Source organism: Andreprevotia sp. IGB-42 (genome assembly GCF_009848685.1).
Lineage (GTDB): Bacteria > Pseudomonadota > Gammaproteobacteria > Burkholderiales > Chitinibacteraceae > Andreprevotia.
Map to the genome: position 1 here is coordinate 454,712 of NZ_WXTX01000001.1, position 57,362 is coordinate 512,073.

At 62.1% G+C, this 57,362-nt stretch carries 49 protein-coding genes (1 of these 49 cut by a window edge); 16 read left to right on the forward strand and 33 right to left on the reverse strand.

Annotated features, from left to right (window positions below; translation table 11 throughout):
* The 5 genes from IGB42_RS02070 to IGB42_RS02090 all read right to left on the reverse strand — a co-directional run.
* On the reverse strand, positions 1-1,735 hold the 5' portion of the coding sequence (locus IGB42_RS02070) for a response regulator (protein ID WP_159665941.1). 497 nt of this gene lie to the left of the window's left edge; the window shows 1,735 of its 2,232 coding nt (coding positions 1-1,735); it begins with the start codon at positions 1,733-1,735; the stop codon falls past the left edge of the window.
* Positions 1,736-1,820: 85 nt separating this feature from the next.
* Positions 1,821-3,548 (reverse strand): CHASE3 domain-containing protein, encoded by a 1,728-nt coding sequence (locus tag IGB42_RS02075; protein ID WP_159665943.1) that lies wholly within the window; start codon positions 3,546-3,548, stop codon positions 1,821-1,823.
* Between the two features lie 69 nt (positions 3,549-3,617).
* The gene (locus IGB42_RS02080) at positions 3,618-4,232 is read right to left on the reverse strand and encodes a chemotaxis protein CheW (protein WP_159665945.1); all 615 of its coding nucleotides are present in this window, start codon (positions 4,230-4,232) and stop codon (positions 3,618-3,620) included.
* Positions 4,229-5,707, reverse strand: a complete 1,479-nt coding sequence (locus IGB42_RS02085) for a protein-glutamate O-methyltransferase CheR (RefSeq protein WP_236822477.1) — start codon at positions 5,705-5,707, stop codon at positions 4,229-4,231. The genes IGB42_RS02080 and IGB42_RS02085 overlap by 4 nt, the downstream gene beginning before the upstream one ends.
* A 5-nt stretch (positions 5,708-5,712) precedes the next feature.
* Positions 5,713-6,174, reverse strand: coding sequence for a chemotaxis protein CheW (locus IGB42_RS02090; protein WP_159665949.1), 462 nt, complete (start codon positions 6,172-6,174; stop codon positions 5,713-5,715).
* Between the two features lie 495 nt (positions 6,175-6,669).
* Here IGB42_RS02090 and IGB42_RS02095 point away from each other — a divergent pair, with 495 nt between their 5' ends.
* Complete coding sequence (locus IGB42_RS02095) at positions 6,670-8,772, forward strand: bifunctional diguanylate cyclase/phosphodiesterase (protein ID WP_159665951.1); 2,103 nt, start codon at positions 6,670-6,672, stop codon at positions 8,770-8,772.
* Between the two features lie 170 nt (positions 8,773-8,942).
* The gene (locus IGB42_RS02100; protein ID WP_159665955.1) at positions 8,943-9,434 is read left to right on the forward strand and encodes a GNAT family N-acetyltransferase; all 492 of its coding nucleotides are present in this window, start codon (positions 8,943-8,945) and stop codon (positions 9,432-9,434) included.
* 143 nt (positions 9,435-9,577) lie between these two features.
* On the opposite strand, the gene IGB42_RS02105 is transcribed toward IGB42_RS02100, so the two are convergent.
* The 3 genes from IGB42_RS02105 to IGB42_RS02115 form a co-directional block, all read right to left on the reverse strand.
* Positions 9,578-12,547, reverse strand: coding sequence for a VIT domain-containing protein (locus IGB42_RS02105; protein WP_159665958.1), 2,970 nt, complete (start codon positions 12,545-12,547; stop codon positions 9,578-9,580).
* Positions 12,548-12,721: 174 nt separating this feature from the next.
* Positions 12,722-13,942, reverse strand: a complete 1,221-nt coding sequence (locus IGB42_RS02110) for a hypothetical protein (protein ID WP_159665961.1) — start codon at positions 13,940-13,942, stop codon at positions 12,722-12,724.
* Positions 13,939-14,607, reverse strand: a complete 669-nt coding sequence (locus IGB42_RS02115) for an RNA polymerase sigma factor (protein WP_236822463.1) — start codon at positions 14,605-14,607, stop codon at positions 13,939-13,941. Before IGB42_RS02115 ends, IGB42_RS02110 begins: the two co-directional genes overlap by 4 nt.
* Here IGB42_RS02115 and IGB42_RS02120 point away from each other — a divergent pair.
* A complete protein-coding gene (locus tag IGB42_RS02120) occupies positions 14,606-15,007 on the forward strand; it encodes a hypothetical protein (RefSeq protein ID WP_159665964.1) in 402 nt (133 codons plus the stop codon). The genes IGB42_RS02115 and IGB42_RS02120 overlap by 2 nt on opposite strands.
* Before the next feature lie 70 nt (positions 15,008-15,077).
* Positions 15,078-15,647, forward strand: coding sequence for an HAD family hydrolase (locus tag IGB42_RS02125; RefSeq protein ID WP_159665967.1), 570 nt, complete (start codon positions 15,078-15,080; stop codon positions 15,645-15,647).
* A gap of 168 nt (positions 15,648-15,815) precedes the next feature.
* Here the strand turns inward: IGB42_RS02125 and IGB42_RS02130 are convergent, their stop codons facing one another.
* The 3 genes from IGB42_RS02130 to imuA are packed head-to-tail and all read right to left on the reverse strand — an operon-like array spanning position 15,816 to position 21,071.
* Positions 15,816-18,995 carry an error-prone DNA polymerase gene (locus IGB42_RS02130; RefSeq protein WP_304505692.1) on the reverse strand — a complete coding sequence of 1,060 codons (3,180 nt, stop codon included), beginning with the start codon at positions 18,993-18,995 and terminating at the stop codon, positions 15,816-15,818.
* Positions 18,992-20,434 carry a DNA polymerase Y family protein gene (locus tag IGB42_RS02135; protein WP_159665970.1) on the reverse strand — a complete coding sequence of 481 codons (1,443 nt, stop codon included), beginning with the start codon at positions 20,432-20,434 and terminating at the stop codon, positions 18,992-18,994. Before IGB42_RS02135 ends, IGB42_RS02130 begins: the two co-directional genes overlap by 4 nt.
* Complete coding sequence (gene imuA / locus IGB42_RS02140; RefSeq protein ID WP_159665973.1) at positions 20,358-21,071, reverse strand: translesion DNA synthesis-associated protein ImuA; 714 nt, start codon at positions 21,069-21,071, stop codon at positions 20,358-20,360. The genes IGB42_RS02135 and imuA overlap by 77 nt, the downstream gene beginning before the upstream one ends.
* 251 nt (positions 21,072-21,322) lie before the next feature.
* Here imuA and IGB42_RS02145 point away from each other — a divergent pair, with 251 nt between their 5' ends.
* The 3 genes from IGB42_RS02145 to IGB42_RS02155 all read left to right on the forward strand — a co-directional run bounded on the left by IGB42_RS02145 (position 21,323) and on the right by IGB42_RS02155 (position 23,306).
* Positions 21,323-21,889: a beta-lactamase hydrolase domain-containing protein gene (locus tag IGB42_RS02145; protein WP_159665976.1), complete on the forward strand. Its 567-nt coding sequence runs from the start codon at positions 21,323-21,325 to the stop codon at positions 21,887-21,889.
* A 141-nt stretch (positions 21,890-22,030) separates the two neighbouring features.
* Complete coding sequence (locus IGB42_RS02150; RefSeq protein WP_201799790.1) at positions 22,031-22,549, forward strand: AAA family ATPase; 519 nt, start codon at positions 22,031-22,033, stop codon at positions 22,547-22,549.
* Positions 22,539-23,306 (forward strand): tRNA(His) guanylyltransferase Thg1 family protein, encoded by a 768-nt coding sequence (locus IGB42_RS02155; RefSeq protein ID WP_159665979.1) that lies wholly within the window; start codon positions 22,539-22,541, stop codon positions 23,304-23,306. Before IGB42_RS02150 ends, IGB42_RS02155 begins: the two co-directional genes overlap by 11 nt.
* 124 nt (positions 23,307-23,430) lie before the next feature.
* Here the strand turns inward: IGB42_RS02155 and IGB42_RS02160 are convergent, their stop codons facing one another.
* From IGB42_RS02160 to tssB, 20 genes are all read right to left on the reverse strand, one after another.
* Positions 23,431-23,811, reverse strand: coding sequence for a nuclear transport factor 2 family protein (locus tag IGB42_RS02160; RefSeq protein ID WP_159665982.1), 381 nt, complete (start codon positions 23,809-23,811; stop codon positions 23,431-23,433).
* 57 nt (positions 23,812-23,868) lie between these two features.
* Entirely contained in the window at positions 23,869-28,095 is a 4,227-nt protein-coding gene (locus IGB42_RS02165) for a type VI secretion protein IcmF/TssM N-terminal domain-containing protein (RefSeq protein ID WP_159665985.1), read from the reverse strand.
* Positions 28,092-28,748, reverse strand: a complete 657-nt coding sequence (locus tag IGB42_RS02170; RefSeq protein WP_159665988.1) for a DotU family type IV/VI secretion system protein — start codon at positions 28,746-28,748, stop codon at positions 28,092-28,094. The genes IGB42_RS02165 and IGB42_RS02170 overlap by 4 nt, the downstream gene beginning before the upstream one ends.
* The gene (tssK, locus tag IGB42_RS02175; RefSeq protein WP_159665991.1) at positions 28,745-30,133 is read right to left on the reverse strand and encodes a type VI secretion system baseplate subunit TssK; all 1,389 of its coding nucleotides are present in this window, start codon (positions 30,131-30,133) and stop codon (positions 28,745-28,747) included. The genes IGB42_RS02170 and tssK overlap by 4 nt, the downstream gene beginning before the upstream one ends.
* Before the next feature lie 76 nt (positions 30,134-30,209).
* Positions 30,210-30,872, reverse strand: coding sequence for a type VI secretion lipoprotein TssJ (locus tag IGB42_RS02180; protein WP_159665994.1), 663 nt, complete (start codon positions 30,870-30,872; stop codon positions 30,210-30,212).
* A gap of 27 nt (positions 30,873-30,899) precedes the next feature.
* Entirely contained in the window at positions 30,900-31,985 is a 1,086-nt protein-coding gene (gene tssA / locus IGB42_RS02185) for a type VI secretion system protein TssA (RefSeq protein ID WP_159665997.1), read from the reverse strand.
* 25 nt (positions 31,986-32,010) lie between these two features.
* Positions 32,011-32,547 carry a hypothetical protein gene (locus IGB42_RS02190; RefSeq protein WP_159665999.1) on the reverse strand — a complete coding sequence of 179 codons (537 nt, stop codon included), beginning with the start codon at positions 32,545-32,547 and terminating at the stop codon, positions 32,011-32,013.
* 34 nt (positions 32,548-32,581) lie between these two features.
* The gene (locus tag IGB42_RS02195; protein ID WP_159666003.1) at positions 32,582-32,884 is read right to left on the reverse strand and encodes a PAAR domain-containing protein; all 303 of its coding nucleotides are present in this window, start codon (positions 32,882-32,884) and stop codon (positions 32,582-32,584) included.
* Between the two features lie 10 nt (positions 32,885-32,894).
* On the reverse strand, positions 32,895-33,449 hold the full coding sequence (locus IGB42_RS02200) for a hypothetical protein (protein WP_159666006.1): 555 nt from the start codon (positions 33,447-33,449) through the stop codon (positions 32,895-32,897).
* A gap of 5 nt (positions 33,450-33,454) precedes the next feature.
* The gene (locus IGB42_RS02205; protein WP_159666009.1) at positions 33,455-33,916 is read right to left on the reverse strand and encodes a hypothetical protein; all 462 of its coding nucleotides are present in this window, start codon (positions 33,914-33,916) and stop codon (positions 33,455-33,457) included.
* Positions 33,917-33,926: 10 nt separating this feature from the next.
* Positions 33,927-36,071 (reverse strand): type VI secretion system Vgr family protein, encoded by a 2,145-nt coding sequence (locus tag IGB42_RS02210; protein WP_159666012.1) that lies wholly within the window; start codon positions 36,069-36,071, stop codon positions 33,927-33,929.
* Between the two features lie 62 nt (positions 36,072-36,133).
* On the reverse strand, positions 36,134-38,779 hold the full coding sequence (tssH, locus tag IGB42_RS02215; RefSeq protein WP_159666015.1) for a type VI secretion system ATPase TssH: 2,646 nt from the start codon (positions 38,777-38,779) through the stop codon (positions 36,134-36,136).
* A gap of 77 nt (positions 38,780-38,856) precedes the next feature.
* Positions 38,857-39,615 (reverse strand): tetratricopeptide repeat protein, encoded by a 759-nt coding sequence (locus IGB42_RS02220; RefSeq protein WP_159666018.1) that lies wholly within the window; start codon positions 39,613-39,615, stop codon positions 38,857-38,859.
* 57 nt (positions 39,616-39,672) lie between these two features.
* Positions 39,673-40,692, reverse strand: coding sequence for a type VI secretion system baseplate subunit TssG (gene tssG, locus IGB42_RS02225; RefSeq protein ID WP_159666021.1), 1,020 nt, complete (start codon positions 40,690-40,692; stop codon positions 39,673-39,675).
* Positions 40,689-42,530 (reverse strand): type VI secretion system baseplate subunit TssF, encoded by a 1,842-nt coding sequence (gene tssF, locus IGB42_RS02230; protein ID WP_159666024.1) that lies wholly within the window; start codon positions 42,528-42,530, stop codon positions 40,689-40,691. Before tssF ends, tssG begins: the two co-directional genes overlap by 4 nt.
* Positions 42,531-42,556: 26 nt before the next feature.
* Positions 42,557-43,249, reverse strand: a complete 693-nt coding sequence (locus IGB42_RS02235; RefSeq protein ID WP_159666027.1) for a putative adhesin — start codon at positions 43,247-43,249, stop codon at positions 42,557-42,559.
* A complete protein-coding gene (tssE, locus tag IGB42_RS02240; protein WP_159666030.1) occupies positions 43,206-43,685 on the reverse strand; it encodes a type VI secretion system baseplate subunit TssE in 480 nt (159 codons plus the stop codon). Before tssE ends, IGB42_RS02235 begins: the two co-directional genes overlap by 44 nt.
* Before the next feature lie 60 nt (positions 43,686-43,745).
* Positions 43,746-44,237, reverse strand: a complete 492-nt coding sequence (locus IGB42_RS02245; RefSeq protein WP_159666033.1) for a type VI secretion system tube protein Hcp — start codon at positions 44,235-44,237, stop codon at positions 43,746-43,748.
* Between the two features lie 75 nt (positions 44,238-44,312).
* Positions 44,313-45,797 (reverse strand): type VI secretion system contractile sheath large subunit, encoded by a 1,485-nt coding sequence (tssC, locus tag IGB42_RS02250; protein ID WP_159666036.1) that lies wholly within the window; start codon positions 45,795-45,797, stop codon positions 44,313-44,315.
* Positions 45,797-46,312, reverse strand: coding sequence for a type VI secretion system contractile sheath small subunit (tssB, locus tag IGB42_RS02255; RefSeq protein ID WP_159666039.1), 516 nt, complete (start codon positions 46,310-46,312; stop codon positions 45,797-45,799). The genes tssC and tssB overlap by 1 nt, the downstream gene beginning before the upstream one ends.
* A gap of 253 nt (positions 46,313-46,565) precedes the next feature.
* Between tssB and IGB42_RS02260 the strand changes: the two genes are divergently transcribed.
* Genes IGB42_RS02260 through IGB42_RS02275 form a run of 4 tightly spaced genes read left to right on the forward strand, consistent with a single transcriptional unit; the run spans position 46,566 to position 51,507 of the window.
* On the forward strand, positions 46,566-47,345 hold the full coding sequence (locus IGB42_RS02260; RefSeq protein WP_159666042.1) for a hypothetical protein: 780 nt from the start codon (positions 46,566-46,568) through the stop codon (positions 47,343-47,345).
* Complete coding sequence (locus tag IGB42_RS02265; protein ID WP_159666045.1) at positions 47,342-49,363, forward strand: MFS transporter; 2,022 nt, start codon at positions 47,342-47,344, stop codon at positions 49,361-49,363. Before IGB42_RS02260 ends, IGB42_RS02265 begins: the two co-directional genes overlap by 4 nt.
* Positions 49,360-50,352, forward strand: coding sequence for an ABC transporter substrate-binding protein (locus IGB42_RS02270; RefSeq protein WP_159666048.1), 993 nt, complete (start codon positions 49,360-49,362; stop codon positions 50,350-50,352). Before IGB42_RS02265 ends, IGB42_RS02270 begins: the two co-directional genes overlap by 4 nt.
* A 15-nt stretch (positions 50,353-50,367) precedes the next feature.
* Positions 50,368-51,507 carry a glycerate kinase gene (locus IGB42_RS02275; RefSeq protein WP_159666051.1) on the forward strand — a complete coding sequence of 380 codons (1,140 nt, stop codon included), beginning with the start codon at positions 50,368-50,370 and terminating at the stop codon, positions 51,505-51,507.
* Between the two features lie 69 nt (positions 51,508-51,576).
* On the opposite strand, the gene ggt is transcribed toward IGB42_RS02275, so the two are convergent.
* Together ggt and IGB42_RS22115 are read right to left on the reverse strand one after the other, a co-directional pair.
* The gene (gene ggt, locus IGB42_RS02280) at positions 51,577-53,310 is read right to left on the reverse strand and encodes a gamma-glutamyltransferase (RefSeq protein WP_159666055.1); all 1,734 of its coding nucleotides are present in this window, start codon (positions 53,308-53,310) and stop codon (positions 51,577-51,579) included.
* A 208-nt stretch (positions 53,311-53,518) separates the two neighbouring features.
* On the reverse strand, positions 53,519-53,932 hold the full coding sequence (locus IGB42_RS22115) for a hypothetical protein (protein ID WP_236822464.1): 414 nt from the start codon (positions 53,930-53,932) through the stop codon (positions 53,519-53,521).
* Positions 53,933-53,983: 51 nt separating this feature from the next.
* Here IGB42_RS22115 and IGB42_RS02290 point away from each other — a divergent pair, with 51 nt between their 5' ends.
* Genes IGB42_RS02290 through mobB form a run of 5 tightly spaced genes read left to right on the forward strand, consistent with a single transcriptional unit; the run spans position 53,984 to position 56,814 of the window.
* The gene (locus IGB42_RS02290) at positions 53,984-54,244 is read left to right on the forward strand and encodes a MoaD/ThiS family protein (RefSeq protein ID WP_159666058.1); all 261 of its coding nucleotides are present in this window, start codon (positions 53,984-53,986) and stop codon (positions 54,242-54,244) included.
* Position 54,245: 1 nt separating this feature from the next.
* Entirely contained in the window at positions 54,246-54,737 is a 492-nt protein-coding gene (locus IGB42_RS02295; RefSeq protein WP_236822465.1) for a molybdenum cofactor biosynthesis protein MoaE, read from the forward strand.
* Positions 54,730-55,314: a molybdenum cofactor guanylyltransferase MobA gene (mobA, locus tag IGB42_RS02300; protein ID WP_159666061.1), complete on the forward strand. Its 585-nt coding sequence runs from the start codon at positions 54,730-54,732 to the stop codon at positions 55,312-55,314. Before IGB42_RS02295 ends, mobA begins: the two co-directional genes overlap by 8 nt.
* A 1-nt stretch (position 55,315) precedes the next feature.
* Positions 55,316-56,311, forward strand: a complete 996-nt coding sequence (moaA, locus tag IGB42_RS02305; protein ID WP_159666064.1) for a GTP 3',8-cyclase MoaA — start codon at positions 55,316-55,318, stop codon at positions 56,309-56,311.
* On the forward strand, positions 56,311-56,814 hold the full coding sequence (gene mobB, locus IGB42_RS02310; protein ID WP_159666067.1) for a molybdopterin-guanine dinucleotide biosynthesis protein B: 504 nt from the start codon (positions 56,311-56,313) through the stop codon (positions 56,812-56,814). Before moaA ends, mobB begins: the two co-directional genes overlap by 1 nt.
* Positions 56,815-57,362 lie beyond the last annotated feature (548 nt).

A 57,362-nucleotide genomic window follows, 5' to 3' on the forward strand; every position in this document is an offset into this window, starting at 1 on the left:
GCAGCCGCTGCAGTTGCGGGCCCAGCGGCTTGACCAGCACTTCCTGATCCGCCAGCACCGCATCCACAACGAACGCGATGCGGCGCAGTGCATTGCCCAGCACCACCACTTGCAGCGGTGCATCGTCATCGCTGCGCGGGCGCACCAGCCCCAGCACATCCGCCAGCCACACCAGGCCGACGATCTGGCCATCGATAGGGATGGTGTCGCGGTTTTCCACGGTACTGACGGTATGGCGCGCCACGCGGGCCACCCGCTCCACGTTCACCGAGGGCAATACGAACTGCCGGTCGCCAATGCTCACCAGTACACCGCGGAATGTCGCCAGCGTGGCCGGCAGCACGATGCGGAAGCAGGTGCCCTGCCCCTGCTGCGATTCAACCTTGATGCGCCCGCCCAGTTTCTCCACCTTCTCGCGCACGATGGCAAGGCCGAGGCCGCGCCCGGAAATGTCGGTCAGGATGGGGCTGGTGGAAAACCCCGACTCGAACACCAGCGCCTGCAGTGCTTCGTCATCGCTCACTTCGCCCTCGCGCAGCAGGCCGCTGCGTGCCGCCACCTCGCGGATGCGGTCGTGGCGGATACCCCCGCCATCGTCTGCCACCGCGATTTCGATCTGGTTGCCATCCTGCGGCAGGATGGTGATCGAAACCCTGCCCTGCGCGGGTTTGCCGTGCTGGCTGCGTTGCTCGGCTTTCTCGATGCCATGATCGATGGCATTGCGCAGCAGGTGGATCAGCGGGTCTTTCATCTGCTCGAGGATGCGGCGGTCGATTTCGATGGCCGCCCCATCGATGACCAGTTCCACCGGCTTGCCGCTATCGCGGGACAGATCGCGCACCAGCTTGGGAAACAGTTCCAGCAGTGACGAGAACGGCAGCATCAATGCCTGCTTCATGTCGTCGAGCAGGCCATCGATCATGCCGGCCATGCTGCGCCGTTCCTGCTCGGCGCTGCGATGGATGCGCTGCAGGCGCTCATCCAGCAAGCGCAGGCGTGCATCGCCCTGCTCGAACGTCTCCAGCAGGCCGTCCACCTGTGCGGCCAGATCCCTGGCACGGCCGCGCCGGCTGCCACGCAACGCCTTGCCGGCCTTGCCCCACTCCTTGCGCCAGCCGGCAAACCCGCGCGACAGCTCGGCGATTTCGCTGGCCACATAGGCTGCGCCAAACTTCAGCGCGTGCAACTCTTCTGCCTGGTTGAGCAAGGCGGTGAGCTTGGCGGTGGAGATGCGCACGGTTTCGCTGGCTACGGGTTCGGCCGGCACCGCTCGTGTTGCTTCGGCAACGGGCCCACTTGCAGAGGATGCGGGCGCTGCAACTGCACTCCCTCCGGCTACAACACCAGCCGGTACCGGGTTGGTCGCCACAGGCGCCGTGGTGGGTGCCGCAGGCGCTGGCGTGCCCACCAGCAATGGTTGCAGCCGATCCAGCGCCTGGTAGAGCGTTTCGAAAATCTCCGGGCTGACGGTGATCTCGCCGTATTTGAGCGAAGACAGCAACTGCTCCATATCGTGGCAGACCATTTCGATCTCGCGCTGGTTCACTGCGCGCGCCGCGCCTTTCAGGCTGTGTGCTTCGCGGAACAGCGTTTCGATCAGCGTGGCTTCTGCAGCGGCATCGGGGCCTTGTTCCAGCTCGGGCAGCAAGGTCAGCATGCTTTGCAGGTGCTCGCTGGCCTCCACCTTGAAGGTAGCCAGCAAGCGCTGCAGGAAACGCTCTTCTTTTTCTGTCATCGCCATCCTTGATGGGTTTGCAGCAACGGGCTGGCAGCCGGCCTGACCGGCACCGGCGGGCGCCGGCCAATCCGGCCGGCACTGTTCACAGCTTGAAACGCGCCAGCATGCCCCGCAGCTTCTGCCCCAGGTCATGCAGGCCCTGCGCAGTAATCTCGGATTGGCGCGCACTGGCAATGTTCTGCGAACTGGCGGTGCGGATGTTGTCCATGGCCAGCGCCAGTTGATCCATGCCCGCCAGTTGCTGCTGGGCGGAAATGGCAATCTGTGCGGCGGCCTGGGCATTCTCGACGATGGTATCGGCAAGCTGGCGGATCGCCTCCCCGGCCTCGTTCGATTGCTTGAGGCCCACTTCCACCGCCTTGCTGCCCTGCTCGGTCGCCAGCACCGCACCACTGGTGGCCTTCTGTACCTCGCCCAGGATGCCGCGCACCTGCACGGTGGCCTGCTTGGATTGCTCGGCCAGGCTTTTCACTTCCTGTGCTACCACTGCGAAGCCCTTGCCCTGCTCACCGGCCTTGGCCGCTTCGATCGAGGCATTCACCGCCAGCAGGTTGGATTGCTCGGCCAGATCATTCACCGTGGTGATGATTTCGCCGATCTGCTGGGTCTGTTCGGACAGGCGCACGATGCTGTCGGCTACCTGCGCCATCTGGTCGTAGATGCGCTGCATACCGTCCGCCACCTCATCCACCGCCTTGCGCCCGGCCTGCGATACCTGGGCGGCGCGCTGCGCGGTTTCGGATACGGTCTTGGATTTCTGACTGGCCACGTTGGCGGTCTGCTTGATTTCCTCCACGGTGCTGGATGTCTCCGAAATCGACGTGGCGGTTTCTTCGGCGCCGGTGGAAATCTGCGTGGTGCCGGCAAGGATTTCACTGGCGGAGCCAGACAACACGTCGATCCCGCCCTGCAGCTCGCCGTTCATGTCGCGCAGCGTGGTGATCATCTTGCCGAATGCAATGCCCAGTGCATCGCGCTCGGACTGACGTACTATCTCCACGCGCAGATCACCGGCGGCAATCTTCTCTGCCACCGCTGCCATGCCGCGCAGCGATTCGCCCATGCGCGAGAACGCACGCAGCAACTGGCCGACTTCATCACTGCGGTTGCCCGGATCAAGGCCCACCGACAGATCGCCGCTGCTGATTTTCTCGGCAATCCCGGTTACCTCGCGCAATGGCTGGCCGATATTGCGGGTCAAGAAGATGCCGGCAGCGATGACGATGATCACCGCCGCCAGGAAGCCGATCAGGATGGTGAGCTGCGATGCCCTCGAGCTTTCCTGCACGCCTTCATCACGGGTTTTCAGCAGCGCCGCTTCGGCATCGTCCATCTCGCGCACGATGGCGCGGATCTGGCCCATCACGTTCTTGCCACGATCGGTCAGCACCACCGCGCGCGCGGCTTCGAAACCCTTGCCGGTACGCAAGTCTATGGTTTCTTTCAGCTCGCTCATCTTGGCCTGCACCAGAGGGGCCAGGCTGGTGATGCGCTGTTGCTGCGCCGGATTATCCGCAGTCAATGTCTTGAGTTCAGCCTGCACACCATCCATCTGCTGCAGCGCTGCGCGATAGGGCTCCAGATAGCGGTCTTCGCCGGTGATCAGGTAGCCGCGCTGGCCGGTTTCCGCATCTTTCAGGTTGGACAGCACCACCGCCAGCGCGGTACGTACCTGATAGGTGTGGCTGCGCCACCCGGCGGCTTCGATCAGAGTGTTGATGCTCTGGTAAGCAGTGCTGCCGATCACCACGATGACGATCAGGATGGCCACGAAGCTCAGCCAGATTTTTGCACCTATCGAAAATTTCATGCGGTACTCCCTTTTACACAATGCCAGCAAGGCCGGCCGGCGCACTGCCCGGCCAGCATCTCGAATCAATCAGGATTCCACGGTTTCGTTGATCACCATCGCCGGGTCACGGATCAGCTTCTGTGCATCGAGCACGATCAGCCTTTGCGCAGTCACGCCATGCAGGTATTCAGCGCGGATGCCGGTCAGCGTGGGCAACGGCGGCTGGATCTCGCTCATGCGCAGCAGGTTCACGCCCTCGATCACATCGGCCAGCACGCCGAATTCCATGCTGCCATCGCGCAGGATGATCACCTTGTTCAGATCGCTGACACCGCGCTCGGGCAGATCGAAGAAGCGCTTGATATCGATTACCGAAACGATGCGCCCCCGCACGTTGACGATGCCGAGCACGAAGCGCGGCGCGCCGGGCAGTTGCGTCAGCTCGCGCAGCGGATATACCTCGTCGACAAAACGCGATGCAAGCGCGTAGTGCTCGTGCGCCAGCACGAATTGCAGTACCTCCAGCGTCTCGCCCGCGGCATCGCTGGCAGGTACCTGGGCCATCTGGCGTGCACGCTGCTGCAGCACTTGCTGATGGGCCTGCGATGAGGGTTCCAGTGTTTCGCGCAGCGTGGCTTCGGCCGCCGCCATGCGCTCGCGCACTGCGGTCCAGTCGATGCGTTTCGGCGTGCTTGCTGTCATGGCGATGTATTCCCCAAGGCAATGATTTCCGCCAGCCGGCCGGCCGTCATGCCTTCGGATTCAGGCAGCAGCGCATTGGCGTCGTAGCGCGCAAGCAGCTCGCGCGCGTTGGCAAAATGCCTGGCGGCGCCGGCAATGCCCAGCCGCCGCTTGAGGTTACCCAGCGCGAAATGCGCCAGCACGAAATCGGGATCGAGATAGATGGCCCGCCGCAGCGCCGCCATGGCTTCGTCGGTCTGACCCAGTTCTTCCTGCACGGCGGACAGCAGGTATTGGCAGCCGGGGTTCAGCCTGTCGCTGGCAATCGCACGCTCGCAACAGCGCGATGCCTGGTGCAGCTCGCCAAGATTGGCGTGGATATGCGCCAGCAGCAGCAGAGAGCGGGTATCGTCCACGCCGCTGCCCAGCAGTTGCGCGGCACGCTCGTACTCGCCCCGCTGGTAATGCGCCTGCGCCTGCTGGTAGTGCGCGTCTGCACTGGCCGCATCCTCGCTCACTGAAGTGGGTTGCGCTTGCAGTGGCTGCGGCTCGCCCGTGGTGGCGAGCGGCAGATCGTCCAGCGCCTCCGTCAGCCATGCCAGCGGCTGGCGCAGATCGGCGCCCTGATCCGGCTGGGGTTTGCGGTAAATAACCGCATCCGGGAAATTGACGGTCTGGAAGTCATGGAAAATCTGCTGGTTGGTTTCCACCGCGCCCACGGCCAGCCAGCCATCGTCGCGCAGTGCCCGGCGCAGGTTGCCCACTACCTTTTCCACCCGCTGCGCATCGAAATAAATCAATACGTTGCGACACATGATCAGGTCCAGCGCATTGGTGTTGTTTTCAACCGCCGGGTAACTGTCTTCCACCAGGTTGAGGTAGGAAAACGTCACCATGTCCTTGATGCGTGGCAACAGCGCCATATGGTTGCTGGGCAATACCTTGAAGTAACCGTTACGCACCCAGGGCGGCGTATTGCGGAATGACCATTGCGGGTAGACGGCGGCACGGGCGCGCGCCAGCGCCAGCGGGTTGATGTCGGTACCCAGGATGGCAATGCGCCACGCCGGCAGATCAGGCAGCAGCCGCGCCAGCAAAATGGCCATCGAGTAAGGTTCTTCGCCACTGCAGCACGCAGCGCTCCACAGGCGCAGGCTGAGGTTGCCGCTGGCGCGCCGCGCCTGGATCAACGCTGGCAAGATCTCCCGTTCCAGCGCATCGAACACCGCCGGCTCACGGTAGAAATAGGTTTCCCCGATCGTGAGATGCCGCGCCACCACCTCCACGTCGTGGCGGCTGAGCGGTGCGGCCATCAACCGTTGCATGCATGCCTGTACATCGGCATCGCCGCACTCCTGTGCCACTGCCGCCATGCCGCGCAACAGGTCGGCATGCCGGGCTGCCGGGTAATGCAGGCCGATCGACGACACCAGGAAACCCGCAAAGCGGGTGAGCAAGGCAATGTCTGCAGCGGGGCTGGCCGAGGGCAATGCCATGTTCGTCACGCCCCGTGTTCCAGCGCCTGATCAAGCGCCTGCTGTTCGCTCTGCGTGAGGAACGTATCCAGATCGTGGATCAGCAGCAGCCCGTCGGGCAATGTGAGCACGCCCTGCACATAGGCCACGTCGGGCAACAGTTGCTCTGCAGCCAGCACCTGCTCGGGCATGCATGCCATCACACCCTGTGTTTCATCCACGCACAGGCCCACTGCGCGCGTGGTGGTCCTCGCCAGCAAGATCTGATCACCCAGCCGCAATGCGCGTGGCGGCAAGCCGAAGCGGCTGCGGATATCGAAAACCGGCATGACCGTGCCCTGCACATCGATAGCGCCCTGCACGCCGGCCGGCGCACCGGGCAATGCGGTGATGGCCTGCGCACGAATCACGCGCTCGACACGGCCCAGTGCCAGCGCATAACGCTGGTCATCGAGTGTAAACACCATCAGTTGAGAAAAATCGCGCATTGCATCCTGATCACCGGCCCCGGCCACCGCAAATACCGGTATGCCGTAAGCATTGAAGATAAAGCCCCGCTAGCCGGCTGGCGGCACCAGCAATGCCCACCCAAGCCGGCGCCTGGAAAAAATGGTTTGAATACAAGCCACAAGATCAGCCCGGCCACCCTGCAGCCCGGCGTACATCTGGCCGCAGATGCCGTCTGTAGTAGCCCCGCAGCGGTTGGGTACAACATTGCATCGCTTTTATGCTAAAAGTTTAGTCAGACATCTTCGTTTTAACCAAACAAAATAAGTAAGCAAAAGCGTGACTGGCTGGACGGCAGTGGTCAGCAGCACGAAACGGGGAATGTGCGCCGCAGCGGCGATGGAGGAATCAGGGTTGAGCACAGAACGGAAGCAGACCAGGCCATGCCTGACCGGTTTGACAGTTGGCTGCGCCCGCAGACTTGACAACGTCAAGTATCGGCATGCGCGTTGCAGATTCGCGGCATGGGGCACGCCATGGAACGCCTGAAAGTACTGATTCTGGAAGACGTGCCCACCGATGCCGAGCTGGTGCTGGCCGAGCTGAAAAACGGCGGCATCGATGCGGACATACGCCGCAGCGTCAGCCGTGACAGCTTTGCCGCCGCGCTCGACAGCTTCATGCCGGACATCATCCTGGCCGATTACTACCTGCCCGGTTTCGACGGACTGACCGCGTTGGCTTTGCGCAACGAGCGCCAGCCGGATACGCCATTCATTTTCGTGACCGGCTCGCTGGGGGAAGAGCGTGCCATCGAAACACTGCGTGCCGGTGCCACCGATTACATCATCAAGGACCGCATGACGCGGCTGCCGGCCGCCATCGTGCGTGCGCGGGAAGAACGCCGGCAAAAGCGCGAACGTGCGCGCATCGCCGGCGAACTGGAAGCCGAACGCCAACTGGTAACCGCCATCCTCAATACCACCAAGGCACTGGTGACCGTGCTGGACCAGGATGGCCACATCCTGCACCTGAACCCGGCGGCGGAACACGCGCTGGGCCAGTCGCGCGAGGCCATTCTCGGCTCGCTGTTCTGGGAAACACTGCAGAACCCCGATGCCATCGAGCTGGCGCGCTGGCATATCCGCCTGGCGCTGGAATGGAACAGCCCGCTGCCGATCCGCGCATGGCGGGTATCCACCGGGCAGGGCCGCACCATCCTGTGGTCTACCGGGCGGCTGACCACTGCCACGCAGGGCAATGAACAACTGATCCTGTGCGGTATCGACATTACCGACCAGGAAGAAGCCGAAGAGAAAATCTATTTCCTCGGCCATTTCGATACGGTAACCGGCCTTGCCAACCGCAAGCTGTTCATCCAGCAGCTGGAAGAACAATGCATCCTGCAGCGCCAGCGCGAAACCGGCATGCTGGTGGTGATGATGATCGGCATTGCCCGCATCCAGGAAATACGCGATGGCTATGGCGAAGCGCTGATCAACCAGTTGCTGGCGGAAATCGTGCAGCGGCTGCGGCCATGGCCTGCCAAGCCCGAATTGCTGGCGCGCGTGGCCGACAACACGTTTGCGATTGCCTTCAACCTGGGCGACGATGCCGAGCTATCCGCGCTGGCGCCATATATCCTCGAGCAATTGCGCCAGCCCATCGAGCTGGAGGAGCGCCACTGGAGCTTTCCCACTTACGCGGGCACCGCCATCTACCCGCGCGATGCGCAGGAGCCGGCATTGCTGTTGCAGGCCGCCGAGGCCGCGCTGCACTGTGCCGAAGCCAATACCGATGTGCCGCACGGGTATGCGTTCTATACACCATTGCTCTCCGATGAAGCGCGCGAGCGCCTGCAACTGGAAAGCGAGCTGCGCGAATCGCTGACCCGCGATGACCAGTTGGTGCTGCACTACCAGCCGCAGATCAGCGTGGCCGAGCAAACACTGGTAGGGCTGGAATCACTGGTGCGCTGGAACCACCCGCGCTTCGGCCTGCTGCAACCTGCGCGTTTCATCACGCTGGCCGAAGTGTGCGGCCTGATGCCGCAGCTGGGCCGCTGGGTATTGCGCCAATCCTGCCGGCAGATCCATGACTGGCAAGAGGCAGGCTTCACCCCGCCCACGGTGGCCGTCAACCTGTCTGCCAGCCAGTTTTCGGATGCCGCGCTGCTGCAGGACATCACCGATGCGCTGAACGAATTCGGCGTGCGACCGGCGCAACTGGAAGTGGAACTGACCGAATCGGCCAGCATGCGCGACCCGCATACCTCGATTGCCATCATGACGCAGCTCAAGAACATGGGACTGAGCGTATCGATCGACGACTTCGGCACCGGTTACTCCAACCTGGCGTACCTGAAGCGTTTTCCGGTGGACCGGCTGAAGCTGGATCAGACCTTCGTGCGCGAAATCACCACCGATGCCAATGATCTCGCCATCTCCCGAGCAGTGATCGCCATGGCGCACCAGTTGCACCTGGAAGTGGTGGCAGAAGGGGTGGAGCGCGCGGAACAGCTGGCGCTGCTGGCCGATGCCGGCTGCGATACCGTACAGGGCTATTACTTCAGCCGCCCGGTAGCGGCCGAGCATTGCATGGCGCTGTTCCTGAAGGAGCAGTTTTCCGGCACCGCCTGAAGCCGCCTGCGCCCGCTGTGCCACAATGCCATTGCCCAACCTTGGCCCGATGCAATGAGCGCCGCCGACTGCGGATATGCGCTGCATGCCGGCATGATGCCGCATGCGCGCTGTTTTGCCCGCGCCGGGTTGCCGGCATGGCCGACCATTACCTGTAGCGCCCCATCCCGATGATCGATACCGCCATCCATACCCAGCCTGCCATTTGCGCTGCACATCCGGAAGATGCTGCCGAAATACTCGCGCTGCAGAAACTGGCCTATCAATCCGAGGCAACGCTGTACAACGACTGGACCCTGCCGCCGCTGGTGCAGACGCTGCCGGAACTGCAGGCCGAGTTTGCCACCGCCACGGTGCTGAAAACACAGCTGGGCGACCAGATCGTCGGTGCGGTCAGGGCCGTTGCCAGAGATGAAGACGGGCAGACCGTTTGTGCAATCGGCCGGCTGATCGTGCACCCGGATTATCAGCGGCGCGGCATCGGCTCTGCGCTGCTGCACAGCATCGAAGCGTGCTTTCCAGGCGCTGCACGCCATGTGCTGTTCACCGGCAGCAAGAGTACCGCCAATATCCGCCTGTACCAGCATCATGGCTACCGGATCAGCCACACGCAGCGACTGTCTGCAGCGGTAGAGCTGGTTTTTCTCGAAAAACAGCGTTGAGCACCATGGCCTGCGGCAGCCCATCCGCGATGGAGCGTGCCCCGGTTTTTCGGGCAGCTCATTCATCAGTCCCTCGCAAAAAAACCCGGGCTGCCGGCATGTGGCCCGGAAGTCCGGGTTTGGTTAGCGCATGAGACGCCAGGCTATTTCTTCACCGGCTTGGCATTGCCATTGCCCAGCACTTCAAACTCGCCGACAAACACGGTTTCACTGCGGTCCTTGAGCCTGAGCGTAACGATCTGCTCGCGCGCGTTCTTGCCGCCAAATCCGGTGGCCAGTTTCACCTGCAGTGTGGTCGCACCCGCCACGGTTTGCTGCCGGTTGCCGTAGAAATTGACCTCTACCTTGTACTTTCCCGGCTTGGCATGGCGTAGCGAGAACTCCTCCGGCCCGTAGCCGCCGGTAAAGTCGCGTGACATGCGGCCGCCCTGATAGGTAAAGCGGTGGCCGTAGTAGCAACGCTCGCCGTTCGGGTCGGTCACCCACAGATCCATATCGCTGTTGTCCGCATCCCAGGTCAGGATCACGCGCAGGTCCAGCGGCAGGTTTTTCAGCAGGCGCGGATCTACGCTGCGGGTATCGAGCATTGTTCTGGCGTTGGCAACGATGGCATTGAGTTCTGCCACCGCAATCAGCTCGATTTCGGCAAAGCGGCCATCCCACGGGCGCACGATCACCTCATTCAGCTGCTCGACTGCATCCTGCTCGCGCCCTACCGCCGCATAGGCGAGACCCAGATCGCGGAACGATTGCGGTTCTTCCTCGGCCATATCACGCACCTGCTCGAAAATGGGAACCGCCAGCTCCGGTGCCTTGGTCTGCAGCAGCCGGTAGGCAAGGATGCGCAGGATGTGGCGGTTTTCCAGATCCATTTCCGCCAGGTTGGAGAGCACGCGCAGCGCCAGATCACGCTGGTTCTGCTCGAACAGCAGATCGGCCACGTCGAGGTAGAACGCGCTGCTGTTGGCGTAGCCGGGTTTTTCATCCAGGTAGATTGCGTACAGTGCTGCCGGCTTGGCATTGCGCAAGCGCGAGATATACGGTGCATCCGGCGTCCAGCGCTTGAGCGCGATGCTGATGGCAGGGGCAGCGGCATCAGCCTTGTCGGCCATATCGGCAACGACCTCTGCCCTGGCTTTGCGGGCCATGGCAGGTGCCGCAGCCATCGGCGTTGCCGGGAAGACTCTACCTTCCATGTTTGCTTCGCTTTTCTGGAAATCCAGTGATGCCGATTCCTCAAAACGCCCACTCTTGGCTGCGGGTGCCGGCTTGGGTGTCGGTATGGCACCCTTGGGGTAATCACGCTGCCACCACGCCACTTTCTGCTCGAACTCCCGTACCACATCTTCCACATGTTTGCGGCGGGTTTGCGCCTGCATGGTGCCTTGCTCAGCCTTGAGCTTGAGATAAGCCGCGCGCTCGCTGGCAGGCGGCTCGATCTCGTAACGCACGTAGTCGGCGATGGTTTCCAGCACGATCAGCGAGGTTTCCCGCGTGGGCAAGCCAAAGCGCTGGCCCAGCCGGCGGATTTCGCCACGATAGCGTTGTGGCTCTGCTTCCAGCGTGGCGATACGGTACTGCGCCCACTGCGCGGCTGCCGCCGGGTGCGGATTGCTGCCCGTGCGCAGTGGCAGCCTGATTTCACTGCGCTGGCCACCCTGCTCCAGCGTGATACGCAAGGTGTCTTCCGCGGCGCCCAATACGCCAGCGATGCGCAGCATGCCGTCATCGGCATACGGTGATTGGGCCACCAGTTGGCTGGCACTGTCTGCAGCCAGCCCGGCGATATGCGGCGCTTCTTCCAGCAATTGCCGTGCGGCCTGTGCCACGCCGGCCTGATCATCCAATGTGATCAACCGGCCGCGATTGCGCGCTGCCAGCGCGGCAAGGCGCACGCTGTCTGCGGCGCTGGCGCTGTTGATGCTGTACAGCCGCTGGCCGGGCGCCAGATCGGGCACATCATCACTGCCATAGTTGCCCACACCGTCGGAGAACAGCAGGTATTCGCCCACATCCGCCTGCGGCTGCCAGCCGCCCAGCGCGGTTGCGCCATCGTACTGCGTACCCTGCAGCGCCTGCCGCAGCGCGCTCCAGTCGCCACCGGCGATCTTGTAGCTTTGCACTGCTTCGGCCCGATCACGCAGGCGGACCAGCCTGACTTCGCCATTGCCCATGGCCTTGAAATAGCGATCGAGCAGGGCCAATTCGGCCGGTAGCGCGCGGTTGGCACCTGAGCCCGAGCTATCCCACAACAGGCCGATGGTCTTGGGCAGCACGCGCGGTTTGCTGGCGGCTTTCAGTGGTACTTCGGCCACGAAAAAGCGCTCGCTATCGAATGCCTGCGTATACACCTGCGGCCTGGCCGTGGCCGGCCAGCTCAGCTGCAGCTGGCCCTGCGGCGCGAAGCTGGCTTTATCGAAACGGGCACTATAGCCATCGCCATCACGCACGAATTTCAGCGGCAACAAGCTACCTTGCAGTTGCGGCGCAACGCTGCTGCCAGCAACGTCCACCTGCAGTTTGAAAGCGGCAACCGACTTGAAGAAGTCCAGCGGCAGCCGGTACAGCAGCTGGCCGTTGCGGGTGGCCAGTGCCTCGTTCACGGTGATCTGCACGGTGCGCCGGCCGTAGGCCGGTACCGGATACACGCGCAGCTTGAACTGGTTGCCGACGGTTTTTTCCAGCAGGCCAGGGTCGACCCGGCGGCGCTCGATTTCATCAAATACCTGCCGCCCCTTGGCTTTTTCCACCGGCACTGCCGGGCGCATGGTGCCGTTGATATCCAGCGCAAAACCGCTGATCTGCTGCTGCGGCAGCAGGGGAAACTGCAGCTCGCCTTCCAGCTGGCGCGAGTTGGGGTTGTAGAACACCATGTCCAGCGTGGTGGTGGCCTGCGTACCGGCAACAGCCACCTTGACGGCCAGCGATTCGAGCTGGATGGGCGTTTCGCTGCCTATGGTGCGCAGCACGGTCTGGCGGATTTCGCTGATCAGCACCGGTGTGGGTGCGGGCCTCCGCACAGGCGTCAGCGCCCACGCCAGGTTGGAACACAGCAACGCAAACAGGATAATCAGTACAGCCCGGAATGGGCGATGGAACAGGTGGGGTAGCATGGCAGCTCCAGCGGGTTGATGCGTATAGCATTCAACGCGGGGCTGCTGCGGGCGGGGTTAAGCCGCGCTTAAAATAAATCCTGGCGCCTGCGGACAACCTTGCAGGTATGTAGCAATGCGGCGTGCCACAGGCATCAAGCCAGCAAACAGCGTTCGCTGTGGCTGGCGGCTGGATCAGGGGGCGAGTGCATCCAGCCGCTGGCGCAGCGCATCCTCCACCGGGTAATCCGGGTAGGCTTTGCGGAAGCGTCGCCATTCCATGCCTGCCTGGCGCTTGCTGGCGGTTTTTTCCAGTACCAAGATCTGCGCCAGCCAGTCTGCCGCCTGCGTGACTGGCGCGGCAACACCAGCTTCGGCTTGCGGTGCCGACGCTATGGCCCTAGTGACGGGAGCGACCCTTGCGGCGGCAGGCGCAGCCGGTACTGGTGCAGCGGCAACGGCAGGTTCATGGGCATAAAAGTCCAGCTGGCTATTCGCGGCCTTGTCCTCATGCTGTGCCTGCCCGCCTGGCTTGGCGGGGCTCGCTTTTCGCAACTTGGCTGCATCAGGCTCCACTGCGGCCAGTTGCCCGATCTGATCGGATTTGGCGAATGCGCTATCGGCCGCTGCTTGCGCCGGCGTAACCGATGCAACGGCAATGCGCTCCTCCACCGCTGTGGCAGCGGATTCCTTGCGCGCCATGCCGCTCACCGTTGCAGGCGCCGGGTTTGCCTGGTTCAATGCCAATTGCTGCCTGCCTGACCTGGCTGCGGCCAGATCCGCCCCACCTTTGGCACGAGCGGTACTTGTGGCCGCTTCTGCTCCACCCTGCCCCGATTTTGCCTTGGCGCTTTGTTCGGCCTGCAGGGCTGCGCGTTTGTCTGCCTGTTCGGCTTTGGCTGCGGGCACAGCAGCCGTTTCAGCAGGTGGCTCGAGCTGGGCAATCACTACCGGTGGTGCGGCTGCGATTGCAGCCGGGCTTTGCGCAAGCGCTGCCGCTGCCGCTGCCGGCGCCTCATCACGCAAGTGCAGCAGTTGCAGCGATACCGCAGCCACCAGCACCACGCTGGCCGCCAGCGCCAACGGCACCTGCCAGCGCGGGCGATGGCGTATCGGCTCAGCAGGTGTGGCGTCATCCGCAGGCATTGCAGCCTGCTCGTGGATTTCATCGTTGGCCGCACCGGGCAAGGCATCGTTGGCGGCAAGGCGCACTGGCGCGGCGGCAGCCTGTCCGGCACCGCCGGGCTTGCCAGCATCGGGGCCTTGCGCAAGCAGCAATGCAGCCTGTGCGAGAATGGCCTGATCCAGCTCGGCAGAAGGCGCTGGCTGCGGCAGGCCGCGCAGCATGGCGGACAAATCGTCGTCGCCGGCAAGGAAAGCGTTCAGGTCGTGGTCATCATCAGTGGGCTGGCTCATGCCTGTTCCCCTTCTGCATCTTGCGCCAGCGTGGCGCGCAACTTCTGCATCGCATAGCGCAACCGGCTTTTGACAGTTTCTGCCGCAGCCCCCGTCAGTACAGCGATCTCGTCCAGGCTCATGCCGTTGAACTGTTGCAGCACCAGTGCCTCCCGCTGTTCGGCCGGCAGACTGCGTATGGCCGCCTGCAGGCGCTGCGCACGCTGTTTTTCAGCCAGCGCGGCCTCTGGCGTGGGTTGATCGTTGGCGGCAGCCAGCCGGTCCAGCGCTGCGTGTGGCGCAACATCGTGCGCGCCAGCCAGATCGCTTTCCAGCAGCGGCTGGTGCTGGCGCAGCAAATCGATCAGCCGGTTGCGGGCAATCTGGTACAGATAGGTACGGAAACCCGCCTGCGGCTGATAGCGCCCGGCGGCCTTGTGCAGGCTGGCCCAGCTATCCTGTGCAATCTCGTCCGCCCAATCCACCCGTGGTGCCTGCCAGGCAATGAAGCGGTACAAGCCCTGACTGTGCCGGCGATACAGCTCGCCAAACGCGGCGATATCGCCAGTCTGGTAGCGTTGCATCAGGGTCTCGTCGGTCAGGTCGGCCAGCATGCCGGGCAGTCTAGCTGGCTTTGCACCGTTGTGCTGTGGTGGCTGCACGGCACCGTGTTGCAGATAGGGCATGAATCAGCATCGGCTGCGGGTGAATACATTGAACGGCCGACGCGGCAGAATGGGGTTGGTAACCGGAAAGTCATTGCCGGTTACCAAGGAGGTGGATGTGTTGAAGACCGATGAGGTAGTCAAACCAGATGCAAAATCATCTGCACCTGTCCGGAAATGGCGGCTGGTGCCAGGCAGCATCGGCGCTCTGATCTCACTTACCGGCATTGTGCTGGAGCGATTTGCATTTACTTTCAAGCACGAAGCGTTTGCACTGGGATTGTGTGCCATCGGATCCATGCTGTGTTCCTCCTGCCTGAAACAAGAGGAACCGCGAACGGATCATCGGCAGAAGAAACGCCAGCCACTATGGGCAAATCTCGGCACCAATCGTCACCGGATCAATAGCAATCCGGCATGACAGCTCATCCTGTGTTATGTCATCGTTCTCATCAAAAACCAGCGATTGAACAAGGACGCCAGACCGTGCCATGACAAATACATTGCTTATTCTTGATCTGGACGAAACCCTGATTCACGCCACAACCACGCCACTACCTTGCGAGCATGACTTCGTCGTCGCCAGCTATTTTGTTTACAAGCGGCCCTGGGTGGATCAATTCATTGCATTTTGCTTTGCGCACTTCGATGTTGCAGTGTGGACGTCATCGACCGAGCCCTATGCACAAGCTGTCATCGCCAACCTTTTCAACGAACCCAAAGCACTCAAGTTCATTTTCTCCAGAAGAAAGTGCACGCGGCGGTTTGATTTTGAAACGCACGACGACACCTATATCAAGGACTTGAGGAAAATCAAGAAAAGAGGCTACACACTGGAGAAGACGTTGATCATCGATGACACGCGTGAAAAGCTGTGCCGGAACTATGGAAATCTGATCCATATCGACGAGTGGACGGGTAATGCAACTGACCGTGAGCTTTTGCATATCCAGCCCTACCTGTTGTCGCTCAAGGGGGCAGAAAACATGCGGAAAATCGAAAAGCGCTCATGGCGTAGATTGCGACATCAAGATGTTCCACAAAACCCGAATGTGGGTTAGCGCTTGTCCACACCCGTTTCAGGTTCGGAACAGTTGGGGGTGGCAAGCAAGCATGAAACACGCTGCGGTGGTTTGCAACACAGCGGGCCGCCCGAAATGCGCCGAACGCACAGCGCTGTGCCCGCGCGCTTACCCGGTACTACAGGTCTTGTGGTTAACAGCCTTGCCTCAATGAAAATCCCGGCTCCTGACCGTCAGCTCGCCCAGTAGCGCCGTCTTGTCCACCAGCCGCTTGGCCAGCACGTTCACCACCAGCCCTTCGCGCTGCACGATGCCGTAGACGGCCATCAGCTGTGAGCCCAGCAGCTCGCGCCGCTGGCGCTCCACCAGATCGTTCCAGACAATCACGTTGACGTTGCCGGTTTCATCTTCCAGCGTCACGAACACCACGCCGGTGGCGGTGCCGGGCCGCTGGCGGCCGACCACCAAGCCGGCCACGCGCACGATGCGGCGGTCCGGCGCGTTGTTGATGTCCGCAGCGGTCAGCAGGCGTTCTTTGCCCAGCCGCTGCCGCAACAGGCTGAGCGGGTGCGCACGCAGCGTCAGGCCCATGGCGCGGTAATCGAACACCACATCCTGCCCCAGCGTGATCGGCGGCAAAGCGGGCGTGGGGGTTTGCGCATCATCCGGCGCGTGGCCCAGATCGCGGCTGGTTTCCACGCCGCTCACCTGCCACCAGGCCTGGCGGCGATGGCCGGCCAGCGCGGCCAGCGCATCGGCCTCGGTCAGCACGGTCAGCGCACGCTGATCCAGCCCGGCCAGTTGCTGCAGTTGCTCGACGCCAGCATAGCCACCAGCCGGGCGCATGGCGGCAATCTGCCGCGCGGCCGCTTCAACCATGCCCTTGACCAGACTGAACCCCAAGCGCACCGCTGGCTGCTGCTGGCCGTTATCCTCCAGCGTGCTGTCCCAATCGCTGTGCTGTACATCCGCCGCGCGTACCTCCACGCCATGGCGGCGTGCATCCTGGATCAGTTGCGAGGCGGAATAGAAGCCCATGGGCAAGGAATTGAGCAAACCGCACAGAAAAGCCGCCGGTTCGTGGCGCTTGAGCCATGCCGATGCATACACCAGCTGCGCAAAACTGGCTGCGTGTGATTCGGGAAAGCCATATTCGGCAAAGCCCTCGATCTGCCTGAAAATCGCCTCGGCAAAATCCAGCGGGTAATCGCGTTGCAGCATGCCACTGATCAATTTGTTGCGATAGCCTTCCAGCTTGCCGGTGCGCCGCCATGCTGCCATCGAGCGGCGCAATTGATCGGCTTCACCGGGGGTAAACCCACCGGCAACGACTGCAAGTTGCATCACCTGCTCCTGGAACAGCGGCACCCCCAAAGTGCGGCTCAGTACTGCCTCCAGCTCTGGCCGGTGGTAGGTCACTTTTTCCACCCCCTGCTTGCGGCGCAGATACGGATGCACCATGCCACCCTGGATAGGGCCGGGGCGCACGATGGCCACCTCGATCACCAAGTCGTAAAACGCCTTGGGTTTCAATCTGGGCAACATGCTCATCTGCGCGCGGGATTCCACCTGGAACACGCCCACGCTGTCGGCCTGGCTGAGCATTTCGTACACGGCAGGGTCTTCACGCGGAATGGTGTGCAGCTGCAGCGGCTTCTGCCGCAATGCAGATACCAGTGCCATGCTGCGGCGGATGGCGGCCAGCATGCCCAGCGCCAGCACGTCGATCTTCAAGAGGCCCACCGAATCCAGATCGGTCTTGTCCCACTCGATGACCGTGCGGTCGACCATGGCGGCGTTCTCGATCGGTACCAGCCGCTTCAGCGGCCCGCGCGAGATCACGAAGCCGCCCACGTGCTGCGACAGATGGCGCGGAAACCCGCGCAGCGTGCCCACCAGCGACAACAGCTGCCGCACCGGCTGGCTATCCGGCTCCAGGCCGGCCTCCAGCATGCGCTGCGCCAGCTCGGCCTTGTTGTCCCACCACGCCAGCGAGCGGGTCAGCCGGTCCAGCTGGTCTTCCGATAGCCCCAGCGCACGGCCCACATCACGCAGCGCGGATTTGGTGCGATAGGTAATCACCGTGGCCGCCAGCGCCGCGCGATCCCGGCCATATTTGCCGTACACGTACTGGATTACCTCTTCGCGCCGGTCGTGCTCGAAATCGACGTCGATATCGGGTGGCTCGCCGCGTTCTTCGGAAATGAAGCGCTCGAACAACAAGGTGCTGACGGCCGGGTCGACCGCGGTAATGCCCAGCGCGTAGCACACCGCCGAATTGGCGGCCGAGCCGCGCCCCTGGCACAAGATGTCCCGGCTACGGGCGTAGCGCACGATGTCTTCCACGGTGAGGAAATACTGCTCGTAGCCCATGCGGGCAACCAGTGCGAGCTCCGTATCCACCTGTTCGCGCACCTGCGGCGGCGTGCCGTTCGGGTAGCGCGCCAGCAGGCCGGCCTCGGTCAGCCGGGCCAGGTGCCGGGTGGGGGTGAGGTGCGCGGGCACCAGTTCATCCGGATATTCGTAGCGCAGCTCATCCAGCGTGAACGTGCAACGCGCCACCACATCGAGCGTTTCTGCCAGCAATTCGGGCGGGTAGATGCTGGCCAACCGCGCGCGGGAGCGTAAATGGCGCTCGCTGTTGGCAAACAGCGCCATGCCGCACTGCGCCACCGGCTTGCCGATGCGCACCGCGGTCAGCATGTCCTGCAATGCCTTGCGGTCGCGCTGGTGCATGTGCACGTCACCGGCGGCCAGCAGCGGCAGCGCAGTTTCACCCGCCAGCCATTGCAGCTGGCGCAGGCGCCCGGCATCGTCCGGGCCGCGCAGCAGCTCGGCGGCTATCCAGCTGCGGCCAGCAAAATGGCGGGCAAACCACAGGCCATCCTGCAGCTCGGGTTGATCCGGCGGCAGCCAGACGGCCAGCAAGCCATCGGCAAATTCGACGATATCGCTGCGGGTGAGGTGATAACTGCCCTTGTCCGCCTGCATGCGGCCACGGGTGATCAGCTCGGCCAGATCGCCGTAGGCCGGTTTGTCCGGCGCCAGCAATAGCAGCTTCAGGCCGTCATCCAGCGTGAACTCCGCGCCGAACACCAGCTTCAATCCATGCTCCTTGGCGGCATTGTTGGCGCGCACGATGCCGGCCAGCGAGCATTCATCGGTAATCGCCAGCGCGCGGTAGCCCAGCTCGTGCGCGCGCAACACCAGCTCTTCCGCATGCGATGCGCCGCGCTGGAAAGAGAAATTGGTCAGGCAATGCAGCTCGGCATAATCGGGCAGTGGCGGCGTGGTTGGCTGCACCACCTGGCCGGGCATTGATGCCAATGGCAGCGTCTCCCCATCGCTGGCAGCAGGCAGGAAGGTGACCGTGTCCATCGTAGTCATCCGAATACGCCATGCAGAAACCAGTCATGGCTGTTGCGTTCCTGGTACAGCCAGTAGCGCCGCCCGCTGGGGCCGTGCGCCTGGAAATAATCGCGCACGGCGGTGGCTTCATCCCACCAGCCCGATTCGATGCGCTCGGCATGGCCGGTGCAGGCCAGCGGCTCGCCATACCAGGGCTGCCCGGTGCGCAGGGCCAGCGGCACCGGCCTGGGCAACAGCCAGCCCGGGCGCTCCCCTACCGGCAGCGGGCTGGATGCCTCGCCAGGCTTGGTGCTGCGCCAGGCCAGCTCCGGCCGGTGCTCGGGCACGGTGGCGATGCCGCACACCGCATCGCCGCCCAGCCGCGCGGCTAGCCGTGCCAGCAGCAAGGCAATGCCGCCGCTGCCCACTTCGCCATCCGGGCCGAACAGCAACAACGGCTGGCCATCCAGCGTGTGCAACGTATCGGCGATCAGCGTCAGCGCCAGTACCGGCGCATCCAGGCTGAAGCGCGCGGCGCGCTCGTTCAGCACCGCCAGCATCTCGGCTGCCTTGCGGATGGGCACGCCAAAGCCGACGGTCAGCAAGCTGGCCGGCGCACTTTCATGCTTGCAGCGGAACACCACCGATTGCACCCCCAGCCCGCGCCCTGCCAGAAAACCGGCCAGCTCGATCAGCAGCCGCTCGGCCAGCAGCAGGAAAATGGCCAGGTGATCGAACGGATAATCCAGATCGATGCAGCGCTCGAAGCGGTCTGGCGCAATGAAAGGCACGCGCGGATCACTGGCCACGCCCAGCGCCTGATCCAGCTGGATAGCCAATGCCGTGCCAAAGCGTTTGGCCAGGCCACCGCGTGGCAATGCCTGCAGTGCAGCCAGCGTGCGGATGCCCAGCTGTGCCAGCCCGTCCGCCTGTTTTTGTGTGGGCTGCAGCACGCTGATCGGCATATCTGCCAGTGCGGCCGGCAAGCCAGCCACATTCAGCACCGGCGTGTGCTGGTCCAGCCATGCCCGCCATGATGCCGCCAGCGGCGTGGGTGCGCAGCCCGCCTGCAACTGGTGGCCCAGCGCGGCAAGGCCTGTTGCCACCAGGTGCTGCAGCCGGGCCAGGCCGCCGAAATACTGCAGGCAGCCGCCGATCTCCAGCAACAGGGTAGCCGGCGGCACGATCACCACGGTGGGGGTGAACTGCAGCGCCCATGCGGCCAGCGCCGTCATGGTTTCTGCCTCTGCCGCCGGTTTGCGCCGGTGCACGGTCAGCTCGTTGGCGAGTGCCAGCGCAGCCGACAGCTTGAGGCCGGCGCGCAGACCCAGCGATGCAGCCAGTGCATCCACCTGCACCACCTGATCGAAACGGCCGGTGGATTCCACCACCAGCGTGGGCTTAAGCGCGGGCGCGGCTACGCCGGGCTGGAAGACTTCCAGCGGCAGCTGCGGCAGGTAAAGGGCGAACCAGAGCATGATCGGCTATCCGGCTATCCAGGTGGCTGGTTAAATGAATGGGCTGGGCCAGTGGTGGGCCGCGCCGTTTGAGGATGCGTACCTGCACCCCACCGGTGGCGGGCTCAACCCCCAGCCGCAATGGCAGGGGCGATGCGCTATCTGCGCGCGCGCCCAGGCGCAGCAGGAAACCACAGGCGGCACCGGCCTGTGCGGCCAGTTGCAGGCGACGGCATGCCCGGTCATCGATCTGCCCGGCGGCCCAGCCCAGCACCGCGCCACAGCCGCTGTCACGCAAGCCCTGCTCCATCGCCCACAGCGCATCGGCTACGCTGCGCGGCCGCACCCATACCAGGCGGGAGAGCAGCACCCCGGCAGCCTGCCACGCCGGTGCATAGGGAATATGCGGCGGCTGGATCAGCAACACGTGCTGGCGCTGTGAAATCTGTCGCAATGCCGGCAGCAGCAAGGCCAGCTCGCCACTGCCCGGCTTGGCCAGCAGCAACTCGGCCATGCCACGCAGCGGCCAGCCCCCGCCAGGCAACACCGCATCCAGCGCCGGATAGGCACTGGATACTCCGGCGGCATCCGCCCGCGCCATGCTGCCGCCACGCCAGACGGCAGGATGCTTGAGTACCTCCATCAGTTCGGGGGCCATGATCGTCTCTTTCCTGCTTGAGAAACCATGATATAGAACGATTGTTCTACAATCAAATAAGCGGCGACGAGCGGGCAGTTGCTGCAGCACCCTGCCCGCGTCGGCCCGGCCATGGCCAAGGCAAGCCCCGCCGCTTCCGTCATGCACGCAGTTCGTGGCGCATCCGGCTAGCTGCCCGTATGATCATTACCTACCCGGCACGGCCTGCATCGGCACTTGTGCAATCCACTCCATCCAGCCAAGCACACACCATGAAACGACTCAGCAATGCCCGTCTTTTTGCGCTGTCCATACTGCTTGGGCTGGCCGCAGTGCTGGCCCTGTTCGCGTACGGAGTCCTGACAGCCCCGCCGCAACTCAATGCCCACCTGCTCACCGCAGATATCGCCGTTACCGAGCAATTGCAGCTGAATGCGGTTTCCAGCGTCAAGGAGAGCGGCTACGCAACCATCATCGATCTGCGCCCGGATGGCGAGGCGCCAGATCAACCGGCATCCGCCGATGTACAGACACAGGCACACGATAACCAACTGCACTTTGCCTATGTACCGGTCCCCCATGGCGACATACCGGCGGCCACCGTGGACCAGCTGGCCACAGCACTGGCCAACAGCCCCAAGCCCATCCTGCTGTATTGCCGCAGCGGCAAGCGTGCCGCACGAACCTGGAGCCTGGTGGAAGCATCGCGCCAAGGCGGCATGGATGCAGCCGCGATCCTGGCAGCGGTAAAAGCCAGCGGCCAGAGCGCGGATGACCTCACCGCCAGCATCGAGCGGCGCATTGCCGCACGCGGCCAGCCTGCTGGGCAAACGCAATGAGTGCCGCTCCCATGCCGCCCGTCCCGGAAGAAGCATCAGAAGGGACGCCCCGTACTGACCAGCTCATGCTCGGTACGCTGCTACTGAAACTGCTGCTGGTCGTCAGCGGTCTGATCATCGGGGCGGTGGCCGCCTTGTTCATTGGGCTGGCTGTGGGCTGGATCAAGTTCACCTGCTGAAGCACAGCAAACCAGCAAACAAGGAATACGGTTGGAACTGGTCATTTTCATCGGCGGTCAGGGCGCAGGCAAAAGCACCTATTACAAAAGCCATTTCTTCGATACGCATCTCCGCATCAATATGGATATGCTCAATACCCGCCACCGCGAGCACCTGTTGCTGCAGGCCTGCATGGCCATGAAGCAGCGCTGCGTGATCGATAAAATCAATGCCACGGTGGCCGAACGCGAGAAATACATCCGGCTGGCACACGCCCATCATTTCAAGGTGATCGGCTATTACTTCGATTCACCCATTGAAGATCTGCTCAGAAGAAACAGCCAGCGCAGCGGCAAAGCCAATATTCCGGAAATCGGCATTCGTGGCACGTTGAAAAAACTGGTGGCCCCGGCCTTTGCCGAAGGGTTTGATGAAATCCACCACGTCGCCACGCTTGATGGCGGCCTGTTCCACACGGTGAGCATGAAACATGAAGTTTGAAGAACTCGACAGCAAGATGCGCGTGTTTGAAACCACGCATGACCGGTGCGTGCTGCCTGGACTGTATATCGTGGTGCGGCTCGATGGCAGAAGCTTCACCCGCAATACCAAGGAAGTGTGGCAATTCGATGCGCCATTCGACACACGCTTTCGCGACCTGATGCTCGACACCACCGAGCACCTGATGAACTGCGGCTTCGGCGTGGTGTACGGCTATACGGAAAGCGATGAGATATCGCTGCTGCTGCGTCAGGACGAAGCCACTTTTGGCCGCAAAACCCGCAAGCTGATGTCCATCCTGGCGGGGGAAGCCAGCGCCCGCTTCACGCTCTCGCTGGGGCAAATGGCCAGCTTCGATGCGCGCATCTGCGAATTGCCCAGCGCAGCACTGGTGCTCGATTACTTCCGCTGGCGGCATGAGGATGCACATCGCAATGCGCTGAACGCGCATTGCTATTGGCTGCTGCGCGGGCAAGGCCAGGCCCCGCAGGCAGCCAGCGATGAAATCGTCGGGCTATCCACGGCGGAGAAGAACGAGTTCCTGTTTCAGAACGGTATCAATTTCAATGGCCTGCCCGCCTGGCAAAAACGCGGCATGGCGGTGTACTGGGAAACGTATCAGAAGCCCGGCATCAACCCGCAAACCGGCGAAGCAGTCGCCAGCCCGCGCCGCCGGCTGAAGCGCGATCTTGAACTGCCGATGGGCGAGCAATACAGTGCCTTTGTCCGCCCTTTCATCCAGGCAGCAACGCCCTGACCTGCACGGCCGTCGTTTTGCAGGGGGATGTGCATCACCGCAGCTTCAATCGTGCCGGACAATTTACCGGCAAGATCAGCATGCCCGACAAAGCTGACGTGCAGGCCAACCCGGTGTGGCGGGCTCAGCCTTGCGGTATCGGGCTGATCTGCCCGGCAACCACCTGCCAGCCGGCAGCCTCGGTCCGATGCCACACGCGGGTGGCGCGCAGATCGCCGGCGAATGGCGTGTCGGCGTAGCTGCCGGCCATCTGCACGCGCACCGAAACAATCGCCACATTACCGACCAGCCTGATCTGCCGCTCGGACGGTGCGATGCGGGTAAAACGCATCACGCCGCTGCGGTGTGCGGCCAGATCATCGTCCTTGCCCAATACCTGCCCCAGCGGGTTGGTGAAGATCAGTTCAGCGGCGATCAATCCATCCAGCGCGGTCACGTCGGATGCCAGCATGGCCTGCTGCAGTTGTTCTTCCGCCGCGATGATCTGTTGCTCGATATCTGCCATTCGCCTGCTCCGTAATCACCCATAAAAAAAGCTGGCCCGCAGGCCAGCTTCTTCACATCACTTGTACAACTGCAACTGCATCAGCTCGGTGCGTATGCCCTGGCTGGTACGCACCATGGGGCCGTGCGACTGCAGTGATTCCGCCAGCCCTGCCCTGGCTTTGCCGGCTTCGCCACTGTTGTTCATGTCGCCATAGGCAATGGCGATCACCGGCTTGCCGTAGGCGATGGTGGGATAGGCAATCAGCTTGTCCGCGCCCAGCTCGGCACCCAGCCGCTTCAGTGCGGATTCGGCACTGGCGGGGCTGTCCGCCAGCCAGATCTGCAAGGTGAAGCGGCCATTCACCGGCAGCCAGCGTTCGGCCGCTGCATAACCGGCCTTGAGCGTGCTGGCTGATGCCGGCACCGTACCCGTTACCAGCCGGCCGCTGGCTTGCGCCGGGGCTGGCGTGGGGGCCGCAGGAACCGGCGTGGCAACAGGTGCCGGTGTCGGCTGGGCCGCCGGCGCGGATGCCAGCGCTGCGGCAGCCAGTTCGTCGATCACCTTGCGTACCGGTTTTTCTACGGCGCGGGCCTTGGCATCCGGGTTCCAGCACTGGCCGACACGGCCCGGCACCTGCACGCTGAGCGGGGCCGAGTTGGGCGACAGACCCTGCATCTTGCTCTGGAAGGTTTGCTGGTCAAACGCGGTGAGTGCAGCCTTGGCTTCCTGCTTCTGTACCAGCGTCTTGCTGCTTTCTTCTTCGATCAGTGTCAGCTGGCGCACGTTCTTGAGCAGCAGCTCTTCACCGCTGAACTGGTAGCGCACGGTAATGCGCTTGACGTTGGCGGCATCGAGCCGTGCCTTGTCGAGCGGGAACTCGCTGCCATCGAACGCGTGCGTGCCGGTCTGGAAGTCCTGCAGGAAGGCCACGAAGCCTTGCGGGCCCGGGTACTTCTTCGTCAGCGTGAACGATGCCAGCTTGATGCGCAGCGTGGTATCGCCGCAGGTCTGCTGCGACCAGTTGAAGGAATCCGACACCGAGAAGTTGAGGTTGGTCAGGTTGAACGGCGCAGATGCGCATTGCACCGTCAGCTGTGTACTCAGCACATTGGCCTTGGCGCCTTCGTTCACGCCGGTGGGCAAGCCGGTGATTCCCACCGGGTAAGCGGCAAGGCGCAGGCTGTCTGCGGTTTTCTTCAGATCAGCCAGGCGGGTTTCAGCCTGTTGCTCTTGCGCCTGCAGCGTCTGCTTCTGCTGCTGCGCTTCCAGCTCCACGCGCTTGTCGTCGGTCAGTTGTTGCTGCTTGGCCACCTTCTGGCCCACTTGGCGCGATACCGCCGCGTTCAGGAACGGCAGGAAATCCGGGTTGAACGGCACGGACTGGCCCAGCGTTTCGACCACGCCATACGCATCGGCACCGCGCCGTACATACGGTTTGGCCGGGCCGTTGACGAATGCCCACACGCTGCCGTTGTCGCCATACAGCTGATCGAGCATTTCCGGCAGGCCGGCTGCAGACTGCATCGGCCACATCACCTTGGCTTCCCAGTCTTTCTGCAGCACGCACGATGCCTGCGTATCGGCATAGCGCACCGCCAGTTGCAGCGGGCCAGCCAGCAGCCCCCACGCCACCTGGTCTTCCGCCTGCGCGGTACCCAGCGTGCGGCGCAACTCGGCCAGGCGTGCGTAGGCATCCTGCAGGCTGGATTTCACCGCCGGGTCGTTCTCGAAGCTGTGGAAATCCGCTGCCGTCTGCGCGGCCTTGCCGGCCCCGCCGCTGCTGTCGGTCACCGCCTTGGCCAGCGCCGTGTTATACGCCTGGTAAGTGCCCATGGCGGCAAACTGCGCGTCGATCTCGGCCTTGGCGCGGCCCACTTCGCCACCGCTGGCAATGCCCTTGAGCAACTTGCCGCCGATATCGTTGATAGTGCCCGGCGCCTTGATTGCCCCTTGCTGCGCAGAACGGTTGCGGATGGAGAACAGCCGCTGGTTCAGCGCCAGCCACGATGGCAGTTGTTCATCCGGCACATCCTTGAATTCGCCCACCAGCCGGTTCATCAACAGGTTGTACGGGCTCTCGCTGCCGGTCAGGCGTACCAGTGCGCCGCGCCATTCGTTCTCGCCCGCCAGCAGGTCTTCGCCCTGCGGGAAGTTCCACGCAAAGTCGCGCCATACGCGGATCTTCTCTGCGTTGTACCAGGCGGTGAAGCGCGCCAGTTTCTCGTCGAAGCTGGCCGGGTTGGGTGCGCTCTTGCGTACTTCGGCCATGAATGCATCGATGCGGGCCTTGCCATCGCGTGTGAACGCCGGCGAGATTTCCGGCGTACCAACCAGCTTGCGGCTGCCGCGCCAGAAGTCAGTCAGCTGCACTTTCTTCAGGTCAGGCTGCGCATCGGTCCAGTTGACGATCCACTGCAGGTCGTCGCTGTTGAGCGCGATCTGGTTCAGGTCGTTGCGCAGCGCGGCCAGGCGCTGCAGGCGGAACAGGTCATTCGGCTGCCAGGCCAATAGCGCCACGTACATGTCGTTGAAGTGGCTGGCGGCCTCTGGCGACATGTTCGGGTCCATCTCGAACAGCACGCTGCCCGACAAGGGCGGCATATGGCGCAGATCCTCATGCGAGGCATCGCTCAGGCGTGCCTGCACCAGGTTGATGCGGCGTACCAGCGTCTGGATATAGTCGGCCAGTTGCTCGGATTGCCCCAGGCCCACCAGCGCGTTCACCTTGTTGCTGAACGCCTCATCCAGCCCCGGCAGGATGTACTTGCGGAACTTGGCCACGTAGTTGGCCTTGATGCTGGTTTCCACCTCGACCACCTTGCCGTCGAACGCCAGGTAGCGGGTGGCAAAGCGCGCATCGCGCTGCTCCAGCCAGTAGGCAAAGCCGCGGAATTTCTCCAGCGCTTCCACATCGTGGCGCAGTTGGCCGGTCAGCGCGAGCTTCTCCGGATACATGTCGCGCATGTGGTTGAGCGTGTTCAGGCTGTGCACGAACGAGAAGCTCAGGTAGCAGCCGGCTGCCAGCATCAGGAACAGCCATGCGGTCATGCCCAGATGGCGCGTGGCGCGCCGCCAGTGATTGACCAGCGCAGCCGGGCGCAGCAGGTAGCGGTCGGCCGGCAGGATGCGGTCGAACAGATCGTGCAGGAACAGGCCCTTGTAGCTGGGCGCGTGATCGGGCTCGCGCGGCGCAATGTCCTTGAGCAAGGACGACACCGCCCCGCCCTGTTGCAAGCCGCTGCTGAAGAACACGCCACGCAGGAACGGGTCTTCCAGGTACGGGCTGTCACCCAGCGCATGGCGCAGGAACGTTTTCAGTGCGCCCTGCAGGCGGGAAAACTCGCTGGGGAACAGCAGCAGGCCCGGGTCTGCGGTATCCAGCCGTTGCATGATGGCCAGTTGCAGCCGCTTGAGGCGTGCGCCGACGTGTTCGAACGCGGTATCGACAAAGCCCGATTCATCCACCTTGCCCAGCATGGCTTCGGTGCCGACATAGCCCATGGCCTGGTCGAGCAGGCCATCCGGCAGCAGGCGGCTCCACGCTTCCATGCCGTAGAGCTGGTCGCACTTGGTCACCAGCACGTACACCGGGAAGCGCTTGTCGAACAGGCGGATCATCTGCTCGATACGCATGCGGATCACGCGGCCCTCTTCGGCCAGTGCATCGGCATCCGGGTTGAGCAGGCGATCGGCCTGCACGGTGATCACCAGCCCGTTGAGCCCTTCCTTCGACCGGTAATGGCCGAGGAAGTCGAGCATCTTGTCCCATTCCTTGCGGTCGGCCTCGGGCTCTTCGGGCGCGATATAGCGGCCGGCGGTATCGAGCACGATGGCCTTGTCGAAGTACCACCAGTCGACATTGAGCGTGTGTTCGACTTCCGCAGTGGCGCTGACCTTCTTCAGTGGCGACGACAGCCGCGCACGCGTCAGTGCCGTGGTCTTGCCCGAACCGGAGCGGCCGATGACCATATACCAGGGCAACACGTACAGCGGGTTGCCCAGCCGGCGCAGGTTGGAGCGGCGCAGCAGCGCAATCGCTTCCTTCCATTTGGCCTTGAGCGCAGATTCCGCGCTGACCACGGGCTCGGGTTTTTCAACCGGCGTGGCGGTGCGGCTGCGCTCGCGCCAGCCGGCAATCATCTGCCACACGAACTTGCACAGGAACCACAGCCCCACCACGCCAAAGAACAGGAACAGCGCAGCCCAGGCAGGCCAGCCATTCCACAGCGCAATACCCCAGCACACCGCGGCAAGCGCGATCAGGACCAGCAACCAGAACAGGAAAGCGAAAATTTTCTTCATTGCACCAGCCGCAGGAAATCGTTGACCTGGCTACTGAGCACAAAGGCAAACAGGATGTAGAGAATCGCCAGGATGCCCAGGGGCGCGGCAAACATCAGGATGGTGGTACGCGTTGGTCGCCAGCGGCGCTTGGTCGGGGCATCCACCGATGGCGCGTAGGCCTCGGGAAACAGCACGAAATCGCTTTCCAGCGTGGCCTCGCGCCCCAGCAGGTTTTTCAGCTCGCGCGCCTTGATTTCGTCCAGCGCAAAACGCCCGCCCTCCGCGGCGTAACGGCCTTTGAACCCCAGCGACAGGCACAGGAAAAACACTTCGCGTACGCCATCCTGCTCGTTGCGCAGTTCATCAAGCCGGGCAAAGAACTCCACGCCGGCACGCGTGGTATTGAAATAGCTTTTCTGCAACGGCCGGCGGCGCCACACATCGGCGCCTTCCCAACCCGAACACATCACGGTTTCGTCTATCCAGGCCACCACGGCAAACATGGCGTTCTCGATATCGCTGCGCTCTGCGCCGCCATCGGTGGCAGCCAGCCGCGCTTCGGACAGTTGCTGTTCCAGCCGCTGGCGGAATACCGCTTCATCGGCATCCGGCACATCGAGAAAGAGCCGCGCATAGGCAAGCGGCTTGACGAAAGCATCAGACAATCTCATCGGCGCAGCACCACCAGTTCAGCCTTGAGGTCTTGCGGGGCATCGGGCCAGTCCAGCGCGATATTGCCGTCTTTCTCTACCTGCTCCCACGATTCGGAGACGGTTTCGACCCGGAAATAGAACGAATACGAGCGGCGCGGCAGGCCCTGCGGCGCCACCGGCATATGGATGAGCTCGACGCCCGGCAACGCGCGGCGCACCAGCGTGGGCAGATCGTCGATGGCGGCCAGCTTGGCCGAGGTGCTGAAGGAATCGACCAGCGCATCGGGCTCGGCCTCGCTGCGCAGCACCAGGTAGAAACGGTTGCGCGTGCCGAAGAACTGCTTGGGCAGATCCGCGCCCAGGTAGCCTTCGCGCGGTTCCAGGAACACCAGGAATTCCGGCCCCACCGAAATCTCGTTCAGCAACTGGCTGATCAGGCTGTGCGCGGCAAACATGCATTGCCCCAGATCATGATGCGCATACGCAGGCAGCGCCAGCGTGCCATCGGCAAACTCGCCCAGCATGTTGCAGCGCTCGGAAAACGACGACAGCTCGCCGATCAGCTGGCGCAGCACCCCATACACGTCCCACGGGTGTGCCTGCGGCGATTCGATATAGTGATGCAGCAACGGGGTGTAGCGGTTGAGCGTACGCAGCGCCAGCAGAAACACCATGTAGCTGGCATCGAACTCAGCCTTCTGCATTTCGCGCGGGCTTTTGTATTGCTCGAGCTGATGCGCGCGGCCGGAAATATCGTCGCGGATTTCCTTCACCACGTTGTATAGCGCTTGCGAACCGGACAACGTATAGCTGGGCGGAATGAAGCGCGGCGATAGCCGGAAGGTTTCGCCGCTGCGCTCCAGTTGCGCGGCGGCAATCACTTCGTAATCGGTGAGGTTATCCAGCTCGTCTTCCCACAGGATGCGGATGACGTAACTGAGGCTTTTGACTTCGGCCACCGGGCCATCGGAATGGATATCGCGGAATTCCTCGGCCTCGTGCGTGGTCACCGCACGGATGTTCATATCCGCGCCATCCTGCAGATCGCGCACCACCGCCACGTTGGGCTCGGACAGGCTCAGTTTCTTGATGCCGAAATAAACCTGGAATGGCTTGCTTGGGTCTTTCCACGCCGCATCGAACGAACGTGGCTTGATTACCGCGTTGCCCGGGTATTCCAGATAGGTGCCATCCTTGAACAACACATGTGCCGACTGCACTTCGAACACGCGGTTGGCCACCGCAGAATCGGCTACGGCCAGCTCGCCGATGCCCCAGAAATACGGCAGGCCTACTTCAAGAAACGGTTTCAGCCGAAAACGCGCATGCAGATCGGTCAACTGGAAATGCTGCGGCTGCAGGAACAAGCCCTGATGCCAGTAAATCGGTTTCTTGATTTCCATGCCCTGTCCGCCCCTGGCGAGTGTTCTTGTTATACCCGTACAGCCCGCTACACCACGGTGCTACACAACGATCCAATCAGTTCAAATCTGTCAGCTTTACCGCCCCCACCACTGCAGCGCGCGGTGCCTCGCCCTCTTGGGGCAGCTCCGGCGGCACTGCGGCAATGGCCGCGCTGGCAATCGATTCCGGCCCCAGCTTCATCCTGACCTCCGCCACACCGGGGCTGGCGCTGTAATCCTTGATCACGATGCCGCTTTTCTCCACCGCCACCGGCAGGTTGAACAGCATCGCGGTGCTGGACGGCGCAATGCCATAAAACGCGGCCACCACACCGACAAACCGGGCGCCCTGCGTGCGGTCGATACGCATGGCCGCCTGCCGGTCCGGCTCGATGGCAAAACGTACGACCTGCAACAATCCTGCCGGCGGCTTGCCGCCTTGCAGGGTTTTTTGCAGCAATTCGGCGTTATCGAGCAACTGGTAGAACGGTGCAGCATCCGCCGTCTGGATCACTGCCAGCACCAGGCTATGCGCCTCACCGTCGTAGCGGTTGAGCGCCACATCGGTATCCACCTTGAGCTCTATCCCGCCGGGGCCGTAATCCCACGTGGTAGCCGCCAGTGCGTCTTTCTCGCTATTGCCACCCATGGCCTTGTTCATCGAGGTGCAAGCCGACGTCAGCGCCAGTGCAAAACCGAGCAAACACAAGGCCAGCGGGCGTAATAATACCGTGGACATAGGTAAAAACGGCAATCGCCCCATTGTTTATTCTTCGCTGTAGCCGAGCATGTCTTTCAGGCGGTTGCGCGTGCTGTCGTCACGCACCACTTCGCGTATCCATTCATCAAGGCGCATATTGCCCCAACGGGCGGCTTTTTCCACCAGATAGGCCACCGGGCTATGGGGTTCGCTATTGCGATAGAACTCGGCAATCTCGTGCAGGCGGCGCAGCGCTTCCTCGCGCGTTTGCGGCGGGCCGGCCCGCACATTCTGCACCGCGGCAGCTGGTGCCGCCGTGCCCGCAGCGGTACCGTCGGCCGGTGCATCGGCAACGGGTGCATCCGCAACCGCGCTGGGCAATGCGCCCTTGTCACCAGCGATCTTGGTAGCCAGCTTGACGATATTGCTGAGCGTTTCAACGATCTGCGCGAGGCTCGGCGCATCGTAGCCAAACTTGTCATCCACCGACTTGACCAGCGCTTTGGCTGCATCAAGCGCGGCACTGCTGTCTGCCAGCAATGCCTGATAGAACGGCATCGGTGTCTGGTTGACTGCGGAATCCCACATCTCGGAATTGATCTTGCCTTCCTTGAGTGCCTGCTTGAGCGCATCCTCGTTCTGGCGCGCCAAGTTATCCACCTCGCGCGATTGCTGCCAGCGCGCCCAGCCATGGCCACGGCTTTCGCCTGCCGGCCCGGTCATTGGCAACTGGCGCAGCACCAGCGGCAGGTTGTTGTCCAGCCACACCAGCCGGCCGATGCGCAACTCGACGTCATCGCCATCCTTTTCCGGGTACAGCGTATCCCAGAACTGGGTAAGCAGGCCGTCCAGCAAGGCAAAGCCATCGCGTGCACCGGCAAAGCCGTGCAGGTTGGTCACCGCCTCCACCAGCCAGCAGCTTATCTGCAAGTCCTTGCTGCGGCTGGCGATCAAATCGCTGGCAACCTGTTTCACGCGTGGCCAGTCAGCCACCTTGATCTCTGTTTTCCAATCGCCCTGTGACAGGTAATCCGCATCGGCGCGGCGCGCCTCCTTGATTTCATCCACGAGCGGATCGTAAGAGATATCGGCGCCGGACGGGTTGTCCCCCAGCAGCGGGGCCAGTAGTGAAGGAAGATCGAGTGTGGTCATTCGTCGGTTCGGATAAGAAAACAGATTAAAGGGGCAGAAACTGGGAGCCGCGGATATCGGCGAAAACCAGGTTCGGAATGTAGAACTGTGCATTGTTGCCGGCCAGCTTGGCAGCACCACCGGATTTTTCCGCGTTGCTGTCGCGCTTGGTCGCCCCGCCGCCACTGCGCGCCTGCCCGGCCACGATGCCGAAGAAAACATGGACGGGCTGGGTGAGCGTGGCGACCCATAGATACGCGAGGCTGTTCCAGTCCTCCTTGACTGCCATGACGATACGCGACAACTCGCGCGTGCTGACGCCGAAATGCGCGGCCAGCTTGCGGCGCTCGAGCATGCCGGCATCCCAGTCATATGGATCATACGGTGACCACCACGCGGTCAGCGGCGTGCTGTCCACAGTGCCCGGCGCCAGGTTGCTGAAGCCGTGCAGGCGACAGATTTTCAGCCCGGCGGGCAACAGGCGTTTCTCTGCTTTGCCGTATTTGAACGCCTGGTGCACTTCTTCCAGCGTCTGGCCTACCGGCTGGAAGCCGCCCCAATCGACATCCGCATTCTTGTACATGGTTTTCGTCCCTTCAGGTTTGACCTTACTGACTTTAGCCGCCAATCAGCACCGTGGGGCAACCCAGCACGATGCTGCCCCCATGAGCGGTCGTATCACCCATACGCGCGGCCGGCTTGCCACCGATCATCACCGTGGCGCTGCCCTTGACGATGCTGTCCGGCGGCCCCACGCACACGCACAGATCGCCCATCACCGCAGCCGGCAGCTTGCCGATCAGCACCGTGGGCACCCCTGGCCCGGTTACCGGGCCGCCCACGTGCGGAATGGGCGCAGGCACTGCCGGCGTCTGCATCGGGCAGGTGTGCATATCGGTGATGCGGGCTGCGAGCGACATGATGGAATCCTCAACAAACACGTTTGCCGGCAGCAATCTCGCTGCCCAGCATGATGAACTGGCGATACAGATCCAGTGTGCGCTCCGGCTGTGACAGCCCTGCCAGTTGCACCGCGCAACCTGCTGCGTGGTGGCATAAATGATCGAACGGCAATACCTCCGGCTCATCAGCGGCGCTGATGCTGGCACCGCTCCAGAATACCGCCAGCGCCACGCTGGCTGCCGCGCTATCGAAGCCGGCCGCTTCGGCCAGGCTGAACGCACCACGGCGGCAGGCGTCTTCCGGCTGCTTCAGCCACTGCTGCGCCGATGCGAGCGCACGCGTCTGCTCTTGGGCTGCCGGTGCCGGCACGCTTGTCGCGCACGACCACGCCCAGCACACTGCATCGCGCTTGGGCAATGCATGAGCCAACAGGTGCAACGCATCCGGCCAGTGCTGGCCGTCAGCCAGTTGCCCGATGGCCTGCGCCACCGATTGTGCGCTACCCAATGCAGCCTGCCCTGCCTCACTCGGGGTGAAGCGGGCAAGTACCGGAGCTGCGGGGGCGGCAAGATCGACTGGCATGCTGCTTACCGGATCCGGTGCTTGCGGCGGTATTTGAACTCGGCGTCGAGTTGCGAGTGTGCGTAGGCGGCCGGGCCGAACAGTTTCGGCGAGCGCAGCAAAGCCACAATGGCCAATCCGCCGACCAGGGTACCCAGCGGTACAGCGGCCAGGCTGATCACCGCGATGGGCAATGCCAACCACTGGCCCCAGCGGGGGCGCCACAGACAACCATATGCAGCAGCCAGGCTCAACAACGGCATGCCCAATACGATAAGCCAGTAGCCATCCATTGCATCGGCCCATAGCCACAACGTGCCGGAAACCAGCGCAATCAATAGTGCCAGGCCGCCAAAAGCCCGCACCGAGTGCGAATCGTTGCGCAGCCGGCGCAATGTCTTGTAATCGAGCTCCGTAAACTGCAAAGGCTGCAGGCCAACGGTCAGGTCGCTCTTCGGTGCGGCGTAGGGATTGGCAGGTGCGTTCATTGCAACATCATCAGTTGATCATCACCATCGCACCCTTGACGGTGGTCTGGCCGGCTGCGGAAAGCTCCGCACTTGCGGTGCCCTTGAGCGTGGCAGCCATCTGCGCGGTCAGGCTCACGTTCAGGCCGGATGCAGTGACATCACCGGCACTGCTGCTCACAGCCACCTTGCTGTCGCCCGCCACGGTCACCGATGCCGCCTGGATGGTGATGCCGGATTGATCGATCTTGATGCTGTTGCTGCCCACTTTGAGCTCGATCGACTGCATTGCTTCCATCTCGGCCTTGCCCGCATCGATCTTCGTGACCTGGTTGCCGGCCTTGATGGTGAGCTCGTCATTGCCCAGCGATACCTCGACCGTGCGGTTGCCGGTCTTGACCACGTGCTGGTCGTTGCCGGTATCGACCAGTACCGCGCGGTTGCCGGTTTTCACCTGCAGCTTTTCATCGCCCTCCACGGTGACGGTATGCATCCCCTTGGTCACCGTGTAGCTGGCATTGCCTTCCACCACCTCGCTGCTGTGGTTGCCCTTCTCGATGGTCAGCGTGTCGTTGCCTTCCTTGACCGTTTCGGTGCGGTTGTTCTTCACCTCGATGGTCTGGTCGTGGCCTACCTTGAGGTCGTCATCGTTCTTGACCAGCCGGTGGAAATCCTTTTCCGCCTGGAAGTAGATGTCCTCTGCGTCTTTCTTGTCTTCAAAGCGCAGCTCGTTGAAATTTTCCGCAGTGCCATTGGGCGTGCTGCGGCTTTTCAGGCCGCTTTGCGTCTTGTTGGCCGGCAGCTCATATGGCGGGGTTTTCTGGCCGTTGTAAACGCGGCCGGTAATCAACGGCTGATCCGGATTGCCATCAAGGAAATCGACGATCACTTCCTGGCCCACGCGCGGTATATGCATGGCGCCCCAGCTCACACCTGCCCAGCCTTGGGATACGCGTATCCAGCATGAACTCTTGTCGTCGTTCTTGCCAAGGCGATCCCAGTTGAACTGGACCTTCACCCGGCCATGCACATCGGTATAGATTTCCTCGCCTGCGGGGCCCACCACGACGGCGGTTTGCGTGCCGTGCACCAGCGGCTGCGGCGTAACGCGCGGCGGCCGGTAGACAGTGGCCTTGGGCTGGCAAACGAAACGGTTTTCATAGTGCCCGTCGCCGTCCGTCCATGGCAGGTTGTTGGTGGCATCGTGACGCACCGCCAGCAATGCATATTCGGCGTTGTAGCTGTCGCGGAAGTGCTGGGTGAGCTTGAATGAATAACCGGCAGCCAGCGTGCGGCAGCTGCCGCCGCCGTCGATGCGCGTCTGTCGCGCTTCCCACTCTTCCATGCGTACCTTGGCGTAGGCTTCACCACCGCTCACCGCCTTGTAGTTGCCCGGGTAATCGTAAACTTCCAGCTTGTCCTGTTTGGCCACGGTAGCCACGGTTGGCGAGATCGCAGTCAGATCCAGTGTGGGTTTCTCGAAATCATAATCACGCAGCGATACCGAGGCCGGCACCACCGTCATCGACTGCAACCACAGGGCGATATCGTCGCCTTCTCCAGTGCCCGCCTTGGGGCGATAGGGCACGTCCGATTTGACCGCGCAAGCGGCAATGGCCGAGCTGGCGTCGGCCAGCACCAGCGTGTGCTTGTCCTCCTCGTGCTCGAAGAAATAGAAAATGCCTTCTTCCTCCAGCAGGCGGCTGACGAAATCGAAATCCGATTCGCGGTACTGCACGCAATAGCCACGCGGCGTGTAGGTCTTGGACAGCGAAAAACGGAAATCAGTGAAGCCGCGGGCCTTGAAGACTTTTTCAACGATGTCCGGTACCGACAACTCCTGGAAAATGCGGCTGTCCGCGGTGTGCTGCAAAAACCAGAACCACGGCAGCAACTCTGCGCGGTAACGGTAGCGTGCTTCTTCGCTGCCCACCTGCGTGAAGCGGCCGATGATGCCATGCCAGTAGCGCAGGCTGTCGTCCGCCAGCTTGATGGACAGGCTGGCCGGCTTGCTGACGATAGCCGAGAAATCGATATCCTCGGTTTCGGACAGCAGATCGAGCGTAAACGCGAACAGACCGGAAACGCGCTCTTCACCGGAAAAGCGTTCAACCAGCAGCGTGCTGTCCAGCTGCGTGCTGAGTGCAAGCAGGCGTTTTTCTGCATCAATGGGCACAACATCTCCTTGGCAACAGCCAGACCCGGTGCCGCAGCACCGAACTGGCCGTCATTCCGTTTTCAGTCCACGCTATAGGCAAAATCGCCGGCTGCACCCACCGATACGGCAATGCGTTCCACCACCTGCCCTTCCGCCATGCGCGCCAGCACTGCACCGGCCACTTGCGGCAACAGGGTGCCGGATACGATGTTATCGATATTGCGTGCGCCGCTGTCCACTTCGGTACAGCGTGCAGCAATCGCCTCCACCAGCGCTTCGTCATAATCGAAGCTGGCGTTGTGGTTGATCTTGACGCGCTTCTTGATCTTGTTGAGCTTGAGGCGAACGATCTGCTTGAGCACTTCGTCCTTCACCGGGTAGAACGGTACCACCTGCATGCGGCCGAGGAAGGCCGGCTTGAACACCTGGTTCAGTTCGTCACGCAGTGCATCGCGCAGCGATTCCTCGCTGGGCATGGTTTCAGCATGGCGGCAGGCATCCATGATGATGTCGGTACCGGCATTGGAGGTCAGCAGGATCACGCAGTTCTTGAAGTTGATCTCGCGGCCTTCGGCATCGTCCATCACGCCCTTGTCGAATACCTGGAAGAACATCTCCAGCACGTCCGGGTGGGCCTTTTCGACTTCATCCAGCAGCACCACGCTGTAGGGCTTGCGGCGCACCGCTTCGGTGAGGATGCCGCCTTCGCCATAACCCACATAGCCCGGTGGCGAGCCTTTCAGGCTCGATACCGTATGCGCTTCCTGGAATTCGGACATATTGATGGTGATCAGGTTGCGTTCGCCACCGTACAGGATATCGGCCAGCGCCAGCGCGGTTTCGGTCTTGCCCACGCCGCTGGTCCCCACCAGCATGAACACGCCGATCGGCTTGCCCGGATCTTCCAGACCAGCGCGGGAAATACGGATGCGCTGCGCAATCGCTTCCAGCGCGTGGTCCTGGCCGATCACGCGCTCGGCCAGCGTATCTTTCAGCTTGAGCACCGTGGCCAGTTCATCCTGCACCATCTTGCCCAGCGGGATGCCGGTCCATGCCGAGATCACCGCGCCCACGGTCTGCTCGTTCACACACACCTGCACCAGCGGCTGCTTGCCTTGCAAGGTGGCCAGTTCATCGTTCAGGCGGTTCAGGTCAGCCAGCAGCGGGGTGCGGTTCTGGCCCGGTTCGGCGGCTTCGGCATCGGCTTCCAGCTGATCCTGCACATCGCGGATCTTGCCGACGAGTTCCAGCTCGGCCGCCCAGCGTACTTCCAGCTGGCCCAGCTCAGCTTCGGCAGTTTCCTTGGCAGCAGTCAGTTCTGCCAGGCGGGTATCGTGGCTGCCGCCGCTGGCGGTTTCCTTGTTGAGCACGCGGATTTCGGTGACGATGCCATCGATGCGGCGGCGCGTGTCTTCCACCAGCGCCGGCGTGGCGGACTGGCCGATGGCAATGCGCGCGCAAGCGGTATCGAGCACGCTGACGGCCTTGTCCGGCAACTGGCGGCCGGTGATATAGCGATGCGACAGCTTGACTGCAGCCACCAGCGCCTCATCCAGCACGCGCACCTTGTGGTGTTGCTGCATTTTTTCCAGCAAGCCACGCAGCATGATCACGCCCTGCTCTTCGTCGGGTTCATCCACCTTGACGACCTGGAAGCGGCGGGTCAGCGCCGGGTCTTTCTCGAAGTACTTCTTGTATTCCGACCATGTGGTGGCGGCAATGGTACGAAGCTCGCCACGCGCCAGCGCAGGCTTGAGCAGGTTGGCGGCATCGTTCTGGCCAGCCTGGCCACCGGCACCGATCAGCGTGTGCGCTTCGTCGATGAACATGATGATGGGCTTGACGCTGGCCTTGGTTTCCTCGATCACCGATTTCAGGCGGTTCTCGAACTCGCCCTTCACGCTGGCGCCAGCCTGCAACAGGCCCAGGTCCAGCATATGCAGTTCCACATTCGCCAACGCCGGCGGTACATCGTTGGCGGCGATGCGCAATGCCAGCCCTTCCACCACTGCCGTTTTGCCTACGCCGGCTTCGCCGGTCAGGATGGGGTTGTTCTGGCGGCGACGGGTAAGGATGTCCACCATCTGGCGGATTTCCGAGTCACGGCCCAGTACCGGGTCGATCTGGTTCTGGCGCGCGCGCTCGGTGAGGTTGACCGTGTACTGATCCAGTGCCGGCGTCTTGCCCAGCTTGGCGCCTGCCGGTGTACCGCTTGGGGTAGCACCTGTGCCCAGCGTGGTGGCAGTGGCGGCTTCCTTGGAATCGGCCGTGATGGCTTCCAGATTCTTCTGCAAGTCTTCCAGCGAGACGGCTGCCAGGTCTTTCGACCATTGCTTCACCAGTTGCGACAGCTCGCCATCACCCAGCAGCGCCAGCAGCAGGTGGCCGCTGCGGATGCGTGTTTCGTTGAAATCGACCGACGCCACCAGCCACGCTTTCTGGAACAGCTTGGGCAAGTTGGCCGCCAGCACCGGATTGCGGGTATTGCCGCTCTTGAAGCCACTGAGTGCATCGTTCAGCTCGCGCTCGAAACGGCTAGGGTCGATACCGTAGTGGCGCAGGATGCGCGTCAGATCGGTATTGTCGGCCTCCAGCACCTTCATCAGCAGATGCTCGACATCCACTTCGTAATGACCGCGTGAAATACACAAGCCGGCAGCGGATTCCATGGCACTGCGGCAGATCGGGTCCAGCTTGCCTATCAGGGACTTCAAATCGGTGGACATCGGGCTTTCCTTGTCAAAGTTGTGCGGACGATGCGTGCATGCAATTGCACAGCGGTGTTAATGGGTGAGTGGCCTGTTCAGCGGGCCTGTTCCAGGTTTTGATAGGCAAGCGACAACCTGCGCAGCGTGGCCGCATTCAGTTCCCGGTTGTGACGGTTCCAGCGCTGCATCGCGCGGTCGATATCGGATTTGAGTTCCAGCGCGATCTGCTTCTCGCCCGCGTGCGCGGCCCAGATCGCGTATTCGGCACGCACTTCGAAACTGCCGAAACGCTGCACGGCGGTGTCGAACGCAGCCCTGGCTTCGGCATTGCGCCCGGCACCGCCCAATGCACGTGCAATCAGCAATGCAAGCTGCTCGGCACGGAAATCAGGGTGGCTGGCCTGCACCGACTTCAGGTGGGCAATGGCCTGGTCATGGCGCTTGTTTTCCAGCGAGGCGCGCGCTGCACCCAGGCGGATTTCCGGATCAGCGGCAAACGGGCCTTTCAGGCAGGCTTCGTAGTTGACGGCTGCCTCGTCGGCTTTGCCGGCTTCCAGCAAGGCACTGGCAAGGCGCATCTGGTTTTGCGCGGTGGGCGTGTAGTCGAACGCGCTGGTGGCTTCACGCAGCTCGCGCGTCGGATCCAGCACCTTGACCGCAGCGCTGACCACACGCTTGGCGCCACGCTCCAGCCGCGATTGCGGCAGATAGATGCTGAACGCGTACACCACGCTGCCCATCAGCGGGAACGAGAACAGGATGAACAGCCAGTATGTCTGCTGGCCGGTGCGTACCGCATGTACCGCAAAATACAATGCAACCAGAAAGTGCAAACCCAAACCCAGAATCGGCATGTTTCCCTCGTCAAAAATCCAGATCGATTGATTGAATGTTCATCGGCCGCGCCGCCATCACGCCGCCGCCAGCCGCTGCGCGTATTCCGGCAGCACCACATCGCTGGCATCGTTCAGCGCCGTTTTGGGCCGATCCAGCCACGTGGTCCAGCCCAGCCGGGCACTGTTGTTGCCCGGCTCACCCAGAATGCATGGCGGTGTTTCGCGTTTGTCGAGCACCAGCTGCACATCGAATTCCAATGCGTGGCCCACGCAGAATTTCACCATTTTCACCAGTGCGCGGTAGGCCTTGCCGGTGGGCAGGAAATCGTCGAAACGGCTGCGCTTGAGCGGGCCGATGCGGAGACGGAATTTGCTCTGGCAATCCCAGGTCTGCTTGCCCAGCATCGGGTGCTCGCCCAGCGTGCAATTGATCATGCCCAGCCGCGAACAGTCGGCCTCGTCCAGCCGCAGCCAGTGGCCACGAAACTGCTCCAGCGTGACCGGTACATCAAACTGGTCTGACAGGATGGCCTGCATGCCCTCGACGGTATGTGCACGCTCGGCAAAGCGGCCGGCATAAAATGCAAACAGCTGGTCGTCCACGCCCTCCGGCGCCAGCCGGCGTTGCAGCCCGGTTGTGCCCAGGCCTACCAGCGACATCACATGGCGCTGAAAGCCATCGCGGCCACCGCGCTCGTAATCGACGAACACATGGTGCTTTTGCCACGATTGGTAAAACAGCGTGGTCAGCCGGTGGCTGAACAGGTCGAAGAAATTGTGTGCGGTCTGGTCACGATGGCGGAAACGCCGCTCCAGCAGCATTTCGGTATAGCGCGCTGGCAAGGTGCCGGATGGGCCGGTCAACCCCATGAAGGTGACAGTCATCACCGGCGGGCGGAATGGCTCCGGCTGGGTCAGCGTGTAGATGGCACTGGCAGGGGTTTCCAGCGACAGCAAGGTACGGAAACGGACCGGATCATCACCGACCGCGCCACCCTGCTGTACCTGCGCCGCGCGCAACAGCCGCACCGCCTGGAAAAAATCATACGCATACGGGCGTTCGTACAGGTCGCCCAATACTCCGGTCTGCATCATCCCAGTACCGCCTTGCCCGCGCGTGGCGGCCAGGTCTTCATCGGTTTTTCACGCTGGCGCGTTTTCACCGTCAGGCGGGTGAAACTGTTGATCGAACCATACAGCCCCAGGAAACGTTCCAGCACGCTGGACAGCAGATACACCCCTGCGCCTTCAAACTGCTCTTCGTCCAGCTCCAGCTCCACCGCAATACCACGGATGAACGCGGCCTGGTAACGCGTGGCCAGCTTGGCCACTGTCGGCTTGCTGGTCACCTGGCGTATGCCCATGATCTGCTTGCGGGTAGCGGCAGAATTGGCGAAGTTGTACAGGCCCAGCAGTTCCCGGAAGGCCTCGGTACTCTCGGTTTCACCATCGGCAATCGACAGATGATTGAGGCTGAGATGCGAAATCAGCCGCCACATGGCAGCGCGGCCCATGGCAGGGCGCTGCGTGGTGGTGGGTTTGCGCAGGCAATGGATGCGCGATACCGGCGAGCCACCCTCGATCTCGAAATCTCCCTGCTCACCACCAAACGGCAACATGCCCGGCAGATCACGGTTGGTGCAGGTGATCTCGATACTGAGTGCCTCGGTGGCAGGCAGGTTGGGATCGAAATCCAGATCGACCAGTGACAGGTACACATCGGTGCCCGGATCATCGGCGCGCGCGCCTGGCCGGCGCGTGGCCAGCCAGAAAGTCTGCTGTGCATCAGCCTCGTTGGCGTGGTGCAGGCCGAAGAACGGCTGGTATTCAACGATATCGGCCCGGCCCTGGTCCTTGACCAGCTTGCGCACCACATCCACCGAATACACTTCCATGCCCCAGGGACGGCGTACATCGGGTATCACCTGGTATTCGGTCTTCAGATGCGTGATCTGCAGCGGCTCGGCACTTTGCCGGAACAGGTTGACGATGGGTGCGCAGCCCAGCCGGAAGGTATCGGCATTGATGGTATCGGCCAGCTTGGCCAGGCGGTCGGCGCGCTCGAACTCATCGATATGAATGGCAATTTCCATGTCCTTGCACGCGGGGGGCAGCTCGGCGGCCAGCAGCCCCACCACGTCGAAGAACATGAACTTGTCTGGAAAAACAAAGTATTCCTGCAGCAGGCGGTAGGCGATGGACGAACGCTTGTCGTAATCGAGCAACCCTTCGTCCTCTTCAAACCCGACCGGGCGGATGGCGTCCGCCGCCAGTTTCACTTCATGGCCACCGGCATATACGGTGGTCTTGCGTACATTGTTGAACAGCAGCTCATACAGCGCGTGCATCACCGGTGCTTCACCCTGCAGGAAGAAGCGCAAGCGGTCTATGCCCAGGTCGTTCAATACCTGGCCGGGGTGTGCCTGGATGCGGATACGTACGATGGCTGCGGCATCATCACGGCGTAGCGAAAAATCCGCGCGCTGTATCGGCTCGAAACGGGCATCGGCCACCGTGACCGGCCACAGTTCCACCGGGTAGGCGGTACGGAAACGGCAGGGCATGTCGTTCACCCGCCGCGACAGCAATTGCGCATGGCGCGGAATGGCCAGCTTGCCCGACAGGTTCATCTGCGTGGGGTCGATGGTGAACTGCACCACCGACATCGACGGAATCGGCCGCAAATAGTGCGGGTAAAGCACGCCCAGCAAGGCATCGGTGATTTCGGGAAATTCGTCATCGAGTTTGTGATGGATGCGCGCAGTCAGGAATGCGAACGATTCGATCAACCGCTCGACGTGCGGATCTTCCGATACCCCCTCTTCCAGCAGCAAGCGGCCGGCCACCTTGGGAAACTGGCTGGCAAACTCGCGCCCGAGCTGGCGTAACGATGCCAGTTCGCGGTTGTAATAGGGAAGCAGATCTTGATGCATGGATACCTTGCGTTTACGTCAGGCAATCAGCTGAACAAACGCCATTTGATGGACGATTTGACTTGGCCGGTATGGTCACCACGGCAACAAGCCACATGAAATTCGGTGATTTGCGGTGCATGGCGCTTGATAGCGGAAATGATGCTGCTCAAGGTCTGATAATGGCCAAAGGCCCAACCCCGGTTGCGGATGGTCACAACATGCGGCGTCCAGTCATCCCCTTTGCCCTGCATATAATCCATGGCACCGCGGATATCCGCGTAGTCGGAACTCATTTTTTCCCAGTGGTAACCCACCCCCTTGAACAAGCTGTAATTGGGAATGCCTGTCGATGGGCCGGTAATGATCTGCATATCTGCCTCTGCCGGCTTTACCTGCCCCTTTACCGCATAACCCGGATTCGTCAGCAACGCATCGCCATGATTCTGCTGCCAGAAACGCAGCTCGATGCCTGCAGGCAGATCGAAGCGACCGGACGCCCATAATTGCCCACCATGACCGAAGATCAGGCAACGTTTTTCGCCTGCCTTGTCGCTGCGGAAAAAGTACAGGCCACTACCAACTGCCGCCTGTCCTTTCGCTTTTTCCATGTCATGGTAAATGTCGTAATTCTTGGGGTTAGGCATCGCTCGAAACTCTTGTTTTTGATTTTGAATACCCCGGCGGCACCGGGTACTACTCGATTTTGTATAACTGGGTTGCCACTTCCAGCACCGCATCAAACACCACCGGTTCCGGCACCGGATCTACCTTGAGCAGCGCTTCGATATGGAAGCTGAACTGGCTCAATTGCCCCTCTTTCTGCACCAGATGCACCTGCACCTGCGTCAGGCGGGATTCAAAGCGCGCAATCACCGAATGGATTTCCGCCCTGATCCGCACACGGTCGGCCTCACTGGCGGCGCTCAGCGCAGAAAAATCCGGCAAGCCATAGCTCACCACCGAGCGGGCCAGCTCGGGAAATGCATCCAGATTGGTCACCGAATCGGCACGGGTATTGAGCAAGCCTTCCAGATCGCGCGCGACCGACTGCTTGAGCTGATCGAGCCCTTGCCGGAATGTCGGCTGATAGTCATTGATCTCGAGCGGATCGTCATCGAACAGCCGATCAAGCAGCGATGGGGTAATGCGTATGGTTTGCGGGCGTGTCTGCATGGCCTGTTCCGGAACAATACGGGCCGCATGCGCGGCCCGTATTCACCCTTGGGGCAAGGATCAAACCTTGACGTTGGTGGTGATGTTCCAGCCTTCCGGCCCGATCTTGTCGCCCTTCGAACCATCGTGCAGGATCGGGGTGTATTCCCAGGTGACCTTGCCGTAGGCAATCGACAGGCTTTCTGTCGGACGGTCATCGCCACCGGAGCTGCCGCTCCACTGGATGCTTTCGATCATGCAGTCCTCGAACACATACTTGATGTAGGTGTGCTTGGAACCGGTGGTCAGACACAGCTCGACTTCAGCCTTGTCGAAATGCTTGCCGGCTGCAGATGCAGATGCAAGCTTGATCGACGCCTTGTCGTACTTCTTCATCACATTGAACGACGAGAAGCTGGCCTTGCCTGCTGTGAGGCCGCCGGTGGCGCTGCCCACGGTCACCGGGTTGCTGATACCCAGGCTGAACGAGTACAGCTCGATCCAGTCTTTGTGTGCATCGTCAGTGCTCTCGCCCTTGACATCGCCAAGCTTGAGGTAGGAATCGTATGCCATGCCAAATTACTCCAGTTTGATTGTTCGGATTCAACAGGTTGAAGCGCGCCGGCGTGCCGGCGCTGTTTCAAGGGTTTACTTGGCCGGTGGCGGCAGATCAGCCACAAGACGCAAGCTGGCGGTAAGGCCTTCGAGCTGGAAGTGCGGTTTCAGGTAGGCCACAGCCTTGTAGAAACCCGGCTTGCCCGGAATCTCGCTCACATCCACGCGGGCTTCGCGCAGCGGATACTTGGCCTTGATTTCCTGGCCGGCATCATCCGAACCAACCACGTAGTTGCTGATCCAGCGGCCGAGGAACTGCTCGCAATCGGTGCGGGTCATGAAGCTGCCCACCTTGTCGCGCACCATGGATTTCAGGTAATGCGCAAAGCGCGACGTGGCCATGATGTATTGCAGCTGGTTCGACAGGCGCGCATTGGCATTGGCTGCATCGGTATCGTACTCCTTGGCCTTCTGCACCGACTGGGTGGAGAAGAACGCCGCGTAATCAGTCCCCTTGCAGTGCACCAGCGGGATGAAACCGAGGTCAGCGAGTTCTTTTTCACGACGGTCGGTAATGGCCAGCTCGGTCGGGCACTTGAGCGCCACTTCGCCGTCATCGGTGGTGAAGGTATGCGTAGGCAGGCCCTCAACCAGGCCGCCGCCTTCCACGCCACGGATGGCAGCGCACCAGCCGTACTTGGCATAGGCGTTGGTCAGGCGTGTGCCCAGCGCGTACGACGCATTCACCCACAGGTATTTGTCGTGTTCCTTGCCGCTGACGTCTTCTTCGAAATTGAAGGCTTCGACCGGTACGGTGGCGGAGCCATACGGCAGGCGGCCCAGCACGTGCGGCAAGGTCAGGCCGACATAACGCGAATCTTCCGAAGCGCGGAACGACTTCCACTTGGCGTATTCAACGGTGTCGAAACCCTTGGCCAGATCACGCGGCTTGGACAATTCAGTCAGGCTGTCGAGACCGAACATGCCGGCATTGGCTGCCGAGAAGAACGGTGCGTGCGCGGCAGCGGCCACGTGCGACACTTCTTCCAGCAGGTACAGGTCTTCCGGATGATTGCTGAACTCGTAGTCGCCCACCAGCGCAGCAAACGGCGCGCCACCGAAGGTGCCGTATTCTTCTTCGTAGATTTTCTTGAACAGCGCAGACTGGTCAAACTCTGCCGCGCCCTTGAAATCCTTGATCAGGTCTTTCTTCGAGGTGTTGAACAGGTTGATCTTGAGGCCGGTACCGGTTTCGCTCTGGTGCACGAGGTAGTGCAGGCCACGCCACGAACCTTCCAGCTTCTGGAAATCTTCGTGATGCATGATGGCGGACAGTTGCTTGGAGAGCACGCCATCGATTTCCGCAATACGCTTTTCGATGCTGGCGATCAGGTCTTTGGACACCGTCACGGTACCCGACAGCACTTCGTTGACAAAGCCGCTGATCAGGTCCTTGGCACGGTCTTTCTCGGTATCCGAACGGGCAACGCGGGTTTCGTCGATGATGCTGTCGAGCAGGCTGCCTTCGGCTGCTGCGGCGCCTGCGCCAGCGGCGGCTTCTTGTTGTGTATCGCTCATTACTTGGCCTCCTCAGCGCTGTAACCGGTTTCCTTGCCCAATGCCTGCAGCTTGGTGGTGTCTTCCAGGATTTCCTGCAGCACTTCGCCCAGGCGCTCGTTGCTGTACATCTTGTTCTTCAGATCCGACAGCTTGTTGCGGATTTCCAGCAATTTTTTCAGCGGCTCGACCTGGCTGGCAACCTGGGCCGGTTCGAAATCGGCAATGGTTTTGAAGCTCAGATCCACGGACAGCTGGCTGTCATCGTTGGCCAGCGTGTTGTCCACGCGGAAGGCCAGATGGGGTTTGGTGCCCTTGAGCACATCATTGAAATTATCGCGGTCGATGTTGACGAACTTGCGGTCCTTCAACTTGGGCAACGGTTCAGCCGGATGACCGGTAAAATCGCCCAATACACCCATCACAAAGGGCAGTTCCTTTTTCTCGACTGCATCACCGACTTCAACGTCGTACGTGATCTGCACACGCGGGGCGCGAACGCGGTCCAGCGTATGCTGCCTGCTCTCATTTGCCATTCCGGATCTCCAAATTCAACAACTTAGACGTGGGTTTCCCACAGTTGACGGTCACAAAAAAACGCATCGTCATACTTTCATCCTCTCAGAGTAAAATGACAATGCGTGGATGAACAAGTCGATTAGATTTCTCTAATGTTTTCACGGGCCAGACATCGGTCTTATTAGCTGTAGTCTCAATTTGCAAAAAATCCAGCCTGCTTTTGCTGATCATCGGATCAGACAACAACCTACAAAACTGAACGGAAGCTGAATGTTCTCTCGTGTACTGCCCCGCCACTGGCCGCTGTGGTTGCAGCTTGGGCTGCCGATCGCGCTGGTGGTCAGCATGTCGGTCGGCCTGATCGCCTTCCTCAATTTCTTCAATTACCAGAAAAGCTATCGCCAGCTGCAACTGGATCGCTACCTGGTACTGGGCAAGGATGTACGTCAGGCGATCGAATCCGGCCTGAACGTGGGGCTGGATCCGGCGGCCAACACCCGGCTGGAAGGCTTGCTTGGCCAGTTGCGCCAGGAATCGGCCGGCGTGCAGTTCATGGCCGTGGTGGATGAAGCCGGCAAGCAACTGGTGGCCACCGGCACCCTGCCTGCTGGCCAGGACTGGGCTGTCACCCCCGCCAGTGCACCAGCACAGAACGATTGGCAAAAGCAGGACGACGCGCTCTACTATCTGGGGCTGCCCTACCGGAACAGCTTTGGTGTGGCCATCGGTTCGCTGGTGATCGGCTATCCGCGCAGCGCCATCGATAACGCCACCACGGCGATGCGCTTGCGGCTGCTGCGCCTGTGGCTGCTGGTCAGCCTGGCAGTCTTTGCGGTGACGCCGCTGGCGGTCTGGCTGCTGACCCGCAAGATGAGCCGCGAGCTGGATCTGGCCGCACATGCCATCGATCACGCACTGGATCCGGATCCGCCGGAAATCCCGCAGTTCAAGGCGCTGGGCGAAGAACTGGCGCAGGACATCCCGCAATTCATCCGCAGCAGCCGTGAATCGGCCAGGCTGATCACCCCCGCAGCACCGGAGCAACCATGAAGCGCCTGCAAATCAGACTGATCGCGCTGGCCGTGGCTTTGCTGGTAGTGGCATCTGCGGTGCTCTCGCTATTGGCGCTGCGCGATTTCGAAACCGGCCTCACGCCGCAGATGGCGGCCGGCGACCGTGAAATCGGCGCATCGGTGCTGCGCGTGCTCGACAAGGCACTCGATTACGGCGTGCCGTTTGCCGAGCTGCAGGGCGTGGATACCTTTCTGGATGGCGTGCGCCACGATAACCCCAAGGTGGATTACCTGATCATCACCAATGGCTGGGGGCAAGCGCTATACAACAGCCGCGCCAAAGACCTTGCCAACCGTGGCGAGCTGGAAGACCGGCTGGCGCACTGGACACAGGGCCTGACCAGCGAACAGGTCGGCCCTTACCTGAATACCGCCATTCCCATCCGCAGCCACGGCGAGCAGATCGGCTGGCTGCATCTGGGACAGAAGGCCGACGTGGCACGCCAGCAACTGAACGACGTGGTGCTCGATCTTGTCACCGTGCTGATCGTGGCCGGGCTGGTGGCACTGGAGCTGCTGCGCCTGCTGCTGACGCTGACCGTGGCGACACCGGTGACGCTGCTGCATGATTTCCTGGCCAAGGTGCGCGAGGGCGATTTCAGCTGGCAGTTGCCGCGTGATTATCTGGGTGGTGTGGGCAAGCTCAACCGCCACCTCAACCATGTGGTCAAGGTCATCAATCACCGTTACCAGCAGCTACGCACGGCGGCACGCCAGCAAGGCCGGATCACCCCGACCCATGGCTTCCGCTTTCTGGACAAGGGCGAGCGCCACACGCTGTACGTGACCGCGCTCGATTACATCCGCTGGCCGTTTTTCCTGCTGGTGTTTTCGGATTCGCTGTCGCTGTCGTTCTTCCCGGTGTATGCCGGACAGTTTTACGATCCTGCGCTTGGGCTGTCCAAACAACTGACCAGCAGCCTGCCGATATCGGTCTTCATGCTGGTATGGGCGCTGGCCATGCCGTGGGCCGGACAATGGTGTGACCGCGTCGGTTACCGGCGTGCATTCAGCGTGGGCGCCATCATCACCACCGCCGGCCTGCTGCTGACGGCGGTATCGCAAACCTTTTTCGACCTGCTGCTGTGGCGCTCGATTACCGCCATCGGCTACGGTGCGGTGTTCGTCACTGCGCAAAGCTATATCGCCAACAACACGCCGGCCCACCAGCGCACCCGCGGCATGGCGCTGTTCCTGTCCACGTTCTTTGCCGGCTCGCTGGCGGGGGCTGCCATCGGTGGCATCCTGGTGGACCGCCTGGGCGACCGGCCCACCTTCGTACTGTCTGCGCTGCTGTCCGCCGCTGCCGCGGTATTCGTCGCCCGGGTGATCCGCCGCAAGAGCGGTGGTGGTGCCAGCCGCAAAAATCTGAAACTAGCTGACTTCGCCACCTTGCTGCGCCACAAGCAGTTTGCCGCCATTACCTTCCTGACGGCGATTCCGTCCAAGATCGCGCTGACCGGCTTCCTGTATTACTCGGTACCGCTATACCTGAAATCGGTGGGCGCATCGCAATCGGGCACCGGCCGCATGATGATGGCGTATGGCCTGGCCATCATCATCCTGTCACCACAGATTGCCCGGCTGGCCGATGCGCTGGGCCACCGGCGCTGGTTCGTGATTGCCGGCGGCTACGCCGCGGCCATCGGCATGTTTGCCACCTACCTGAACGACAGCCCGCTGGGGGTGTTGATCAGCATCACCTGCCTGGGCATCGCCCACGCAGTGGGGGTATCGCCGCAACTGGCGCTGGTGGGCGACTATTGCAAGGATGCGGTGGAGGAAATGGGCCAGGCCACCACCACGGGCATCTTCCGGCTGATGGAGCGGCTGGGCAACGTGCTGGGCCCGCTGATTGCCGGTGCGCTGATTGCCAGCTACGGCTTCAAGGGCGCGTTTTACGGCGTGGGCTTGCTGATCCTGTGCACCACCACGCTGTTCATGCTGCTGTTCTTCCGTTTCGATGCACAAAACGCCAGGGCGGTACCCGCATGAAACACCTGCAACGATTGCTGCTGCTGGCGCTGCTGGCGCTGCCACTGCTGGCCCGTGCCGCAGAGCAAAAACCCTACCGCGTGATGATGCTGCTTTACCGCGGCAGCACCGATGCCGAACGCGGCTTCATGGATTACCTGAAAGCTCGCCTTCCGGTGGAGTTCATCGTGCGCGACGCAGCCGAGGACAAGGAAAAGATCCCCGGTTTCATCGCGGAAGCGAAAAAGCTCAAGCCTGACCTGATCTACACCTTTGGCACGTCGATGACGCTAGCTACCGTGGGCAAGGCCGACAATGCAAATCCTGCCGGCACCATCAGCAATATTCCGGTGGTATTCAATATCGTGGCGGACCCGGTGGGCTCCAAGCTCAGCCACACGCTGGCAAGCTCCGGGCGCAACCTCACCGGCGTATCGCACCTGGTGCCGATGGCCGACCAGCTGAAGGCGGCCGAGCGATTGGGCAAGATCGGCCGGCTGGGCGTGGTGTACAACCCGCAAGAGCCCAATTCGCTGCTGGCGGTGAAAGACCTGCAGGATAATGCCGCGCGCTTCGGCTATACGTTGCTGCCCGCAGCCATTGCGCTGGACGACGCCGGCAAGGCCACGCCGGAGGCCATTGCCGCAGCGGTGCAGCAGCTGTTGATCGGCAAGATCGATTACCTGTACCTGCCCTCCGATTCATCGCTGATCCAGCAAGCCGATGCCATTGTCGCGCCGGCCACTGCCGCGGGCGTACCGGTGATATCGGCCACCGAAGCGCCAATACGCAAGAACGGCGCACTGATGGGCCTGGTAGGCAATTACTACAATGCCGGTGCGTTTGCCGGCTACAAGGCCGAGCAGATCCTGCTGAAACGCAAAACCGCCGCGGCCATACCGATGGAAACACTGCAGCGCTTTTCGCTGGTGGTGAACATGCAGACCGCGCGCGCACTCAAGCGCTATCCGCCGCTGGAAGAGTTCCGCATTGCCGAGCTGTTGCGCTAAGCCGCCCTTGCCGCCATGAACATCGTCATTGCGCCGGATTCGTTCAAGGAAAGCCTGCCGGCCAGTGCGGTTGCGGCCGCGATACTGGCAGGCTTCGCCACCGGCTTTCCGGCAGCCCGCTGCGTGTGCCTGCCGGTGGCAGATGGCGGCGAAGGCACGGTGGATGCGATTGTGTCGGCCACCGGCGGCCGCGTAGTGGCGGCAACCGTCACCGGCCCGTTGGGCCAGCCGGTCGATGCATTCTTCGGTCTCAGCGGCGACGGTGATACCGCCATCATTGAAATGGCCGCTGCCAGTGGCCTGGCGCTGGTGCCCCCTGCCCGGCGCAACCCGCTGCTGACCGGCAGCCATGGCACGGGCGAGCTGATCATCGCAGCGCTCGATGCCGGTGCGCGGCAGTTGATCATCGGCATCGGCGGCAGCGCCACCGTCGACGGCGGCGCAGGCATGCTACAGGCGCTGGGGGCGGGTTTGCACGATGCACAAGGCTCGCAGATCCGCGCCGGCGGTGGCGCACTGGACCAACTGGCGCGCGTGGATCTTGGCGGGCTGGATGCACGGCTTGCCGATTGCACGATTGCCGTTGCCTGCGATGTAGACAACCCGCTATGCGGCCCACAGGGTGCAGCAGCGGTGTTCGGCCCGCAGAAAGGCGCCACGCCAGCCATGGTGGCGGCGCTGGACGCCAACCTTGCCCACTACGCCAGCGTGCTGGCACGGGCTACCGGGCGGCATGTTGCCCCCATCGCCGGGGCCGGTGCAGCCGGCGGCCTGGGCGCCGCGCTGCTGGCGGTGCTGGATGCACGACTGCGCCCGGGTATCGATATCGTCAGCGAGGCCATCGGCCTGGATGCAGCCATCGCTGCTGCCGACCTGGTCGTTACCGGCGAAGGCCGGCTGGATGGGCAAACAGCGCATGGCAAGGCACCGGCCGGCGTGGCGCAACGGGCCCGCGCCCACGGCAAACCGGTGATCGCCATTGCCGGCAGCCTGGGCGACAACGCGGCCATGCTGCACCGGCACGGCATCGACGCGATGTTCAGCGTGCTGCCGCAGCCCTGCACGCTGGAACAGGCGCTGGCAGATGCGCCGGCCAACCTGCAGCATACCGCCCACAATGTCGCGGCCTTGCTCAGGCTGGGGCAGTGCCTGTAGCACCCCGGTCTACCCGCAACAAAGCAAAAGCGGGGTTGCCCCCGCCTTTGCCTGCCACTTGGGGCGGTGCTATTGCTTCTGCACGATGGCACTGCCGCCACCATGGCGCAGCGGCTCGCTCACCGCGGTCACCGTGCCATCATCGTTGAAGCGCAGGCCATTGGCGGCGCCGATTTCATCGGTTTCGCTCCAGGTGTGGCCATAGGCTTCCAGCGCTTGAGCCTGCGGACTGCCGACAAACTTCAGCAATGATTCCACCTCGGTCTTGTCGCCATTGCGCTGGCTCATGCGTGGTGCAGCCAGTGCCTCGCCCAGACTCATGCCCAGGTCCACGTGGTTGACGATGGTCTGCATCACCGTGGTGATGATGGTGGAACCGCCGGGAGAGCCGATGGAGAACGCAGGCTTGCCGTTCTTGAACGCCAGCGTGGGGCTCATGCTGGAGCGCGGGCGCTTGCCGGCTTCCGGCACATTGGGGTGCGGGCCACTGAACTCGAAATCGGTCATCTCGTTGTTCAGCAGGAAACCCCGCCCCGGCACGACGATACCGCTGCCACCCCAATCTTCAATGGTGAAGGTATAGGCGACGATATTGCCTTCGCGGTCGGTCACCGTCAGGTGGGTGGTGTGTGCGGGTTCCGCCGCCAGCGCCGGCTGCGGGCGCAGCGGCACCGACAGGTCGTTCTGGAACGGGTACGGATCGCCCTGCGTGGCCTTGCCATGCGCGGTTTTCAGGTCGATCTGCCGGGCGCGTTCCCGCGCGTATTCTTTGGAGAGCAAGCCCACCCTGGGCACATCAATGTATTCGCCATCCGCCACGTAGGCATTGCGATCGGCAAACGCCAGGCGCGACGCCTCCAGGTACAGGTGCTCGGCCTGCGTGCGCGGCATGGATTTCAGATCGAAGTTTTCGAGGATATTGAGTGCCTCGGCAATGGCGATGCCGCCGCTGGATGGCATGGGCATGCCATAGAGCTCGTAGCCGCGATAGCTGGAGCGAATGGGCTGGCGCAGCCGGGCTTCGTAGTCCTTGAGGTCATTGAGCGTCATCTGCCCGGTCAGCACCGTCACGCCAGCCTTGGTGGGTGGGGTATTCACCGCCTTGACGATACTTTGCGCCAACGCACCTTCATAAAAGCCCTTCACGCCACCCTTGCCGATTTCCCGGTAGGTATTGGCCAGATCGGGGTTGCGGAACAAGGTGCCCACCGGCAAGGCCTTGCCCTCTTTCAGGTACAGGCTGGATGTGGATTCGAAACGGCCGAACTTGGCTTCGTTCAGCGTATTGATGCGGTTGAAGTTGGGCTCAACCTTGAAGCCCTGCTCGGCCACGCGGATGCCCGGCTTGAGCACCTGCGCAAAGCTCATCGTGCCGTAACGGGTCAGCGCTTCATTCCAGCCGCGCACCGTGCCGGGCACGCCCACCGAGAGACCGGTCGGCACCGCATCATCCCATTCGATTTCCTTGCCGTTTTTCTGGAACACCGTGGGGCTGAAATACGCCGGCGCGGTTTCACGGTGATCGATGGTGATCACCCGTTTGTCCTTGGCCGAGTAGATCATCATGAAGCCGCCACCGCCCACGCCACAGCTGAACGGATCGGTCACGCCCAGCGTGGCGGCCGCCGCCACCGCGGCATCCACTGCGTTACCGCCAGCGTCGAGAATCTCCATCGCCGCCCGGCTGGCCTGATCCGAGATCGTCGCCACCGCGCCGCCATGGCCGGTGGCTACTGGCTGTTTGGCCCAGGCGGCTAGCGCCGCCGTCATCAATATCGCGCTTAACAGTGCCCTGTGCTGCATGATCGCTCTCCTCGGGAAGGTATAACGATGCTAGCAGCATGCTGATGCCAAACTTAATGGGCATTTACCCCTAAGGGAAAGTCGCGTCAGGGTCTGTGTTTGATCGCAACCTGAATGTCGCGCGCTGGTCGGTAACTGCGGCCATCGAATGGCGAGCGCTTGAGCGTGGCAAGATCAACATCTTGCAGGCAGCGCACATTGATTGCAGTCATGGGCGCGCGGAGGGGTCGCTATCCATGCCGAATGGCGCGCAGCCACAGCCAGCGCAAAAATGGTGCGCAATCACATGCTTGTTGACTAACGCCAACGCGCTTTCAGGCATATGCAGCCGCAAGCCGTCACGCGGCACGAACCACAGCAGATAGCCCTTGCGCTGGCAATGCGTGCAGTTGCACTCGATGACCATGCTGAAAATCGCCCTCGACCTCGTAACGCGTCTGTCCGCAGTGGCAGCTTCCTGAATAAAGCATGGATTGCTCTGTGCCAGCATCTCATGCATGCCGGTATTGTCATTTCCGCTGCCCGGCACCGACCAGACGTCATTGCGATGGGGAGCGATCCCGCGTCTGCAGTACGGGTATGGCGCCGCAGTACATACCGGTCGGCAATCGCCGATAGCCATGACGGCCCAAGTTGCGGAAAATACCCTGATCAATCCACCGGGAGCGCTGCCATGAGTACCCTGCACCTGCGCTACTTTGCCCGCCTGCGCGAGCAGTTCGGCCGTGATGCCGAACCGCTGGGCATCCCTGCCGTGCCGTACACGGTGGGCGACGTGATCGACCTGCTGATCGCCCGTGGCGGCGTATGGGCGGAAGAGCTGGGCGGCCCGCGCGTATTCCGCGTGGCGGTGGATCAGGAAATGGCCACCTTGGACACAGCAGTGCATGATGGTGCCGAACTGGCGATTTTTCCGCCGGTGACCGGAGGCTGAAATGATGGAAGCCGCCTGTGGCACCCCGCCACGCATCAGGGTTGCCGTGCAGTACGAGGATTTCGATCCCGGTGTAGAGGAAGCCTGCCTGCATGACGACGATCACCGTATCGGCGGCTGCGGCTGTTTTGTCGGCCGCGTGCGTGCAGACAATGGCGATGACCCATTGCTGGCGCTGACGCTGGAACACTATCCGGGCATGACGGAAAAAGCGCTGACCGCGCTGGCCGGGCAGGCGGTCACCCGCTGGCAGTTGCTGGGGGTAACGCTGATCCACCGCATCGGCCGCTTGCAGCCCGGCGAGCGCATCGTGCTGGTGCTGACCGCCAGCGCGCATCGCCAGGCCGCGCTGACCGCCTGCGAATTCCTGATCGACGCACTGAAAACCGATGCCCCGTTCTGGAAGTGTGAGGAGCGCAGGCGCAGCAAGCAGTGGGTGGATGCAAAAACCAGCGATGCCAATGCCCGCAGCCGTTGGGGGCAGCATGACTGAGCGCCCGGATGTGCTCATTCTGTGCGGTGGCGAAGGCCGGCGCATGGGCGGTCAGGACAAGGGCCTGGTGTTGCTCGATGGCGTGCCGCTCTACCGGCACGTGCTGAACCAGCTGGATCATCAACTGGTGGGCCAAGTGTGGATTTCCGCCAACCGTAATCTGGCGTGCTACCAGCAGCATGGTCATACCGTGCTGACCGATACCCGCAGCGGTTTTTGCGGGCCACTGGCCGGTATCGAGGCCGGCTTGCTCGCCACCTGCGCAGACTACCTGCTGGTACTGCCCTGTGACGTGCCACAGCTGCCCGGCGATCTTGCCACGCAGCTGTGGCAGGCACGCAGCCAGGCAGCAGTCGTCCGTGCATGCAATGCCGAGCGCGCCCAGCCACTGGCCTGCCTGATCCACCGCGCCACGCTGCCGGTACTGCAGGCGGCGCTGGATGCCGGGCACTACAGCGTGATGCAATGGCAGGCGCTGGCGGGGGTGGCAGAAGTCATGTTTGATGCCCCGTTCACCAATATCAACGATGCCGCCACATTGGCTGCCATCGCCCCGCCCCTTGCAATGCCGGCCTGACATGAACGCCCCGCTGCCCCGTCCCCTGATCGACCGCTTCAATCGCCGCATCAGCTATCTGCGGCTGTCGGTGACCGATCGGTGCGATCTGCGCTGCAGCTACTGCATCCCGCAAGGGTTCAAGGATTTCGAAGAGCCCGAACACTGGCTGACTTTCGACGAGATCGAGCGTGTGGTACGCCTGTTTGGCCTGCTGGGCGTTGGCCGGGTACGGCTGACTGGAGGCGAACCGCTGCTGCGCAAGGATCTGGCGCAATTGGCCGGCCGGCTATCGGTATTGCCGGGGATTGAAGACCTGTCGCTCTCCACCAATGCCACCCAGCTCGACCGCCACGCCACGGCATTGCATGCCGCCGGCGTAAAACGGCTGAATATCAGCCTGGATTCGCTCAAGCGCGATTGCGTAACCCGTGTGAGCGGGCGCGACAGCCTGCCTGCGGTGATGGCCGGGCTGGACGCGGCGCAGGCAGCAGGCTTTGCCCCCATCAAGCTCAACATGGTGGTGATGCAGGGCGTGAACGATGGCGAAATCGAGGCGATGGCAGCGTTCTGCCTTGCCCGCGGCTTTACCTTGCGCCTGATCGAAGCCATGCCCATGGGCGACACGGGCCGCAATGCCCATTACCTGCCGCTGGATGGTGTACGCGATCAACTGGTGGCCCGCTTCGGCCTGATCCCGCAAGCGCTGGAAATGGGCGGCGGGCCGGCGCGCTACTGGCAGTTACCCGATGGCAGTGGCAATATCGGTTTCATCACGCCGATCAGCCAGCACTTCTGTGCCACCTGCAACCGGGTAAGGCTGGCTGTGGATGGCACGCTGTACCTGTGCCTGGGCCAGGAAGAGAAACTGGCACTGCGCCCGCTGCTGCGCGGCGGCGCCAGCGATACCGAGCTGATTGCCGCGCTGCGCGACGCCATCGAGCTCAAGCCCGAGCGGCACGAATTCCGCGAGCAACCGGGCAAGATCATCCGCATCATGGCGCATACGGGCGGCTGATGGCGCTATTCGGCATCTGCGGGCACTCCGGTGCGGGCAAGACCACGCTGATCGAGGCCTTGCTGCCCATCCTCAACGCGCAGGGCCTGACCGTCAATGTGGTGAAGCACAGCCATCACGATATCGAGCTGGAGCCTCAGCGCAAGGACAGTGCGCGCTTCCGCAGCGCAGGCGCACAGGAAGTGCTGCTTGCCACACCCTACCGCTACGCAATCATGCATGAGCTGGCCAATGAAACCGAGCCTGGTCTTGCCACGTTGCTGGCACGGCTGGCTCCGGCCGATGTCACGCTCGTAGAAGGCTATACCAGCATCGCCATGCCGCGACTGATCGTGCACCGTGCGGCGCAGGGCAGGCAGCCACGCGGCTTGGGCGAGCCGGGGGTAGTCGCCATCGCCTGCGACAGACCGGATAGTCACATCGATGGCACAAACCTGCCCCGCTTGCCGCTGGATGATCCGCAACGGATCGCCGTGCTGATCCTGCACACGCTGCATCGCTAGAATCAGTCGCCCGGGGCGCCCGGCACCCCGATGTAGTTCCGCCCTGTCGCCAGCAAGCGCCCGCTTGTTTGTCCGGATCGTGAAACGCGGTCGACCTCCACTACACAAGACCGCGCCGCCCAGGCTGGCAGCAATCCGGAAACGCGCATTGCATTGTCATTACGATCCCATTGCAGGTCGTTATGCGTTTTTCATAAAAGACGGTGCTATCGGATTAAACCCTCACAAATCACAAACTTACCAAAAAAGTCAGATTTTGACGGTTTTTTTCTGACAACCTGCCTTGGAAGCCACGAAACTTGTGCAACGCAGCATGATCGTCATGTAAGAATTCTTCCTACGTGCAATTATCCATGTCAATTACATAACACCGAGATGACCATATTTTTTTCATTCGCCATTCAATTAATTATCAATTCATTTCCTCGCCATCATTAATTCATCATCACCCATTACGATGTATGTAGCTTGTAGTGGTATTGAAGGACGGACACCTACAAAAAATGTCGGAATACGTAGGAAAATGTGTAGGCCAGAAGCCTTGTATT

Excerpts from the sequence above, each read along its gene's own strand:
- IGB42_RS02075 (WP_159665943.1), bottom strand. The coding sequence starts at position 3,548 with ATGAAATTTTCGATAGGTGCAAAAATCTGGCTGAGCTTCGTGGCCATC.
- IGB42_RS02080 (WP_159665945.1), bottom strand. The coding sequence starts at position 4,232 with ATGACAGCAAGCACGCCGAAACGCATCGACTGGACCGCAGTGCGCGAG.
- IGB42_RS02085 (WP_236822477.1), bottom strand. The coding sequence starts at position 5,707 with ATGGCATTGCCCTCGGCCAGCCCCGCTGCAGACATTGCCTTGCTCACC.
- IGB42_RS02090 (WP_159665949.1), bottom strand. The coding sequence starts at position 6,174 with ATGCGCGATTTTTCTCAACTGATGGTGTTTACACTCGATGACCAGCGT.
- IGB42_RS02095 (WP_159665951.1), top strand. The coding sequence starts at position 6,670 with ATGGAACGCCTGAAAGTACTGATTCTGGAAGACGTGCCCACCGATGCC.
- IGB42_RS02100 (WP_159665955.1), top strand. The coding sequence starts at position 8,943 with ATGATCGATACCGCCATCCATACCCAGCCTGCCATTTGCGCTGCACAT.
- IGB42_RS02105 (WP_159665958.1), bottom strand. The coding sequence starts at position 12,547 with ATGCTACCCCACCTGTTCCATCGCCCATTCCGGGCTGTACTGATTATC.
- IGB42_RS02110 (WP_159665961.1), bottom strand. The coding sequence starts at position 13,942 with ATGAGCCAGCCCACTGATGATGACCACGACCTGAACGCTTTCCTTGCC.
- IGB42_RS02120 (WP_159665964.1), top strand. The coding sequence starts at position 14,606 with ATGAATCAGCATCGGCTGCGGGTGAATACATTGAACGGCCGACGCGGC.
- IGB42_RS02115 (WP_236822463.1), bottom strand. The coding sequence starts at position 14,607 with ATGCCCTATCTGCAACACGGTGCCGTGCAGCCACCACAGCACAACGGT.
- IGB42_RS02125 (WP_159665967.1), top strand. The coding sequence starts at position 15,078 with ATGACAAATACATTGCTTATTCTTGATCTGGACGAAACCCTGATTCAC.
- IGB42_RS02130 (WP_304505692.1), bottom strand. The coding sequence starts at position 18,995 with ATGACTACGATGGACACGGTCACCTTCCTGCCTGCTGCCAGCGATGGG.
- IGB42_RS02135 (WP_159665970.1), bottom strand. The coding sequence starts at position 20,434 with ATGCTCTGGTTCGCCCTTTACCTGCCGCAGCTGCCGCTGGAAGTCTTC.
- imuA (WP_159665973.1), bottom strand. The coding sequence starts at position 21,071 with ATGGCCCCCGAACTGATGGAGGTACTCAAGCATCCTGCCGTCTGGCGT.
- IGB42_RS02145 (WP_159665976.1), top strand. The coding sequence starts at position 21,323 with ATGAAACGACTCAGCAATGCCCGTCTTTTTGCGCTGTCCATACTGCTT.
- IGB42_RS02155 (WP_159665979.1), top strand. The coding sequence starts at position 22,539 with ATGAAGTTTGAAGAACTCGACAGCAAGATGCGCGTGTTTGAAACCACG.
- IGB42_RS02160 (WP_159665982.1), bottom strand. The coding sequence starts at position 23,811 with ATGGCAGATATCGAGCAACAGATCATCGCGGCGGAAGAACAACTGCAG.
- IGB42_RS02165 (WP_159665985.1), bottom strand. The coding sequence starts at position 28,095 with ATGAAGAAAATTTTCGCTTTCCTGTTCTGGTTGCTGGTCCTGATCGCG.
- IGB42_RS02170 (WP_159665988.1), bottom strand. The coding sequence starts at position 28,748 with ATGAGATTGTCTGATGCTTTCGTCAAGCCGCTTGCCTATGCGCGGCTC.
- tssK (WP_159665991.1), bottom strand. The coding sequence starts at position 30,133 with ATGGAAATCAAGAAACCGATTTACTGGCATCAGGGCTTGTTCCTGCAG.
- IGB42_RS02180 (WP_159665994.1), bottom strand. The coding sequence starts at position 30,872 with ATGTCCACGGTATTATTACGCCCGCTGGCCTTGTGTTTGCTCGGTTTT.
- tssA (WP_159665997.1), bottom strand. The coding sequence starts at position 31,985 with ATGACCACACTCGATCTTCCTTCACTACTGGCCCCGCTGCTGGGGGAC.
- IGB42_RS02190 (WP_159665999.1), bottom strand. The coding sequence starts at position 32,547 with ATGTACAAGAATGCGGATGTCGATTGGGGCGGCTTCCAGCCGGTAGGC.
- IGB42_RS02195 (WP_159666003.1), bottom strand. The coding sequence starts at position 32,884 with ATGTCGCTCGCAGCCCGCATCACCGATATGCACACCTGCCCGATGCAG.
- IGB42_RS02200 (WP_159666006.1), bottom strand. The coding sequence starts at position 33,449 with ATGCCAGTCGATCTTGCCGCCCCCGCAGCTCCGGTACTTGCCCGCTTC.
- IGB42_RS02205 (WP_159666009.1), bottom strand. The coding sequence starts at position 33,916 with ATGAACGCACCTGCCAATCCCTACGCCGCACCGAAGAGCGACCTGACC.
- tssH (WP_159666015.1), bottom strand. The coding sequence starts at position 38,779 with ATGTCCACCGATTTGAAGTCCCTGATAGGCAAGCTGGACCCGATCTGC.
- IGB42_RS02220 (WP_159666018.1), bottom strand. The coding sequence starts at position 39,615 with ATGCCGATTCTGGGTTTGGGTTTGCACTTTCTGGTTGCATTGTATTTT.
- tssG (WP_159666021.1), bottom strand. The coding sequence starts at position 40,692 with ATGATGCAGACCGGAGTATTGGGCGACCTGTACGAACGCCCGTATGCG.
- tssF (WP_159666024.1), bottom strand. The coding sequence starts at position 42,530 with ATGCATCAAGATCTGCTTCCCTATTACAACCGCGAACTGGCATCGTTA.
- IGB42_RS02235 (WP_159666027.1), bottom strand. The coding sequence starts at position 43,249 with ATGCGGTGCTGGAAGTGGCAACCCAGTTATACAAAATCGAGTAGTACC.
- tssE (WP_159666030.1), bottom strand. The coding sequence starts at position 43,685 with ATGCAGACACGCCCGCAAACCATACGCATTACCCCATCGCTGCTTGAT.
- IGB42_RS02245 (WP_159666033.1), bottom strand. The coding sequence starts at position 44,237 with ATGGCATACGATTCCTACCTCAAGCTTGGCGATGTCAAGGGCGAGAGC.
- tssC (WP_159666036.1), bottom strand. The coding sequence starts at position 45,797 with ATGAGCGATACACAACAAGAAGCCGCCGCTGGCGCAGGCGCCGCAGCA.
- tssB (WP_159666039.1), bottom strand. The coding sequence starts at position 46,312 with ATGGCAAATGAGAGCAGGCAGCATACGCTGGACCGCGTTCGCGCCCCG.
- IGB42_RS02260 (WP_159666042.1), top strand. The coding sequence starts at position 46,566 with ATGTTCTCTCGTGTACTGCCCCGCCACTGGCCGCTGTGGTTGCAGCTT.
- IGB42_RS02265 (WP_159666045.1), top strand. The coding sequence starts at position 47,342 with ATGAAGCGCCTGCAAATCAGACTGATCGCGCTGGCCGTGGCTTTGCTG.
- IGB42_RS02270 (WP_159666048.1), top strand. The coding sequence starts at position 49,360 with ATGAAACACCTGCAACGATTGCTGCTGCTGGCGCTGCTGGCGCTGCCA.
- IGB42_RS02275 (WP_159666051.1), top strand. The coding sequence starts at position 50,368 with ATGAACATCGTCATTGCGCCGGATTCGTTCAAGGAAAGCCTGCCGGCC.
- ggt (WP_159666055.1), bottom strand. The coding sequence starts at position 53,310 with ATGCAGCACAGGGCACTGTTAAGCGCGATATTGATGACGGCGGCGCTA.
- IGB42_RS22115 (WP_236822464.1), bottom strand. The coding sequence starts at position 53,932 with ATGGCTATCGGCGATTGCCGACCGGTATGTACTGCGGCGCCATACCCG.
- IGB42_RS02290 (WP_159666058.1), top strand. The coding sequence starts at position 53,984 with ATGAGTACCCTGCACCTGCGCTACTTTGCCCGCCTGCGCGAGCAGTTC.
- IGB42_RS02295 (WP_236822465.1), top strand. The coding sequence starts at position 54,246 with ATGATGGAAGCCGCCTGTGGCACCCCGCCACGCATCAGGGTTGCCGTG.
- mobA (WP_159666061.1), top strand. The coding sequence starts at position 54,730 with ATGACTGAGCGCCCGGATGTGCTCATTCTGTGCGGTGGCGAAGGCCGG.
- moaA (WP_159666064.1), top strand. The coding sequence starts at position 55,316 with ATGAACGCCCCGCTGCCCCGTCCCCTGATCGACCGCTTCAATCGCCGC.
- mobB (WP_159666067.1), top strand. The coding sequence starts at position 56,311 with ATGGCGCTATTCGGCATCTGCGGGCACTCCGGTGCGGGCAAGACCACG.